We start from the raw sequence: 41,323 nt of genomic DNA, 5'->3' as shown, positions 1-41,323 counted from the left end.
CCGTCCGTTCTATACAATAGTTACCTATATTATACAACATTAACGCGGTGTCGTCTTAAACAAAATCAACATAAAAAGGCTATCGAGACTTTCTCGACAGCCTGGGAAGGTAGTCACCTTCCCTTTAACCTTTACTCACAATAAATCTGCTGGAATCTGTCGAATTGAATTTACATCTTGTTACTTCTTGGAAATCAGAAGATCTGATATAAGTTCCAACTGGTAATTCAGAGCGATCGGGTCCTGAAAATAAAAGTCGTCAATTGAATACTGATATACTTATCTTTCCCTTGATCTACTCCATCTCCCCTAATCCCCAGCATCAGGTAATCGGCATCACCTAGCACTGTCCGTTGCCATTCCTCCTGCATTCGTGGCGCATGCGCTCAGTACCAGCATCAATGAAATAATCAACAAACAAGCTGAAATCCGGAATTTTAAATAGTTCACAATAGTCCTCCCATTAATAATGATTCTCATTTTCAATAATTCTTAGATTCTATCAAAGCTCATAGGTTATGTCCATGCAGATTGGATTATAAGCAAAAAGCCCACTCCTTAGAGTGAGCATATATTTTAGTGTTTTACCTGAGACACTCTTGTTCGTTGCTAGGTTTAAGCGTGTCCATTGGGGCATCAGCATATCACGGCAATAACTGTGCAATTCATCTTGTATCTGCATGTTCAAGGTTATGTTTGTACCGTACACTCAATTTGCCTTGGTGTGCTCGGATTTGCACCTCTCCCATCGTATCTGTTCGATATATGGCAGAACCAACCGCTGATAGGCGATCCAATACCGCTTCATTCGGGTGTCCATATGTATTGCTAGCTCCGACTGAAATGACGGATACCTTCGGTTGCCAGTAGGATAACCATTCTTCCGAGGTGGAGTACTTGCTACCGTGATGTGCTATTTTCATGACGTCTACAGCTTGCCTTACAGCCAACGTCTCCCCCTTTCCTTCGGTATGGGATGGAGAATGAGCTAACTCGGAGAGCAACTGCGATTCTGCTGCATCATCCATATCTCCTGTGAACAAAAAGGAAGCTCCCTCCATCTCCAATATCATTGCAACGGAATAATGATTTTGGTCCTTCACAACGGCCAAACTTCCGGTTTCTTCCTCCTGCGACGGAAGCGGATGAATAAAGCGGATTTTCGTATCCTGATCCGGTCTCCACTCCATACCATAATGCGCACCATACAGCTTGACCTGCTTGTTTAAAGCCGTGTTCAACAGCTTGCGAAAAGGGGGCTTGTCTGTCAGGGTGCAGTTAAAAACCAAGGCTGATACTGGAATCTGGTCAAGCACAGCCTGCAATCCTCCGGCGTGGTCATGATCTCCATGCGTTAAAATGACTGCGTCCAGCCGATGTACACCGCGCTGCTTCAACAAGGGTACAATCGTATCCTCTCCTACCTCATAGGGGTCTTTTCGTTTGCGCCAGGCATTTTTTCCTGTCGTAAAATCCATCGTGCCCCCGCCATCCACCAATATATGTTTGCCACCCGGCGTTGTAATTAAAATGCTGTCACCTTGGCCCACATCCATGTACTGAACTATTCCCGTATTCCCTCCACCTGGAGTTACGTAACCTATACACAGGATGCCAAACCAGGCAATACCGCTTAAGGCCAGCGCCAAATGACTATAACCATTCCACTGTCGACGTGCATATTTGCCTGCTCCTTCAGGCTCACGCTCCGTCTGCAATATAGCCGCCCACTCCGCAGATGCCGCTAATCCTGTATGTATGGGTGATGGTATGAGAGCGGATGTGCTTTGTCCCGACGAATTGCGTTCGGCTGAAAGCCTTCCCTTGTTCTTATCCGGTGCTACCTCCAAGCCCAGAGATTCATCTGTTCGCCTTAGAGATATCATCCATGTTTTGAGCCAGTACAGAATACTGTACAAAGCAGCATAATACGCAATGACCCACAAAATGGAGGAAGACGGCCAAATACTCACATAAGCGTCATCCACGTTCATCCATTTTACAAGCCAAAAGGTCAGTTCGTTCAGTTGCTCTGCCGGCCATGCCAGGATACGAGCCCCGTCATCCCATAGAAAAGCAATCCCCATCGCAACCGTTCCCAGTGGAAGCACAATATACGTAATAAGTGGAACGAGCACAAAATTAGCTGCAAACGATAGTAGCGAGAATTGATTAAAGTAGAAGACCGTCATCGGAAACGAAACAAGCTGCGCTGTGATCGTAATCGCAATTTCGCCGCCAATCAGAAGAGGCCATTTGGCGAAAAACGGCTTCATCAGCGGCATGTAAATGAGCAGCCCGGCTGTTACCAGAAAAGAAAGCTGAAAACTGACGCTAAGCAGGTAGTAAGGATTCCAAAGCAGCATCAATAATGCGGACACACTCAAAATGCTAAGTCCGTCCTTGAGCATTCCCCGTCTGGCTGCAAACAGGCCGATCATAGCCATAATTCCAGCCCTCACAACAGAGGGAGAAGCACCTGTCAGCAGTACATAAGCCGGAATAAGCACCATCACGACCGTAAGAGACGTCTCGCGACTCACTCGCAATAGCTTGAGTAAATACAGTAGCGTAGCCGCATATACCGCCACATGCATACCGGATATCGCTAAAATATGCGTTAATCCAAGCTGCGTAAATTCGTTATACGTTGCCGGGTCCAGCTCATCCGTAACGCCTAGCACCAGTCCTTTCATATATCCTGCGTGATAAAGAGAACCAAAAGCTAATTCCATCCGTTGCCCCAATTGCTCCCTAAGCTGATCATTCCACCTGAACAAGGTGTAACGGTTCCACTGGGAAGCTTGCTGCTTTTGTAGCGAAGCGGCTCCATTCCCTTTGAAAAGCCAGTGAATCTCCTGTGTATGCAGGTATTCATTGTAATCAAAGCCGCCAAAATTCCCCGCTGTTGCAGGAGCCTTTAAGCTGCCGTGCAGTTGAATTGCATCTCCACGCTGCCATTCTGCCGCAAGTTGCTGTTCCTGTTTGGCAGCCAGCTTGATGTGCACGATAACCTGCTCAGAAATAGCTTCGCTCTTTCCAACCCCGCCCTGAAAAGTGTCATTTGGCAGTAATGTAGAACCAATACGGGTACTACTCGCAGATGTAGGCTTCTTGTTCGAATTGGAATTGCCTCTCGTTTTGCTTATTGCAATAATCCTCATCTCAAATTGTGCCCGATCACCGTCCACCTGTACCTCGGAAGCAATAAACCCGGATGCTTGAACAGGCACGTCTTCCAGCTTGGAAGACGATACATGAAGGGCCTCGGGAATATGGCTCACATTATGCGTATCATGCCAAGCCCAATGGAATCCACCTCCGCTCAAGGCAAGCCACAGCAATACCACATGCCGGACTGGAATTTTCATCAATAGAGCTACAAGAGGTAAAATCAGCGTGACACCCGCCCAGAGCAACAGCAGCATACGTCCGGAATACAAGCATGCTCCTGCACTTCCCGTAATCCAACATACCGTAAGGGTTAAGATAGGTCTGCTTAAAACCAGTTTGGCTTGAATATAACCACCTCCCGGTAGAAAAATAGGGTTCTGTGCTCAAACCGCAAAACAAAAAAGAACCCCTGACTAAATAGCATTCGTCAGAGGTTCTTCCTCGTGTACTTTTTGATTCATCATGTCTTAATTCATAACATCCATCAGCGTTTCTTTCGGTGGATGATAGTTCTCCAGCATACGGAAGGCAATACCTTTTTGCTCCATCATGGCACGAACCTTGTCGGCATCCTTTGGGTAAGGACGGTGGTATACAATCTCCACAATACCGCTGTTCGCCAGCATGTTGGCACACGTCCAGCATGGCTGGTCGGTCACATATACCGAGGAGCCTTCACGATCAATCCGGTCCGTGAACAGTAGCAAGTTCTGCTCCGCATGAATCGTGCGGATGCAGCGCTGCTTTTTAACCATTTCCTCCTGCCCCTCGCGATGCACGACCTCGTATTCCTCCGAAATCATACAACCTGCCTCAGAGCAATCAGGTACCCCGGATGGTGCACCATTATAGGCTGTACCCAAAAGCTTTTTGCCTTGTACAAGTACGGCTCCAACATGACGCCGCGAGCAGCGCGAACGGGTGGATACCATATAAGCGATATCCATAAAATAGGTGTCCCAGTCCTTGCGTACATCTGCACTCATATCCATCTCTCCCGTAAACACAAGTTACAACGTAAATATATCCGCTAAAGCCATCCTGACAGCCTTGTCACATGTCCACTTATAAGCTGACGTAAGGCTTCATTTTCGCCAACATTTTAGCACCGATTCCCTTCACATGATCCAAATCGTTCACACGCTTGAACGGCCCGTGCTGATTACGATAGTTCAGAATCGCTTCGGCCTTTTTAGCTCCAACCCCCGGCAGTTCCATTAACTCGGCAGCAGTCGCCGTGTTGATGTTCACCTTTTTTTCACCGGAAGCGGATGAAGCAACGGGATCGCTCACTGCATTCGTCCTGTTCGTCGTGGTATTCGAGTTGTCAACGCCAGTAGCGGAAGTAACGGAACCAGAATCCGTCGCCTCAGGCTGCTTTACAGTACTGGAGCTTTCGCTCCCGTCGACTGATGCACTAGCAGAACCCTGTACAGCACCACGCTTCACATTGCCAGCTCCTTCGCCATCCGAACTGCGTTCAGTTTTGCCTGAGGTTTCCGTTACAACACGCTTTCCTTGAGTCAGTCCGCTATTGCTCTGTGACTCATTTTGGTCCGGCTCTACTAAAGCCTGCTCTACCTTACGATTAAGCAACTGCCACTCTTCTTCCGGCCCCGGACGCTGCCCACCAGCAAACAGAATAAGCCCACTGCCGATTAGGGAAAGCACTATTGCCGTTCCAGTCCATACGCGGTTCATTTCCATTTCGTCCCCTTCTACACATAGATTTAGGGAAAGTGAGCCACTCAATACAGCATCACAATTGAACAGAGCAAGCCTGTCCTATCCCGTTAACCGGAGGATGTAAACAACCTCCATACGGTTCGCTGTGAGCCATTTTCCAAAGAGTGGTACGACCTTGGGCACGATCTAACATGCTCAGACATAAAATTCGTCATGTCGGCCAAGACCGGGTGCATACACTAAGAAGAATGACAGCGTCTATACCGCAAAGTATGAAAGGAGGACGTTGAACGATGAAAGTTGGATTTATCGGGACTGGCAGCATGGGAAGTCTGCTGATTGAATCTTTTATCCATTCCAACGCACTTAAACCACAGCAAATATCAGCAAGCAATCGAACGTATTCCAAGGTAGCCGAGCTGGCCCGTCGTTATCCAGGATTGCATGCAGCCCAAAGCAACCGTGAGACGGCAGCGGATAGCGATATCCTGTTTATCTGCGTGAAGCCGCTGGAATCAAAAGCCGTGACGGATGAAATACGCAACGTCATTACAGAAGAGCAAATCGTCGTTTCTATTACTAGTCCGGTACAGATACGCATCCTGGAGCATTCATTGAAAGCAAAAGTGTCCAAAATTATTCCCAGCATTACCCACCAGGTAGGCAGCGGAGCCTCACTATGCATCCATGGCAGCCGGATTACAGAGGAGGATCGCTCCCTTCTGGAAGAGCTTATGTCCCACATTAGCAGGCCGATTCGGGTTAAGGAATCCCATACACGTATTACGTCGGATTTTTCCAGCTGCGGCCCTGCTTTCCTGGCCTTTTTTATGGACCAGTGGATTCATGCTGCGGTTCAGGCCACGGGTATAGACCGTACGGAGCTATGCGCCCTGGCTGGTGAAATGATTATCGGCACAGGAAAGCTGCTTACTGAGGGCGGAATGACACCAGCCGAGTTGCAGGCGAGGGTAGCAGTTCCCGGAGGTATTACCGCTGAAGCCCTCGCACTGCTGGACATCAGCCTGCACAGCGTCTTTCCCGAGCTGATACGGGCCACACACAACAAGTATGAGGAGGACATGCAAAAGATAGATACCTCCTTCGGCTTAAAGCCGATTAACCCGCAACAATATTGACCAGTTTGCCTGGTACTGCAATCACCTTGCGAACCGTTTTACCGGCCAGCGCCTGCTGAACGTTGTCCAGCGACAGAGCGAATGCCTCCATCGCTTTGGCGTCAAGGTCTTTGGCAATCGTCGCACGCTGCACGATTTTACCGTTTACCTGCACCACAATTTCCACTTCGGCATCCACCGTCCATGCTTCATCATAAGCAGGCCAAGCCGCGTAGGTAATGCTTTCGCTGTGTCCCAGCAACTGCCACAGTTCCTCGGCCAGATGCGGTGCAAGCGGCGACAGCATTTGCACGAAGTTTTCCATTGCTGCACGCGGCAAACGGTCTGCTTTGTATGCATCATTGGTAAAAATCATCAGTTGGCTGATCGCCGTATTGAAACGCAGCGCGTCCAGATCCTCGGTTACTTTCTTCAGCGTTTTATGCCAGGTCCGATTGAACTCATCACTGCCGCCTTCATTTGAAATTTTATCGTTCAGGCTACCATCCTCGGAAACGAACAGGCGCCATACACGGGACAGAAAACGATGTGCTCCCTCAACCCCGTTTTCGCTCCATGGCTTAGTCGCCTCCAGCGGCCCCATAAACATCTCATAAATGCGCAGCGTATCAGCGCCAAACGTATTCACAATATCGTCAGGGTTGATGACATTACCACGTGATTTACTCATTTTTTCATTATTATTGCCCAGAATCATACCCTGATTGACCAGCTTGTAGAAAGGCTCTTTCGTTTCCACAACACCGATATCATACAGCACCTTGTGCCAGAAACGGGCATACAGCAAGTGAAGAACCGCATGTTCCGCACCGCCGATGTACAGATCCACAGGCAGCCATTCGCGCTGCTTCTCCTTGGATACAGGCTCTTTATCATTGTGCGGATCAATATAGCGCAGGTAATACCAGCAGCTTCCTGCCCATTGTGGCATGGTGTTCGTCTCGCGGCGTGCTTTCAAGCCCGTCTCGGGATCAATAGTTTCTACCCAGTCCGTCGCATTCGCCAACGGAGACTCCCCTGTGCCTGAAGGCTTGATGTTATCCATTTCCGGCAACACGAGCGGCAGTTGATCCTCAGGAACTGTTTTGATCGTTCCATCTTCCAGGTGAATCACCGGAATCGGCTCGCCCCAATAGCGTTGACGGCTGAAAAGCCAATCGCGCAAGCGGTACGTCACTTTTCCTTGCCCTTTACCCTCGGCTTCCAGCCATTCAATCATCTTCGGAATTGCTTCCTCATTCGTAAGTCCATTCAGCGGACCTGAATTGACGTGCGTACCATCCTCGGTGTATGGCTCTTTAGCCACGTCCCCACCTTGGACAACCTCAATGATATTCAGCCCGAATTGCTTCGCAAATTCCCAGTCACGTGTGTCGTGACCCGGCACAGCCATAATCGCGCCTGTTCCGTAGCCAGCCAGCACATAGTCGGCGATCCAGATTGGCAGCTTTTCACCGTTCACCGGATTCACCGCGTAAGCGCCTGTGAAGACACCCGTTTTATCCTTCGCCAAATCCGTGCGCTCCAGATCGCTTTTACGGGCAGCTTGCTCACGGTATTGATTTACAGCATCCTTTTGCTCAGGTGTAGTGATAACATCCACCAATTCCTGCTCAGGAGCCAGCACACAGTAGCTTGCGCCGAACAGCGTATCCGGGCGGGTTGTAAATACCGTCAGTTGCTTGTCATGGCCCTCAATCGGAAAATGGACCTCTGCTCCAGTAGACTTGCCGATCCAGTTTCGCTGCATATCTTTAATGCTTTCGGACCAATCCAGCTCCTCCAAATCATCCAGAAGACGATCCGCATATTCCGTAATTTTCAGCATCCATTGACGCATGGGTTTGCGAATGACCGGATGACCACCACGCTCACTCTTCCCGTCAATAACCTCTTCATTAGCCAGCACCGTACCCAACGCAGGACACCAGTTCACAGGTACTTCAGCTACATAAGCAAGGCCGCGCTTGTACAGCTGGATGAAAATCCATTGTGTCCATTTATAATAATCAGGGTCAGTCGTGCTGATTTCACGATCCCAGTCGTATGAAAAGCCTAGCGATTTAATTTGACGGCGGAAGTTATTTACATTTTTCACCGTAATTTCACGCGGATGCTCTCCCGTATCCAGCGCATGCTGTTCAGCAGGCAGACCGAAGGCGTCCCAACCCATCGGATGCAGTACGTTGTAGCCGCGCATTCTTTTATAACGTGAAACAATATCCGTTGCCGTATATCCTTCCGGGTGGCCTACATGCAGACCAGCTCCAGACGGGTACGGGAACATATCCAAAGCATAAAACTTCGGTTTGCCCGGCTCTTCCCCGGTACGGAACGTTTTGTTCTCATCCCAATATTTCTGCCATTTTGGTTCAATACTTTGCGGTTGATAGCCGTGCTTCGGCTGTGTGTCTGTCATTGTCATTTCCTCCTCAAACGGTATGCAACAAAAAAACCTCTGCATCCCGTAGCGTGTCAGCGCTAGGGACGAGAGGTTATATTCCCGTGGTACCACCCTAGTTAGCAGAAAGCGTTCTTCGCCTTCTACTCCCTTTGCACCTGATAACGGAGGTGATCCGATGCGGGTTAATAACAGGGTACAAGCACCTGTATAGGGCATTCCTGCGTTGGCCGCATATCTCCGAGGCGAGTTCACTTTGCACTGTCAACCGGCTTGCACCATCCGCCGGCTCTCTACATGTCCAGACAAAACTACTATTCCTCATCAGCGATTGTTTAACCGTTAATAATGGCACTATTATATTGAAAACCGCGAAAAAAGTCAAATAAGGACTACATCTGGTGCTAAACACCAACTTCATTCGTTTGCTCCATGACACATGGGAGGCAAATGTTTTATAATAGCTCCGAACCAGATTGAGATGAGTTGAGATGAGAAAGGTGAGCTGAGATATGGCACAAATTAAAATTTACGGAATAAAAGAAGCCCTGAATCCGATCAAGGAGCAACTTTCAGATGTGATTCATTCCGCTGTGGTGGATGCGTTCCAATATCCCCCCGACAAAAGGTTTCATCGTTTTTTTCCTATGAATCAGGAAGACTTCATATTTGCCCACGATCGCTCGGAGGCATACACCATTATTGAAATTAGTGTGTTTGAAGGCAGAACGACAGAGGCTAAAAAGCACCTCATCCAACTGCTATTCCAAAGAATTAACGATTTAGGCATTGCCCCGCAGGATCTTGAAATTACTATATTTGAGACACCGAAACAGAATTGGGGCATTCGCGGTGTACCGGGTGATGAACTTCAACTGAACTATAAAGTAAACATATAATTTCGAAGCTCTTATGCAAAAAGACGCCCTTCATGTCATCATGAAAAGCGTCTTTCTTTTTCGATATTCGCTTGATGAAGGTTCACTATTTTACAGCAACATAAAATAATCTCGCCGCGTCATCTACTGCTTCTATCCATTCAAAGTCCGCATATACCTTCACATCGCGAAAACCGGCTTTGGACAATTCCGTTTTCATCCAGTCCGGGTCATAGGCACGTTGCACATGAATTTCCTCGAACCGCTGGTATACATCGCGCCCTTCATTTTCCGCTCTCGCAAAAATGCTGAGATGATGCTCAATTTCACAGCGTGGAGCATCCAACGCACAAGTCCAGATATATGAAATGGAACGCTCATCCAGTACAAAGGGCTGCTCTTCATCATAACGCACAAACGTCTGGGGATGATGTACATCGAACAGAAAGGTTCCGCCAGGCTTAAGACCGGCATACGTTCTGCGAAAAGTAGCAGCAATGTCCTCTTCCTCCAGCAAATAATTCAGACAATCGCAAAAAGAAATGACAGAATCCACAGGCTCCGGTAAATTCCATTCCCGCATATCCTGCTCTATCCAGCGAATGCTCCCCTCACGGAACAAACGCTGTCCTTGCGTAGTCGTTTCCATTTTGCGACGGGCTACCGCCAGCATATCTGAAGACAAATCGATGCCAGCCACCTCGAAGCCCGAGTTGACCAGTGGAATCGTAATGGAGCCCGTCCCACAGCCCAGCTCTGCCACCGTATGCGGCATACCATGCTGATCCCAGGCCTGCCGAGCAAAACGCAGCCAGTCCGGGTACGGCATGTCCTGCATCAGCTCATCATACACATAGGCAAACTTCCGGTAAGAAGCCATTTTTTATTCCCCATTCCCGTCCTTCGGTTCAGGCATTTTCTCCACCAGGTAGGTCCAGTTTTCCTTTTGCGTAACCAGCCCTTCCTTCATAAGCTTGCCCATCGCACGCTTGAAGGCGGATTTACTGATACCGAACCGTTGCTTAATAATGTCCGGCGGCGTTGCGTCGGAATAAGGCATACCGCCACCCGGGCGCTCCTTCAGAAAGGCAATGAGACGATCCGCATCCTCATCACGGCCCACTTCCTTGCGTGGCGACATCGCTAGATTCACCCGACCGTCTTCACGAACCAGCGTGACCCGTACCTTCACCTCTTCACCCAAACGAAGCATCCGGTTGCGTTCCGAGGAGTGAATCATGCCAATCGCGCCAAAACCAAGCACACCTCCGTCCACCAGGACAAACGTACCCATCTGAAGCGGCTTGTACACCGTCGCCTGCACCCACGTATTGAGCCATGAATCAGGGGCATGGAAGGACAACGGAGCCAGCTCCTGCTCACCCGCCAGCTTCGCCCGCAGCCTGCCCTGCTTATCATGTTCCATGATAGCATAGACGTAGTCACCCACCTGAGGGTGCAAATCCCGGTTCTCAGGCAACTCGCGAATCGGCAGCAGCAATTGACGACCCAATCCCATTTCCAAAAAACAACCCAAACGCGGATGCACATCCGCCACCTGTAGCTTTGCCAGTTCGCCTAGCGAGAGGAACGGTTTTTTCATAGTAGCGGCCAAACGGTCCTCTGTATCGTGAAAAATAAATACTTCCAGCCGTTCTCCAACCTCGATCTCACGTGTCAATTCTGTATAATGCAGCAGTACATCCTGATCGCCGACTGTGAGAAAGTAGCCGAAGGGGGATACCTCACGATCTACCATAATCGTGACATAAGTACCAGCAATCAGATTCATACCTTCTCCACAACCTTAGCGTCCGACCAAAGTCTTTCAATGTTATAATATTCACGCTCGTCACGATGGAAGACATGCACTACGACATCACCCAAGTCCATCAGAACCCAGCGACCGGAATCCATTCCTTCGATCCCTTTGATTGTCGTACCTTCATCATGAGCGCGTTTGCGAATTTCCGTCACAATCGCCTGTACCTGGGTATCCGAATTACCGTGGCATATTACAAAATAATCTGCGACAAGGGATACCCCCCGCAAGTCAAGGGCTACAATATTCATGGCCTTCTTATCTTCAGCGGCCTCAACCGTAATTTGCATTAATTTCTCATTAGTTATGGTCATTCATGAACCTCCGATTTTCTCTGTTTAAGTTGTTGGATCAGATCATTTCGCGACAGTACCGTCAGCAGAAAAATAACCTTTTGCTTCTCCAGCAGCAGTGAAATCGTGGAATCAAATCCAGCGACAAGACCCTGCTCCAAACTTTTTTTCGCCTGCTTGCGGATGTGCTCGACCCCGGGGAAATCCCGTCCCGGCTCGATGTAATCAGCTAGACACACGACTTTGTCCAGCAAACTCATACCCACACGCCCTGAGGTGTGCCAGCGAATGGCATTCCGTATTTCAAGGTCTTCCACCCCGTAGTCTCTAGAGGCAACGCAATATCCTACCTCAGAATGCCACAGTTGCTTGTCATGCTGCAAAAGCTCCTGGTCACATTCGGGATGACTGCGAATCACTTCCTCCATCTGCTGAACGGGCCAATATTTCGCTACATCATGCAAAATAGCCGCCAATTCGGCCTTATCCGGGTCCGCGCCATACCGCTTGGCAAGCTCCACCGAGGTATGCATGACCCCCAGAGTGTGCTTCCAGCGTTTTTCAGGCATTTGACCGGATACGGCCTCCATCAATTGCTCACGGCTGTACTTCATACAAACCGCCCCTTGTAATGTAGTCATGCACACGATCAGGCACAAGATAACGAATGGTGCGCCCTTCCGCAACACGTTCCCGAATATCCGTCGAAGAAATATCCACCACTGGCATATCCGCCAGCAGCACCTTGTTCTGCAAATAATGCGGCAGTTCATTCAGCGCAAGCTGGAAACCGGGACGCCGGACACCGATAAAACAAATTCGCTGTGCCAGCTCCTCAATCCCCTGCCAATGAGGTAAGTAATTCACCATATCTGCGCCGATGATAAAATAAAAATCCACAGCAGGATGCAGCTCCTGAAGCTCTTTGATCGTGTCAATAGTATAAGATACCCCACCGCGAAGCACTTCAATATCCAACACTTCAAAAGCAGGATGGCCCGCCACCGCTTCACTCGTCATCTCCAGCCGCTCCGTGCCGCTCGCCCCCGCCTGATGCTTGTGCGGAGGGATATGGGAAGGCATGAACCATACATGGTCCAGCGCATAGGCATCCCTTGCCGCTTCTCCAGCCAGCAAATGTCCAATATGAATCGGGTCAAATGTACCGCCCATAATACCGATTTTCATAAGTCTTTCTCCCCGCGTGTTATCCTCTAGGCAGCTCGATTTGCTTGTTATCACGGGATTCCTTGTATAAAATAATCGTGCTCCCGATGAGCTGTACAAGCTCGGAACCTGTTTCCGTAGCCAGTTCTTCCGCAATTTCATGCTTGTCATCCAGACAGTTGTTCAAAATCTGCACCTTCATCAGCTCGCGCTTTTCAATCGCATCGTTAATATGACGCATAAGATGCTCGTTCGTACCGTTTTTCCCTACTTGAAAAACGGGGTCCAGATGATGCGCCATCGAGCGCAAATACCTTTTTTGTTTACCTGTTAACATGTATAATTAACTCCTTCATAACCACATATGCCATGCGGCAATTCCATAATTTAATGTAAAATCCGACTTACGACAGGCTTCTCAGCACCGCCGCTCTCATTTCATCTACAGCAGGAGCTACGCCCATAAAATACTCAAAAGCCACCGCTCCCTGATACACGAACATGCCCAAGCCTCCATGCACCGTGCAGTCGCGATGTTCACGGCTTTCGCGTAAAAATCTCGTTTCCAGCGGGTTGTAGATCAAATCACTCACAATGATTCCTTGCGGAATCAGACTCGTTTCCAGTGGAAGCTCATCGGATAGAGGAGACATTCCTACCGAGGTCGTATTAATCAGCACATCCACCAATGCAAGCACGCGCTCCGCTTCATCGTTAGAATAGCCCATCACAGGGATCGCTTCCGTCGTCCACTCCAATGCCAGTTGCTCTGCCTTATCGCGTGTCCGATTCAGAATAATGACCGATTCGGGCTGTTCCTCCAGTAAAGCATGAATCACACCTCTGGCAGCACCTCCAGCTCCGAGGACCGCAATTTTTGTGCCTTTCAACTTAACCGAAGTCTCTTCTTTGAGCGAGCGTACGTAGCCGATCCCGTCCGTATTGTAACCCTTGAGCCGTCCGTTGTCGTTCACAATCGTGTTAACAGCACCGATGAGTCTGGCCCCTTCATCAATCTCATCCAAATATTTCATAACCTCAACTTTATGGGGAATCGTCACATTGACTCCGCGGAAATGCAAAGCCCGAATCCCCTTCATGGCGTCCTCTAGCTGTTCCGGCTTAACATGAAGAGGAACAAAATCCCCCTCTATCCCCGCAGTCTTTAAAGCTACTTTATGCATGAGAGGCGATTTGGAGTGCTTGATCGGATCACCCAATACGCCCAATAATACAAGATCTTGTTCAGTCACTCCAGACTCCCCGCTGCTCATCGTCGTTCTCCCCCATATTGCAAAATATTAGGCTGCACAAATACATGAACGGCGGCAGGAACCTGAATATGTTCCTTGCCGCCCTATCACATGGTTTAACATCCGTTAAATCAACGAAGGCCGTAAAAGGACACGGATTCCCCGAGGAGCATGAACCGCTACCAAAGCCCCGTTCTCACTATTGACCCTGATCCATCCCAGACCGGAGATATAAATATCCGATTGAGATTTACGGGGAACGCGGAACTCATGTCTTGTCCATTCCGGCATATCTGCCAACTGATCACGTGTCGGCGGTGACAGCAGTTCTCCGGCATGATCTTCGAACAGTTGATCCGCCCGCTCCAGCTTGGTGCGATGAATTTTAAGGCCACCATTGATGTAGCATGTGAACGATTGGTGTTGCCCCTCTACAAAATCAAACCGTGCCATCCCACCGAAAAACAGCGTTTGTCCGGGATCTAGCTGATAAGCAGCTGGTTTCAGCGGCTTGTCCGGCATAATAGCGCCCAAATCCTGCCGAGACACGATTTCACTGAAACGCCAAGGATACACAATCCCCGGTGTATCAATAATATGCTTGCCGTCGTCAAGCGGAATATTCACCATATCCAGCGTCGTTCCCGGGTAACGGGATGTTGTTAACTCCTGCTCCATATCGCTATGATCACGGATCAAACGGTTAATGAGCGTGGATTTACCAACATTTGTTGCACCGACCACATACACATCCCGATTGCCGCGCAGTTCGGATACTACATCCAGCAGACGATCAAAGCCCTGATTTTTTTTAGCCGAGCACAGAACGATATCCGCCGTGCGAAGTCCTTGCTCCTTAGCCTGTTTTTGTACCCAATTCAGGACCTTGTTCCAGTTCGTTACCTTAGGCAACAAATCCGTCTTGTTCACAGCCAGTACAACCGGATTAGAGCCTACAAAACGTTGTAAGCCGGAAATCAGACTACCTTCAAAGTCAAAAATATCCACAATGTGGATGACGAGCGCGTCCTTATCCCCAATCTGGCTAAGCAGTTTCAGGAACTCATCCTGATCTACGGCTACCGAAGACGTTTCATTATAGTTTTTAATCCGGAAACAGCGCTGGCAAATGACAGGCTCTCGTGTAATCAGTTTTTCCAGAATATATCCCGGAAGCTCCGGGCTGGTGGTCTGCATCGTGATACCGCAGCCACTACATTTGACGGCAGTTCCGCCGTCAGGTCTTTCAGTCATTCTTCTTTTCCTCCTCAAGCCATAAGCCTTTCTTACGTAACCTTGTGAGCGCGATTCGCTCCAGCCGCCGATTAAAGCGGGTCATGATTCCTTCATCATGGATGGATATCGGCAACACGAGCACCGTGTGCAATCCCAGTCGGTTGCCACCCAATACATCTGTCAACATTTGGTCCCCGACCATAATAGTCTCTTCCGGAGTAAGTCCCATCATACGGATGGCTCTGCGAAAAGACGAGTTGGAAGGCTTCCGTGCAGCATGTATAAATTCAATGTCCAAAGGCGTAGCGAACAAGGATACACGTCCCATATTATTGTTGGACACGATGACAAGCTTAAAACCCGCCTGTTTGACCTTCTCAAACCAGGCCACCAGCTCGGGAGTCGCATTCGGCGCTTTTGCACCAACCAGCGTATTATCCAAATCCGTAATAATGCCGCGATATCCTTGAGCATACAAGCCTTCAAGATCAATATCAAAGACGGTATTCACCCGTAATTTGGGCATCAGCATTTCAAACAACGTCGGTCACCTCAGTTTCATACGACAAACTATACCATATTAATATGGGTTAGTAAAAAGCTATCCGCAACAAACGGACAGCTTTTTACAAAGCATATGAAGAAGATTATAAATCGGCAGCATTCGAGCCAAATAAAAATGGTTTAGCCCTTTCGTTCAGTTTGTCGTCTGGACTAACCTTTCTTATGCAACAGGGCCGCTTGTCGGCGGACCTTGCGCCAATCCTCGGCAGTTACCGAGGAAGGACTGTAGCGTGCTTGTTCAAACAGCTCCAGCAGCAGATTCAGAATTGAAGCACGTTCCGGTGATTCAACTGACCATCTGCCGACCGATTCCCTCAGCGTCTCGTGGCTAGTGCGGGCAAACCCCTTACTCCGCATATACCGTAGCCAGCGCTCAGTTTCGACGATCACCTTTTCATCAGGGGTCAACGGCTTTCCTTTACGCAGACGCAGCAAATAAAAATGAATATCTGCCCGATTACGCCATACGATATAAGCGCTCCACAGTACAATAACAGCCACTGCCGCTGCTATGATTACCGGATGAATTCTCGTGCCTTCCTCCAGTTTGGCCTGTGGTGTCTGCGCAGACTGTTCCGGTTCAGACTGATCTTTCACCTTTGGAGCATCAGGTGTCTTCGAATCCTCCTGCTCCGTAAGCAATGGCATATCAAAACCCGGTGTGGCTTCTACAGGAACCCAGCCGTATTCACCCAGATATACCTCTGCCCAGGAATGCGCATCCGCATTGGTAATAGAGTAGGAAGACATATTTTCATTATCATCGCCTGTCGTTGCATCATCCGAAAATGTCTGCTGACCAGGAGCATAACCTTTGACCCACCGCGCCGGAACTCCAACGGAACGAGCCATCATAACCAGCGAAGTGGAGTAATAATCGCAATAGCCTTCCCGAATCTCAAATAGAAAGGAATCCACAAAATCCTTGCTTTTTTTGCGGGAAAGATCCGGATTGTTTGTATATGCATAATTTCGCTGTAAATATTGCTGGAGCAGTCCGACCTTTTCATAGGGCGTCTTCGCCGACGACGTTACATTTTGAGCCAGATCACGTACTCGCTGCGGCAGCTCATTCGGGATTTGCAAATAGGCTTCCTGCTTGTTCTTTCCATACAGCTCAGTAAACGTTTTTGTGCGAAGCTCTTTTTCCGGGATCACAGGCACATGTGACACCAGCGTATACGTTTTCGGATAAGCCGTTCTTCTGGAGGGTGGGTTCCAAAGCAGTTCTGCCTGTTCCGGTTTCCAACGCAGCCCGTCTGCCCGCGAGTCTCTGTCCACCGATTGAACACGATGTACCGAATAGGCCCCGAACAAAACCGGATAGCTCTGATCGGTTTGCATCGTAACGGTCTGAACGACCTGCTCAGTCGAATGCCGTGTTTCTTGTGTATTTTCCAGCTCTGCCGTCATCGACACATCGTTCAGCGTCTGGTCGTCGTTGCCTGCATCTCTCCAACCTGTGCCGGAATACGTTCGCTTCGTCTCGCCCCGCCAGTAGCTTCGCTGATTGGTTGTGATCGTCATTACCGGAGAATAGTCAAAATTGAATCCCCCGCCCAGCCGATTGTCCTGCCGGCTATAGCCTGATGCCGTACTCATCCGCTGATTCATAGCCCCGGTTCCATTGTTAATACCAACAGTGGATGAGCTATTTCGCTGGGTCCATGCCGTATAAGGGTCAGTTAAGGTCGGCTGTATCTCTGGCATATTCACGCCAGCCATAATAATCAAAGCAAAAATCACCGTAATATTGGCTGCAATTTTGTACGGGTAACGGCGAATGTGCTTCCAGCCTTGAGGGTAATGCTGCCGAAAATACTGCAAATGCTGAGTCACCAGCCACCCCATACCCGCAAAGACCATCCATGCGACTTCTTGCCACAGCACGGTTGGCGTGAACGAATCAAGCACTGCCAGCGCGGCAATATTAATGCCTACAAACACCAGAATGCGCTGCTTCGTCGTAACGATGAGCGGTAACATCTCAATGACTAGCCAAGCAATCAGTGAAAACCAGATATACGGAGACATATTCGATATAAATTGATCCAGACGGTTTGTAAAACCCCCGAAAGGAATAATGATCGAGTAAGACACGAGCGTCCGGTACAAAATAAAAAATAACGTCGTAGCCTTGAGGATAAATTCAATCCAAGGTCGAAGCGGCAGCAAAATTTTCACCAAAGCCAGCATCGTAACCGTCGCCAATACCAGCGTTCTTGTCTCTTTCAGCCATAGGTCTGAAGCAAAGGATACCCACTGCATGGCAATAATAATAATCCATAAAAATGTAAAGGCAACAGCCCAAGAGCCCTTCAGCGAATGCAACCAGTTTTTCATAGCGTCCCTCCCCCCATTACTGTTGGGAGCTCTTCAAGACCCGGAACATGATAACCCTGAATGCCTCTTGTACGAAGCATGCTCATCCATTCTTCATCCTGTCCCACGCTTGAGCCTTCTCCGATATAGACATGGCAAGGGGTCATCCCCCGGGTATCGGCCCAGCGAAGAAGCTCCAACGCCTGATGATCCTTCAACGGACTGATCAACACAAAATGGCAGCCTTGTGGAAATTGCCGAACACCGCTTTCTACAGCAGCCATAAGACTGCCTTGGGAAGTGGTGTGTATGTCTACCAAATGATGCATCATCCGTTGCCGTTCCATCATCTGCTCACTGGGCTGAAAAACAGTGCCCGTTTCCCCTGCCGTACAAAGACCTACTCCCATCCGCTCCCGCCCGCCATATTCCAGCAATGAAGCAATGGAGGATACGGCCAGCTCAAACTGATCGGCATTTACATAATGTTTTTTGTGTGTATCCAGTACAAGCATCGTTTTGGGAACCGTCTCATGCTCAAATTCCTTAGATTTCCAACTGCCTGTACGTGCGGTCGCATTCCAATGGATACGTGAAAAACGGTCCCCATATACATAGTCCCGCACTCCGTTAATTTGCGTCGTTTCGCGCCGTGTTCGAGTCTGGACAGTTTGTGGTCCAGACATCCGCGAGCGACGATCATTCAACTGCCAATACGGAATGAATACTGTACGGGGCAGTACCCGAAATTCACCGGGTGCGTTTAACTTGCCTTTATGCTCCAACAGACCGAAGATATCCTCACTCACGCATTCGGTTTCGGCAAAATAATAGGTTCCCCGCTCCAATGCAGGAGTCTGAAAAGCAAGCTGTCCGCTCCCTTTCATGCTAGGGATAACACTGTCCTCAAAAGACCAGGATTCACCTGTATGACGCTTGAGCACCTCGCGAACAATGATATACGGCAATGGCAGAAAGCCGGGAAGGCTCAAGCTCAGCTTTACATGTACCTGATCTCCCGCATGCAGTAGCTCCCCGAACTCCGAGCCTTGTGAAAGCTGTCTTGAACCCTGAACACGGCGTACCCCGCTCAGCCCAACGATCCATAAATATATGCCCAGTAGCGTAACCATGGACAATAGCATGACTGACGTCTTGCCACCCTGAAACAACAGATATAGCAGACACACCACCCATATGACCATCAGTAGCCAGATGCGGCCTGACAGCCGGGGAAGCCTGCGTTTCCTTATGACCATCTTCATTCCCTACGGACGCTCCATTCGTACGGGTACGTTCACCTGCCGAAGAACAGCCTGAAGTACAGACTGGGCATTGGAGCTGTCGAGACGCGCCTCGGGACGTAACAGCAAACGATGCGCCAGCACATAGGGTGCCAATATTTTCACATCATCAGGGAGAACGTAATCCCGATTTTCCAGAAAAGCGTATGCCTTGGCCGCCATCACAAAAGCAAGCGCCGCCCGCGGGCTGGCCCCCAACAGTACCGAAGGATGCTCTCTCGTCGCACGGACGATATCAAGTAAATAGGACGTAATTGCTTCGTCCATATACATTTCTCTGATTTCCTGCTGGATCGCGGCAATCTGTTCCATATGGGCTACCGCCTCCAGACGGTCTGCCGGCTGACCCTCCTGATGACGAAGCAGCATGTTCCGCTCAGTCTCCATATCAGGATAGCCGAGACTGATTTTGAGCATAAAACGATCAAGCTGCGCTTCCGGCAGCATATAAGTCCCTTCAAAATCAATCGGATTTTGCGTAGCACACAGCATAAAAGGATGAGGCAGCATATGTGTCTCTCCATCCACGGTTACACTGCGCTCCTCCATCACTTCCAGCAAAGCCGATTGGGTTTTCGTCGTGGCCCGGTTAATTTCGTCTGCCAGTAAAATGTTGGTCATCACGGGACCCGGACGGAAATAAAAGCGCTCATCCCGTGGATGAAATATGGAAACCCCTGTAATATCACTGGGGAGAATATCAGGATTACATTGAACACGGCGGTAATCACCGCGCATGGATTTGGCAAGAGCCTTGATCATTTGCGTTTTTCCCGTACCCGGAACGTCCTCGATCAGAATGTGCCCACCCGCCAACATAGTCGTTAGCAGTAATTTTATTTCAAAGGATTTACCTAATATGCATGATTCCAGATTAGAACGGATTGCAGATACAATCTGCACAGATTCTTGACGCACGGGCATAGCTCTGTAAACCTCCTAGATAGCAACATGTTTCCTATTATTGTACATGAAGGTGGGCACAGAGTACACTTGAGTCCTTGTCCAGATGTTCGAGCCAGTACTACAGTTTGGCAACATTTTGTATACAGGCACATAAAAAGCCCTCCGGTCATACAGATCCGAAGGGTTGATTTTTAAGCTTGTTTAATTGTAAGTTTAATCTATAATGCATTGCTTTTATATGCTTCCTTTTGGACGAACAAACAAGCATGCCAGAAAAGAGAAAATAATCGCCGAGGAAATTCCTGCACTTGTCAGACTAAAGATCCCTGTAATGACACCCAGCCATCCGTCCTTCTCCAATTCGGTTAATGCGCCGTGTACGAGCGAGTTACCAAAACTGGTAATTGGAATGGTTGCACCCGCCCCTGCAAATTTAATAAGCGGATCGTATATCCCAACGGCATCAGCAATTGCGCCTGCAACTACCAACGTACTCATCGTATGTGCTGGCGTCATTTTAAACGCATCCATCATCAACTGGCCCACGACACAAATGGCACCACCCACTAAAAAAGCCCATAGATATATCATACTTTTCCTCCCGCTTCGAAAGCTACAGCATGTGCAACACAGGGAATACTTTCACCCTGCTGTGTGGACAAAGGAGATAATAACGCTCCGGTCGCCACGACTAGTACCTTTTGCAGTTCTCCCTTTTCGATCCGCTTCAACAGATGCCCGTAAGTTACCACAGCCGAGCATCCGCAACCACTGCCCCCTGCAATGACTTTCTTTTGCTTATTGATGTCGTAAATCAGTAAACCGCAATCATTAAATTCCGTCTGATTCATATCGTACCCATCTTTTTTGAGCAGCTCCTTGGCAATCGGCAGCCCCACTGAGGCTAAATCCCCCGTTACAATGAGGTCATAATAACCAGGGTCCCGGCCTGTATCTCGAAAATGAGACAACAGGGTATCCGCCGCCGCTGGAGCCATGGCTCCGCCCATATTAAAGGGGTCTTTAATGCCCATATCCATCACGCGTCCAATGGTAGCACAATCCACCACCGTACCTGACTTGGCATGTCCCACAATTGCGGCGCCGGAACCCGTAACGGTATACTGAGCCGAGGGCGGCTTCTGTGACCCATATTCCGTAGGGTAACGGAACTGCTTTTCCACAGTACAGTTATGACTGGTCGTACCCGCCATCACGTAGTCACCCGCCTCTGAGTCCACAATAAGCGCGGCTAAGGCTAAGCTTTCCATTGATGTTGAGCAGGCTCCAAAAACACCTAAATAGGGAATGGCCAGCTTGCTAGCCGAGAAGGAGCTGCTGATAATCTGATTCATCAGATCACCACTAATAAAAAATTGCACTTCTTCTTTGTTCAAATTGGCATTAATTAGCGCCAGCTCTGTAGAATGCTCAATCAATCTACGTTCCGCTTTTTCCCACGTTTTCTCGTTAATTTCGATATTGTCATAAATATAATCAAAATCTGTGGATAACGGCCCCTCTCCTTCATCCGGGCCAACAACGGTGGCACTTCCAATAATGCGCGGTCTCGATTCAAACTTCCAGGTTTGTCCTCCCTGCCTTCTCATAGGTGATTGCCCCCCACACCAAGGATGGCGTATATAACGCCTACGATAAATGCGGCCACCACCCCGAATACGATAACCGAGCCTGCCAGCTTGAACATATTCGCGCCCACACCGAGCACCAGTCCCTCGGAACGATATTCCAATGCAGCCGAACACATCGAGTTAGCAAAGCCTGTAATTGGCACAGCGGTTCCCGCTCCCGCCCATTGGGCAACCTTATCGTAAACCCCGATGCAGGTTAATATGACCGCCAGCAAGATCATCATGGATGAGGTCGGCGGCGCTGCCTCCTTGGCTGACATGTGCATTCCTGCCATAAAAGCCTCCTGAATCGCCTGTCCAATCACACAGATCACGCCTCCAACCAGAAAAGCGCGCACACAATTGGCAAATACTTTTCTCGAAGGTTCATGCTTTTGTGAAATACTCTGATAGTCCTTCTCATTTATGGACAGCGGCGACGTATTGGTACGAAAACCGCGCTGCCCGGATTTAGCTGGCATCATTCACCACCCCTTATCTGTAAGTTTCGCGCTTGGCGGTTCGAATTGCTTGGGTCTTTATCATTATGAGCTTTTTGGGGAAATGTTATGTCAGGAAAATGATATCGTGGACATTCCGTACAAATCCATTCATACTGGATGGATGACGACCACTGGTTAATTAATAAGGAGTGAGGTACATCATGGAATCAAAAACATTAGAACTGTTTAAAACTTTAACGGAGTTTCCTTCCATTCCCGGGCATGAGCGAGAGCTGCGGGCATGGGTTAAAGAACAGATATCCGGTTATACGGATGAAATCGTGCAGGATCGTTTGGGCAGCCTTTTCGGCGTGCTGCGCGGTCAAGAGAGCGGACCACGTGTGATGGTGGCAGGCCATCTGGATGAAGTCGGTTTTATCGTGAATGGTATTACGGAAAATGGCATGATTCGTTTTCAGCCGGTTGGAGGCTGGTGGAGTCAGGCCATCATGTCACAGCGTCTTCAGGTGCTGACTCCGAATGGACCAGTTATCGGTGTCGTTGGCTCTGTCTCCCCCCATTTACTGGATGAATCGCAACGCAGCAAGCCTATGGACATCAAGCATATGTATCTGGATATCGGCGTGGACAGCCGTCAGGAAGCACAGGATTTGGGCATTGTACCGGGAACAGCCATTGCGCCGATTTGTGATTTTACTCCACTGGCGAATCCGAAAAAAATCATGGCTAAAGCGTGGGATAACCGTTATGGTGTAGGCTTGGCTATTGAACTGCTTGAAGCGTTACATAAGGAAAAGGACAAACTGCCTAATACGCTGTATGCGGGGGCTACCGTTCAGGAGGAAGTGGGACTACGCGGCGCACGCACGGCTGCTAGCCTGATTCAGCCAGACATTTTCTTCGCACTGGATTGCAGTGCAGCCAACGATATGGGTGGTGATCCGAACGCGTACGGGCATTTGGGTAAAGGCGCGCTGCTACGGGTATTTGATCCGGGTATGATTACCCATCGCGGAATAGTGGAGTACGTGCAGGATATGGCTGAGACGCACAAGATCAAGTATCAATACTTTATCTCCACAGGTGGAACCGATGCAGGTCAGGTCCATTTGAGCGGAATTGGAGTGCCATCCACCGTTATTGGCATTTGCGGACGATACATCCACACTTCCTCGTCCATTATTCACACCGACGATTATGATGCAGCCAAAGAGCTGATCGTCAAGCTGGTGCAAAACCTAGATCGCACGACACTGAATACGATTATTGAACGAGCTTAAGCTTTTTCCAGAGAACTAGAATCTATTAAAAACAGTCAAAACACGGATAACGTGCTTTGACTGTTTTTTAGTTGAATAGAGTTACCGATTGGAGCACTTCATATCAAATGCTTATAACGAAGCAAGGCGATAATAACAAGTACAGCCGTCAAGGCAATGCAGATGTTCTCCACCTGCGCCCCTTTGCGCGTTCCGGTACTCATCAGCTTAAATCGCAGCTTCCATTTGAACGGTGGCAAAGGTTTAATTCCGTTATTCGTCAAGGAATCTGCCAATAAATGTAGCAGATACGCCAAGCCGCCAGCCAGCCAAATGCTGTCACCATGCAGACGGGTTGTACCGTACAGCAACGCAGTCCATGCGACTGTTCCATACACCGTATGCGTCAATCCCCGGTGCGGGACAAGCGTACAGATAATCAGCAGACACCCGGCTATGTAATTCCACGGCGCATAGGCTTCTCCATACCAGGCCAAGCCAATTCCAATTAAAAAGATAATGGCCTTTCGCATCGACCGTGAAGGCATAAAGGAAGCGCTGATCATCAGCAAAGCCAGAACAAGATTCCACGGCGGCGGAGCCAGACGGGTAATAAATACCCAGCCCGCAGCCCCAATCATCAGGAGCTGTACGAGTCTGAGCATTTTGGTAGGCAACGCACGACTCACGAGCATGGAGTTAGGCTCGTCAATATCCGGCAGCAGTGAACCGACTACAGCGGCAGCCACGGCAGCCGGAGTCACTTCGTATCCGTTCAAGGCTAATACCGACAGGGAGACCCCGGTTCCAATAATCAAATGGGCTCTTCCCATCATGGTGCATAACATCCTTTCGTTGCAGCATACAACAGAGTTTGACATCACTCTATTTGAATCAGCATGATTCGATTGTATACGACAAACAAAAAGAGAACAATAGTTCGCTTATTCTATTTAAAGGATATCGTCCAAAAGTCCCGGTCAAAAATTCGCCTTAGAGTATTTTTTGGAACAGTGCGATAACTTCCTCTTTGGTCGGCTGAAATGGATTACCAGGCGCACACGCATCTTTCATCGCATTGTCGGCTAACAGATTAAGATCCGGGTCCGTTACCCCCAGCTCAGACAAGCGTTTCGGGATCCCTACCTCCTGTGCCAGTCCGCGGATGGCATCCACGACAAATTCAGCGCACTCCTCGTCGGTTCGCCCTCTGACCGAGAATCCGATCGCTTGAGCGATAGGTCTGAATTTACGGGGAACATGCTGTGCATTGGCCTCCTGCACATAGGGCAACAGCATCGCATTACACACCCCATGTGGAAGATCATACACACCTCCAAGCTGATGAGCCATCGCATGCACATATCCCAACCCCGCATTGTTGAAAGCTAGCCCTCCCAGAAAAACAGCATACACAAGCTTTTCCCGAGCCTCAATATTTTGACCGTTCTCCACAGCATCAGGCAAATAACGGAATATCAGCTCGACAGCAGCCAAGGCAGTGGCATCGGTGACCGGATAAGCTCCCGGGGTAACCAGCGCCTCAATCGCATGAGTAAGCGCATCCATACCTGTCGCAGCAGTTAATTCAGCCGGCTTACCCACCATTAATTCGGGGTCATTTACAGAGATGGAAGCCAGACTGTTTTTATCAACCATGACCATTTTGACCTTACGCTTCTCATCAGTAATGACATAGTTAATGGTGACCTCGCTGGAGGTACCCGCCGTTGTATTCACTGCCACAATAGGAACGGACGGCCGTTTGGATTTGTGAACGCCTTCATATTCTGAAATATGTCCTCCATTGGTGACAATGATGCCAATAGCTTTGGCAGCATCCTGAGGCGACCCACCGCCTACCGAGACGAGAACATCACATTCGTTATCCTGAAATACCTTGACTCCTTCGTGAACATTGTCACAGGTAGGGTTAGGCTGTACTCCGTCATACACGATATATGGAACTTCATGCTGCTCCAAAACAGCAATAACCCGGTCGGTAATCCCATTTCGACGCAGCCATTTATCCGTCACGATAAGCGCTTTCATAAATCCTTTCTCTTGCAACATCGGTCCCAGATCTCTAAGACATCCAATCCCCATCAAATTCACTGGCGGTACATAAAAGACGTTCGTTCCCATGCGTAAACCCCTCCTTTGTGCTTTTCGTTCTCCAGTCATCCCTGCTCTCTGATATTAAGCTCCATCTTCCTGATCCTACCATCAGGTCGAGCAGACATCTGCGAAAAAAAGCACAGTTCAGCAATTCCCATAAAAACATGCAATAAGGCCTAGAAGCATGTTGACAAACTTTTGCAATATTTTCTTTTTGCCTCAAAAGCCTATTGCACTATTTGAAATATTATGTAATATAGTGTTTATATTTACTATATGAATCTATTAAATGAACAAGGAGGAAATAATTATGCAAAAGAGTTCTGCGATTCGCAAGTTCAAAACGATTGGTCTGGCATCATTGCTAAGTCTTGTTTTGTTCGCTCTCCCCGCTTCAGCTGCTTGGAATGATACATACACGGGTTACGCCACCTATACCGGATCTGGCTACTCAGGAGGAGCATTACTACTTGATCCCATCCCTTCCGATGCCAAAATTACGGCTCTTAACCGCACACAATTGAATTATAACGGAATCAAAGCCGCATTGGCAGGAGCATATCTGGAAGTACAAGGCCCCAAAGGGAAAACAACAGTCTATGTAACCGATATTTATCCTGAAGGCCCAAGCGGTGCGCTTGACCTGTCCCCGAATGCTTTTAACCAAATTGGCAATCAAATTGATGGAAAAATCAATATCTCATGGAAAGTCGTCAAAGCTCCAGTTACTGGAGACGTCTCCTACCGCATTAAAGAAGGCAGCAGCCGGTGGTGGGCAGCTATTCAGGTACGCAATCATAAATATCCGGTTTTGAAGCTGGAAGTCCAACAAAATGGACAATGGCTCAATCTCGAAAAACAGGACTACAACCACTTTCTCGGTACGAACTTAGGGAATCAGCCTCTTAAAATCCGGATTACAGACATTCGCGGTGTGGTGCTGAACGATACCCTCCCAGCTCTGGCGGAAAATGGCTCTGGCGAAGCCTATATTGTCAAAGGTAATGTGCAATTCCCTGACTGATGTAATCCTCACCGCCTGAACCCTTTCAGGTACATACGGCTTCATATGACCGATACTGTCCAAATTTGGGACAGCCCCTTATGTAATCCCCAGGCTGGGAACCGACGCGAGCGATTATGCGCGTTTCGTTCTCAGCCTTTTTACGAAAAAATCATTATTTTTCATAAAAAATTGGTTTGTTCACTGTCCTGTTCACAGGAAGGCACGTATAATGAATACATAAATAGGGTTTATTTTGGCTATATGCACATAGACAGGAGACCTGCGCACATGAGCAATTTCAAAAAGCATCACAAGCTTCACAGCAAATTGCTGATCAGTATCACGTTATGTATTACGCTGACGTTGCTGGTATCTACCACGGTGTATTATTTTTATTATATTCGGGTGGAGAAGGAGCAGGCATTCGAAGCCAATCACAGTAGCCTGGCACTGAGAAGCAGAGAGGTCATTAACATGACATCCATCGCCCAATCGTTGGCCTTTCAAATGTACCGCAGCAGTACCCTGTCCAAGTTGTTGTATTATCCCAAACCCAATGTATATGATGAAACCGCTGCCATGTCTGAGCTGAACAATTATCTCAATTCTATGCCGTACATTGAATCCATCTATGTATATAATCCAAAAAGCGACACCTTCTACATTGCATCCTCGCGGGGGCAAAACGGGTTATTCAGCAAAAAAGAACTGGCTGATACGGATATTATACGCGTGCTGGATCATTATCAGGATTATAAGCCATTTACACCCATCCCACGCACCTATCCGTTGCTGTCTGCGTCCGATTCGGTGGCCGGAGCAGATCAAGCCAGCACAGACATTACAGCCTATACGTATTTATGCTATGACGCTATCAACTCGAACGAAGCGATGAATTCGGCTGTGATCGTCAATGTATCTGCGACCTGGATGAACAAGGAAATGGCGACGAATCCGACATCAGGCGGAACGGCTTATATTTTGGATGATCAGGGCAGACTTTTATCCGGCGCGACGCTGGCAGACGAATCTTTGAACGAGAAAGAAAAGCTATGGCTGCACACCCGAGTCAAAAAACAGGAAACAGGATATTTTGTAGAAGATTTTCACGGTAAAAGATCACTCATTTCTTATACCTCCCAGGACGGACTGGGTTGGCAGTATATTAGTGTCACTCCATATGAAAGCGTTATCAAAATGGCGAGTGTTATTCGCAATGCGATGCTGCTGATTGCCGTTGTCATTGCATTGGCAGGGTTTGTGGCTTCCTGGCTACTGTCCAGAATGCTGTATACCCCCATCGGGCAGATTGTTGTCCATATGAATTCACTCGAATCAGAGAAACGAAACAGCATGTATACGATCCGGCAAAACATTTTACGGAATATTATTCGGGGGGTCCATCTGCTTCCCGCTGGAGAGGAACCGGAGCGGTTGCGTGAGCTTGGAATTACATTCCAGTTCGACAAAGACTATCGACTGGTGCTGCTGCGAATAGATGAATATGCCCGTTGGCAAAGCGAACGCGGTCCTGATCTGTTGCCCTATAAGTTTGCCATGATGAATATCGCTTCTGAAATATGCGGGCAGACGTACCAGGTGGAAGCCGTTGATATCGACGAAGACAGCGTCCTATTGATGCTCAACATTCTTGATCCTGCGGAGCATACAGATACCGTGCTGCTGGAAACCTTATTGCGCCAAATACGCGAAGCTTGCCTTGAATACTTGAAGCTGAGTATATCTCTGACCTATAGTGCCATCGCAAGCCAGCCGGAACGACTACATCTGTTGTATCGTCAGGTACAGGAAGCGTCCATGCACCGATTTTTTCAAGGGCACGGCTGTATTATTGATGCGCAGAACACCATTGACGCAAATGCTCAAAATGCTTACGTATATCCGTCGGATAAGGAGAAAAAATTGCTCGACACGCTGTTATCTGGTCATACGGAGGATGCTCATGGCATGTTCAAGGACTTGCTGATGCATATGGAAAAATATTCGTTTTCCGTCGTGCAGGTGGCCATATCCCGGCTGATGATGAGTGTGAATCATGCCATTCAGCATATGAGTGAACGTAATGGATTTGCTCCCGAATCTATACCTGAATTGCCATCCGCGGATCAGCTGGAGACGGCCCAGGAGCTTATCGAACAATATCAATTGGTCTTTGATCATGTACGCTCCAGCCTATTGGAAAAACGAAACACGAAACAAGAGCGGCTGGTACGGCAAATTAATGAGCGAATAGAGCAAGCCTATGCTGATCCGGATTTTTGCCTCAACCAGATCGCTGAAGAGCTGGATATGTCGCCGATCTATGTCAGCAGACTATACAAGCAACAAACTATGTCTACCATCGTGGATGTCATTCAACAGCTGCGCATTCGCAAAGCCTGCGAGCTGCTGGAGCAAACCGACTGGTCGGTAGCTGACGTGGCAGAACAAACCGGATTTGCGAGCAGCTCTTATTTTCACCGCATGTTCAAACGTAGCTTGGGCGTGACGCCGACAGATTTTCGCCGTTCTAAAGCAAATGCGCAATAAGGTAGACTGAAAAATGCTTCCGTAAAAAGTTCTGGCTACTGTATGCGGCCGCTCCGCTGATTTTAGCGTGACCTATCACTCCTTGTAATAGACATTAAAGAAGTGGAACCTAGCCTATACAATACTTCTTAATGATTTAGCTGCATGATGTAGGAGCATTCCATGATGTCACACTAGAACGACATTAAAAAAGCAAGCCTCCAACTTCCTGGAGACTTGCTTTTTCTTTTTATCCCAACTGTTAAAATCTCTTTGCCTTGCCCAATTACTTAATGTTCTTCTCCTTCACGTAGGCTTCCCATTGCTTGGTATATTCCGTCTGGATTTTCTCCAGGCCAGCCTGGTTTGCCTTTTGCAAGAAGGTCTCCAGACCCTGATCTACGTTGTCGATCAGTCCAGCTTGGAGCGGATAGAGATATTGCTTTTCTACTTGCTCCAGAGCGGCTTTTTCAGCCTGATAGGTCGTGTAATCCTCGGCAAAGCCGGTAAACAGGTCAGGCTTTTGGATTTTATCCAGCTCTGCGAAAATCTTCTTCACACGGTCAAAGCCTGAATCAAACAGCATGTATTCCGGGTTACGCCATGCCCAGCTATTCATACCTTCCCGTGAGAATCCGTTGGAACTGCCGCTACCGATCATTTGATAGTAACCGTCTTTGACTTCATAGTTTTTGCCCTCAATACCGTATTGCGTGAGCAGGTTATAGCGTTTGTCCGTGACAAGCTTTTCATAGAAAGCTAATGCGCGCGCAGGGTTAGGACTGCTTTTTGGAATCGCAAAGCCGTTATGAATCGGATGCACTGGAGTTGCATACCCGGTCGTCAGCGGGAACGGATAGTAATCCAGCTTCCAGTCCGGGTGAGACGCTTTGAGCTTAATCACCATGTCATTAAAACGGGTCGGATTGTCACCGAAAATACTCGCTGCTTTACCGGAAGTCACCTGATCCTGAAGCGTATCCTTTACGTTCAATACGTTTTTAGGGATAAATCCTTTGTCGGCCCAGCGTTTGTAGGTACTCAGCTCTTCTTTTTGCTCAACTGAACCCCAATATTTATAAACCTCTGTCGGTTTTTCATATTTAATACCAATGCCGTAAGGCAGAGCACCCACACTCTTCGTCACCAATTCGGAATAACGGTCATGCAGGTTCCCTTTGATATCACTGTTCAGGGAGATTGGTTTCATGCTAGTCTCATGCTGACGAATGCCATCCAAATAAGCCTCGTAGCTCTTCATATCAGTAGGCTTAGGCAAGTTGTATTTCTCACGTAAATCCTCGCGCCATACAAATCCGTTTGTAACGTATTCCTTGTACGTGCCAGGCACGGTGTAGATTTTGCCTCCGATTTTAACGCCATCCCACATCTCCTGAGGCACAAATTTTTGCAAGGCAGGTGCCGCCTTCGGCAGCAGATCATCGAGTGGCAGGAATGCGCCTTTCTTGGCATACGCCTGATACTGCGTCCAGTCTGCGGTAAAGATCAGGTCAATCGGCTGGCCGGAAGACAACAGCAGCTTATACTTTTGATCCCAGTCCGTCCACGTCGTATAGTTAAATTTGACGGTGGCATTCAAATCTTTTTCCGCCAATTTATTGATTTCAGTCTCAATAGCAGGTAAATCCTTAGGAGCATCACCCAGCATATAAAATTGCAGTTGTACCTTTTGGGTTTTATCGTCCTCTCCGCTTGCCTTTTGTGCGCTGTTTCCGCTACCGCCTCCACATCCGGCTAATAGCGCCATGATAACCATAACTGCAATCAGGATGGACATGCGTTGCTTTCTTTTCTTTGTAAATGTCATGTGAATCCTCCTTTTGAAGTGGTTGCTGATTTTAATAAAGCGCTTACAATATATATTGTCAGAATGGCACAACGTCAGCACGTCATGCCATCTTTAAACCAATGAGTGTCCACTTTAGCCTTTTACAGCACCAATGGTCAAGCCCTTGACAAAATAACGCTGAATGAAAGGATACAGCAGTAAAATCGGCCCAGTGACCACGATCGCCATTGCCATTTTGGTCGATTCGGTCGGCATATCGTTGGAGAGTGAAACGCCAGTACCTGCCCCCATTTGAGCGATAAACTGCATCGAGTTGATTACATTATACAAATAATATTGCAGTTGGTATTTATGCGGATCATTAATAAAGAGTGAGGAAGAGAACCAGTCATTCCAATACGCCAGAGCCAGAAACAACCCCACGGTGGCAATGCCCGGTGTAGACAAAGGCAGCACAATCCGATAGTAGATTTTAAAATCACCCGCACCGTCAATTTTAGCAGACTCAAACAGCTCTTCCGGCATAGACGAACGAATGAAATTTTTCATCAAAATGATCAGAAACGGAGTCATCAGCCCCGGGAAAATAAGCACTGTATACGTATCCAGCAGTCCTAAATACTTCGTCAACATAATGTACCAGGGTACCAAGCCGCCCCCAAACAACGTTGTAAAGTAAATATAGAACGAAAATGCGTTCCGGTATTTAAAATCTTTACGCGCCAGCACATATCCCGCCATCGTCATCAGGAACAGGCCCAACGTCGTACCTACTACAGTTGTAAAAATGGTCACACCGTACGCCCTCAGCACCTCTTCAGGAAAGGTGAACACCGTCCGGTATCCTTCCAGCGAAAATTCCTGTGGAATAAAATGATATCCATCTCTGATAATCGACTCATTACTGGTCAATGATGCCGAAATAATAAGTAGAAATGGCAGTAAACAAGCAATAGAAGCAATAATGATTACCGCATAAGAAATAATCTGAAAAATTCGGGTGTATACATCCTCTTTGATCGCCATCCGTTTGGGTCCTCCTTTCTAGAACAAGGCATATTCGTCGTTCAACTTGCGAATGATGTAGTTCACGGTCATGATCAGCACGAAGCCGAACAAGGACTGGTACACGCCTGCCGCCGAAGCCATGCCCACATCAAAGGTTACTTTCAGCGAACGGTACACGTAAGTGTCCAAAATATCCGTTGTATTGTACAGCACCCCATTATTGCCGATTAATTGATAGAACAGGTCGAACTGTCCCTTCATAATACTGCCGAGCGCGAACAGCAGCAGCACGACAAACGTCGATTTGAGCATAGGCACGGTAATGTACCAGATCCGCTGAAAAATGTTGGCCCCGTCCATTTTCGCCGCCTCATAATACTCGTCGCTAATGCCTGTAATGGCCGCCAGATAAATCACCATACTGTAGCCGAGATTTTTCCACAGGTAGAACAGGATAATCAGGAAAATCCATACCCACGGCTTGTTGTATACATCCACGCGTTCACCGCCAAATTGCAGCAGCAGCGTGTTTAGAAAACCGTTGTCATAATTAAATATGTTGTACACGATGACGCTTAGAATAACGAAAGAAACAAAATAGGGCAGGAACATCACAGATTGAGCTATCTTTTTAAAATAACGGCCACGCAGCTCATTCAGCAAAATCGCGCACACAATCGCCAGCACGTTGCCGAGTAAAATAAAAGCTGCGTTGTATCCGACCGTATTCAATGTCAGTTTGGTCAGCGTGCCGGATTGCCATAAAAACTGAAAATTCTGGAGTCCGACGAACTTGGCATCGAACAAGCTGGTATTGAAGTCAAACTGGGTAAATGCATAATAGATACCCACCATAGGAATGTAAGAGTTAATGAAGAAAAAGATCAAGGTCGGCAGCAACATGAGAAATAATATCCGATTGCGGATCAGTTCATGGAAAAATCCGTTTTTCCTGCCACTTGCCAGCCTCCTCCCGTTCAGACGGGAATCTGTCGTAAGCATAGCGGAACTCTTAGGCACAGGCTGATTCAATGTGAGTCACTCCCCCTCTGTATACATTACCGACAGCATGGTTTGCAGCACCGCCGTCGTATGCCTTTATTTTATGTAAGCGTATTCAAAATGAAAAGTGAAGCCTTTCATGCTTCATGAACAAAGGGGTGTACAGGGGGGTGAACAATTCGGATATTTGTGAAGTATTGTGTGATATCAGGCGCCTGATAGACGCCCGAAACCCACTTACAAAGCATAATTGAACGTTTGAGGCTGTCCTTCACTATCATGTAGCTCGAAGCGCAGTTCACCGTCATTTTTGTTCTGACCGATAAACTTAATACCATCTTCCCTGAATCCGTTCAGTTGCTCAGGAGCTAATTGAAGCAACTCATACACCAACAATGACTGGTGGGTTTTAAGATTAAATAATATTAAAAAGCCCTCATCATTCGATCTGGCAAGAATAAATCCCTCGCCCATGCCTTCCACCGCAAAACTGTCCTTCAAACGACCGGAAAGCTTCCCCATATTCCATGTTTCTTTTACAGAACCATTAGCGTCAATCAGACGAACGGTCTGTCCATCGTTCATGACTGCTTTACCATTATAAAGCTTGATATTGTTGGCATTAAAATTCCAATAATGAGCCTTTGCCTGACGAAGTACCTTTCCTTTCTGGACGAACAGCGTATAAAAATCGTCATTAATCATGGGCTCGCCATACGCTTGCCATACCGTAACCAAATCTGCATCCTCCGTAACCTTGGTTGAAATGATTTTCGTCATGCCAAAATAATCTTCTTTCAATTTGATATTTGTTGGACTGAGCGCACGGATACGGCCGCCATCCTCTTTACGGTACAATACTCCGCTGCTTGCATCCAGCAAATAGCCTTTGCTTTCCTCCGATTCCCCAACCAACTGAGGATAGCTTATGCTAGCCATTCGTTCGTTTTTCTTCCATTCCAGCTTGCCTCCGACCACATCACTGATAAATGCCAGAGGAACATAAAGCGTTCCATGAATGCTACTGGCTGAAACGGTGTAAATAACCTTCTTGTTATGTACAAAACCTATGTTGGAATTAACCTTTATACGACCAGAACCCAGACTAGCTGTACCATTGGTGAGTGAAAGCGTCCGTGTTTTGGGGTCATAATCCGTAACTATTCCAGGCAGAGCTGCATCCGTAGTAGGAATCATCACCTGTCCCTTGTTAATGAATGACTCTCCTTTGGGAAACGACATTATATTTCCGTTAAAATAAACACGGACACTTGCAGTTTCCTGACCTTGCTTTATAGATGCAGAAGTTCCCGCTGCCTGAGCAAACTCTCCATCGTTCAGTCCGATTGCCACACTTGCCAATAAAACAAATGCAACTATTATCCGCTTGGCAGGCTTATACGGTTTGGCATTTTGAAGCTGGATCATGCTTGAACCCCTCCTTATAGATCAAATTCGTTTCGGCCGAACCCGTTTCATTCTTCCTAAAATTCGCCGGACAGGTGTTAAAATCCTCTAAAAAAGGACCCTGCTACCTGCGCAGAGTCCTTGCTTGTACCATATCCTATTTTCAAGCTTGCTGTACTACTCTCGCTCTGCGATTCACCAAATAAATGCTAAGCCCAATTAATACTAGACCGATCAGCAGGAAAGCCGTAATCGCTTCGCGCAGCACCAAAGAGCTGACAAACACCGAAATAACGGGCACCAAAAACGTATAAGACGCGACTTTACTCGCATCCCCTGAGTTGACCAGTGTGAAATACAGCAGCCATGAAAGTGAAATTCCCAGCACAATGCCGAATACCAGCCCTGACACATAAGGAACATTCCATACGATGTCTGACCAGCTTTCCGTCACTGCTCCGGCTCCTGTCAACACGATGCCTCCCAGTGTGCATTGAAATGCGACCAGCCACAATGAATCCACGCGCTGGTTTACCTTTTTCACGTAGACGGTACCCAATGCCCAACTCACGGCTGTAATAATAGCGATCACTACACCTGCCACAGCCACATGTCCCGAAAATCCTCCGACACTGACAGCTGCAACGCCCAAAAATCCGATGACCAAACCTGTCACCTTAAGTCCGGACATCGTTTCACCCAGCCACATCCATGCAAAAATGCCGACCAGTACAGGCTGGAGATATACCAGCACTGAAAACAGGCCGGACGGTACGTACATCAGCCCCACTGTTTGCAGACCGTAAAACAGTACCACGTTAAAAACACCCGAAATGGCGTAGACACGCCAGTTCTCTTTCCAACGGATACGTTTCCATCTTGGCAGTAAAATCGCTCCTAACAGCAGACCTCCCAGCAACGTGCGCAATCCTGCAAACAAAAGTGGAGGCGTAAACTGCAACGCTACTTTATAAATGGGCCAGGATATGCCCCACAATACAACCAGCAGCGCGATCATCAAGATCCGTTTGGCTGTCGTTAACTCTTTCATGCTGCTTTCGCTCCTCTATGCAAAAAAATGACTAGACTTCATATTTTACGCCTATAGGACGAGTTTATCAAACAAAAAATATGTATTGGAAAGCACAACTCCAGACAGAGGAATCCGGTCATTTGCCTATGTTACAATATACCAAACCAAAAAGAAAAATAGAGATTGAAGGATAGGAGGATGTCTGCACTTGATTTATATCATCAAATTTTTATACAGCTTCGTGCTGCCTCCCGGTTTATTTATCCTCGTGATGGCTGGGCTTGTGATCTGGCTGTGGAGGCGTGCGCGTAAACCTGCTTTCATTCTACTCGTTGTCACACTACTGCTGTATGGCTCCTCCACCAATTGGGTCGGGGATTTGCTGATCAGCAGTCTGGAAAAACAGTACCCGCAGCCTCATGCCGTGCAAGGCGATGTTATCGTTGTGCTTGGCGGCGGAGCTACAGAGGGAACACCTGATATCAACGGACAAGGTAATCTGCTGGGTTCAGCGGCCAATCGCCTGCTCACTGCGGTACGGTTGCACGAAGCAACAGGCTTACCTATTCTGTTTTCCGGTGGACAGGTATTTAGCGACAGTGGCAACGAAGCGAATATTGCCCAAAGACAACTTCTGGGACTCGGTATTCCCGCAAAAGATATTTTGATCGAAAACCGTTCCCTGAACACGCAGCAAAATGCCGTCTATACATCCCAGATTTTGAAGCAGCATCAGTTCACCAAACCCATTTTGGTAACCTCCGCTTTCCATATGCCACGTGCGGCGCTGGAATTTCAGCGTGCAGGCATGCAGGCTGTACCTTATCCGACCGACTATCTGGCAAGTGAAAATCTGTCACTGTATGCCGCCAAGCTCTCCCCGTCTGCCGGAGCCATGGCTACTACTGGAACAGCTCTCAAGGAGTATCTGGGGATTCTTGCGTTGAAGCTTAAGTAGCCCTTAGTATGATTTAGCGCGTAGGTACCACATCACAAACAAGCGCCTTGGCAGCCCGCAGGTATAAGATAAGCCTGTAGACTACCAAGACGCTTGATTTTACCATGAGTCTTTCTTTCGATGAGTACTGTGAGAGTTCCAAACCTGTATTTTATCCTACTTTCATGTGTCCGAACCCACTACATATCCTCATGCACGAAAATTTCCGATATTTGTTCCTCCGATATCACCTTGAAGCCTTCCTTCTTCAGCAACGCTGATGTCACGCCATTACCCGCTATTTTCCGGTTTTCAAATGACCCGTTATAAATGGCGGCTGATCCGCAGGATGGACTGTTTTCTTTTAAAACAATAAGTATAGCGTTAATCTCCTTAGCTATGTTCAAAGCTTCGTATGCACCTTTAATGTACATCTCACTGACATCGTTGTCCGAGGACTCCACCACCTTGGCTTTACCGTTCAGTACATCCTCCCCCGTCCCGCCCACAATTTCAGCAGGCGGTCTTGGCGTCATAAAGCCCCCCAACAGTTCAGGACAGATGGTCATAGCCTTCTTTTCCTCTACCAACTTCTGAATATGTACGTCCAAGCTATCCGTCCCGTTATACCGCACCTTCATCCCTGCCAAACAAGAACTTACCAAAATCATCTGCTTCCACCTCATGTCCATTGCTTTTCACAACTTAAGTCATTTAAGTATAATCAAATTTTCTCATAGAGTCATCGTACGAAAAATAAAACTTCCTTCTTCCATATCAATCATGGTGCTTCTTCTACCGTATGACATCAAAAATGAAGAAAGCGAAGCCGTCCCGTAAAGTAGGGATAACTCCGCTTGATTTAAGATAGCCAAAACGGTTCTTCCTGCACCAATATAATGAACGTTTAAATTTTAGACCTCACTAACTCACTATAAATTTAACCCGTGTTCCATCCGGATAATCTTCCAACTGATGACTTACCCATGATCCTGCGCCACGATTATCACTAGGGCTTATATAACGAATGTCTGCCCTTGCTCCTGCCCTCTGTGTGTTCACTACAGGTTCTGCATAAACACTTTGTACGGATAAAATAGCAGCCAGCAAAAAAACAATAAGTCCTCTTATCTTTGCACACCTCCATATTCTGTTATTTGTCTATAGAATACGATTTGAAATGTGGAGGTGTGTGAAAATCTTACTTTCTATCCCCATAAATTGTTGCGGAGCAGTTTTCGGAGTACAGGCACGGATGGGCACCTGCCCACATACAATAAACAGATCACAAGCCCGGTAAGGTACCATAAACCGGTAAGTTCGCAACTACCTCAGGAGGTGTCAACCGTGCCCGGACTATTTAGCGCTATCGCTTTGTTCATCAAGGAATTGACGCTACTCGTCTCTTACGTGAAAAACAATGCCTTTCCGCAGCCATTGACTGAGAAAGAGGAAGCCCGACACCTGAAGCTGTTTGCCGAAGGCAACGCGCAATCCCGCAACACACTAATTGAACACAACCTCCGATTAGTGGCTCATATTGTGAAAAAGTTTGATAACACCGGTGAAGATTTGGAGGACCTTATATCCATCGGCACCATCGGACTGATCAAAGCCATTGAAAGCTTTCAGACCGGGAAAGGTACAAAGCTGGCAACATTTGCAGCCCGTTGTATAGAAAACGAAATTCTGATGCATCTTCGCTCACTGAAAAAAACACGTAAAGACGTGTCTCTCCACGATCCTATCGGGACGGACAAAGAGGGTAACGAGATTACTTTGATTGATATCCTCGGCACCGAGGCGGACGATATTGTGGATAAGGTACAGCTCAAAATAGAGAAGAGTAAAATCTATCGTAACCTGGATATTTTGGATGAGCGTGAAAAAGAGGTGGTTATTGGTCGATTCGGCCTGGAAGCCGGAGGTGAAGAACGTACACAGCGGGAAATCGCCAGAGAGCTGGGGATTTCGCGTTCGTATGTGTCCCGCATTGAAAAGCGTGCATTAATGAAGCTGTACCATGAATTTTACAAGCAGAAGGGGTAATGGATAAGGAGATATATGAAGCCACTTGAGGCCCTTAACAGGGCCTTTTTAGGTCTTTTTCATAATTCAATTCCTTGCTTCTTTTCAGTTATTCTCTCTATCCTTACTTGTATTTCATTTTCTAGTTCATTAATTCGATTCCGAGTCTTTGTTCAAATGATCTCCAAAAAGGATCTTCTTCTGACCAGCGAACAGCATACGCTTGTCTTTTGTCCTTATCAACATGCTCTGTACTCGTACACCGTTTTTTCGCTTAAATAATAACTATTTTGCTATGTATTTCATTTAAAACGCAAATAAAAGCCTGTAGTGGTTTTCTACACTACAGGCTAAAAATGCTTGATATTATTGGCTATTTTTACTTCGTGAGGACAAGTTCCTCCGCTAGTTGGCTCTCTTGGATTGAATTTATTTTCCTACATACTCATCCAAAAAGCGATCTACTCTTTTGAAATATTCAGTGGGGTAATGGTTGATGGCCTCGATGTGCTCCGTATTTTGCGGGTACCATACTTCTGCTTTTGGGTTATCTTTTAAGGACTCGTAAATAATTTCTGTATTTTTATAACTAATTTGCTGATCTCCAGTACCATGAATGAGCATAACTGGCTTGTCTTGCATCTTTTTTACCGCATCCATAGGAGATATGGAATCAAGATCAACCTTAAAGGCCCAATTTGCCATCCATGTCGACGTATAACTGAATGGAAACGCAGGTAAACCTGAAAAGAAGGGCAAACCCTCTCTCAGAAATAGACCAGCATTACGAAAAGGACTATCCGCAATTACGGCTTTGATGTCATCACTTTCACTTGCGGCTAGCAAAGAAGTAGCAGCACCCATTGAAAAGCCGATAACTCCAATGTTATCACCCGTATGGTCTCTGGATTTTAAATAGCTTACAGCTCCTAGCAAATCGTATTTTTCATTGAGGCCCAGTGTAATCAAATCACCATCGGATTTACCTTGCGAGCTGAGGTCAAATGCCAATACATTGTAGCCTTTCGGAACGAAATGCTCTACTAACTTTGGGGTCCGCCCTTTGACTAAACGATTGCTCGTATATCCATGGACGACAATAATCGTCTTATTACTTGCTTTACCAGAAAGACCACTTGCAGGGAAGAAGGAACCTCTAATCGTATTATCATTTTTCAAACTCTTGAACTCGACCTCTTCGTAGGGAGTTTTATCGATATTCAATTCGTAGCTGACATTAGTGTCTCTAGGATGGTGCAACAAGGTGTCTACTACTTTATAAGATATAAAAAATACAAGAGCCATCACAAGCAAAAGCACGATTCCTAGGCTCCATAAAATTTTCTTCCGTTTTTTCACACGAACGTTAAATGTCAGATCGGGTTGTAATGATGTTTGGCTCATTCAGACTCCTCCAGTTTTTCTTTAGGTTGTATGGGTGCAAACAAATAAAAGGCATGCCCCTTCAGATTTTCCCACTCGGGATGATGAATAATACTTTCTCCAAGAGTTAAGCCCACTCCATTTAAGAAAGAGATATAGGCACGAGAGATCATTGCTGGAGAAAAGCTTTTGTTGAATTGTCCCATTAACTGTCCCTTGGCATAGACGCATTCGATCGCATCTGTCATTACCTTTGTACTTTCAAGGACCTTCTGTGTAATTTCAGGGAATCTTATTCGTTGTCCTAGGACAGATTGAACAAGCCGCAATTCATTTGTATAGAAGTAGATATGGTTGAATTGTTCTGCCACCATGTTCTTAATCAATACGCCCGGCGTCCCCTCTTGTTGTAGACAAGCAAGCGATTTCGCCTGAATATCAGCAAGCGGCTCAAGGACAGCGGCGTAGTATAAAGCTTCTTTGCTAGGGAAATATTGAAAAATGGTTCCAGGAGTCACTCCCACACTCTGTGCAATGATAGCCGTTGTGGTATTAGAATATCCACTTTCTGCGAACAGGACAACAGCTTCTTCTAGGATACGTTTACGCCGCTCCAGTCTTTTTTCTTCATTGATGGGTCTTGCCAAATGTATTCCCCTCTCTTTAAACTAAACTTTAATTAATTAATTAAATGATTGATTATTTAATTAATAATATATCTTAAATTACGACTTATAGCAAGAGTGAATTTATCTTACTTACGAGCAGGATGAACCTCAACATATAAAAATAAGCCGGAGTGCTGCCCAACATGCGCCTCCGGCTTGTTTTTATCAGGTTATTTTGGATGAGTACACGTTCCGCCTTCCTTAAATTTTATAAACCAGTGAAGATTTGGAAGACCTCATATCCATCGGTACCATCGGCCTGTTCAAGGCCATTGAGAGCTTTCAGACTGGAAAAGGTACAAAGCTGGCAACATTTGCGGCCCGGTGTATTGAAAACGAAATTTTAATGCATCTTCGCTCACTGAAAAAAACACGCAAAGGCGTATCTCTCCATAATCCTATTGGGACAGTCAAAGAGGGCAACGAAATTACTTTAATAGATATCCTCGGCACCGAGGCGGACGATATTGTGGATAAGGTACGGCTCAAAATTGAAAAAAGCAAAATCTATCGTAACCTGGATATTTTGGATGAGCGCGAAAAAGAAGTGGTTATTGGTCGATTCGGCCTAGAAGCCGAAGGAGAAGAACGTACGCAGCGGGAAATCGCCAAAGAGCTGGGGATTTCGCGTTCGTATGTATCCCGAATTGAGAAGCGTGCGTTAATGAAGCTGTACCATTAATTTTACAAGCAGAAGGGGTAAAAAGTGTTAAACACAAATATATGAACTGCTTGAGGGCCCCAATCAGGGGCCTTTTTCGTAATTATATCGCTTAAACTCTATATTTTAAAACCATTTGAACAATTGTTCCATTTTAATGTTAGAAATAAACACAGGTTTGCTTATACTGTATGTGTCGTCATCAACAGCATTCTAGCAATAACTGTATATACA

Annotated in this window: 37 protein-coding genes, 2 pseudogenes and 1 other annotated feature; of the genes and pseudogenes, 8 read left to right on the top strand and 31 right to left on the bottom strand. The window is 47.3% G+C overall.

The window, feature by feature from the left end; all coding sequences use genetic code 11:
- Nucleotides 1-227: 227 nt before the first annotated feature.
- The 4 genes from E0698_RS12105 to E0698_RS12090 all read right to left on the bottom strand — a co-directional run bounded on the left by E0698_RS12105 (nucleotide 228) and on the right by E0698_RS12090 (nucleotide 4,875).
- Nucleotides 228-371, bottom strand: a complete 144-nt coding sequence (locus E0698_RS12105; RefSeq protein WP_192511708.1) for a hypothetical protein — start codon at nucleotides 369-371, stop codon at nucleotides 228-230.
- Between the two features lie 294 nt (nucleotides 372-665).
- Nucleotides 666-3,422: a ComEC/Rec2 family competence protein gene (locus tag E0698_RS12100; RefSeq protein WP_192511717.1), complete on the bottom strand. Its 2,757-nt coding sequence runs from the start codon at nucleotides 3,420-3,422 to the stop codon at nucleotides 666-668.
- Nucleotides 3,423-3,641: 219 nt separating this feature from the next.
- Entirely contained in the window at nucleotides 3,642-4,160 is a 519-nt protein-coding gene (locus tag E0698_RS12095) for a deoxycytidylate deaminase (protein ID WP_149093926.1), read from the bottom strand.
- 79 nt (nucleotides 4,161-4,239) lie between these two features.
- Entirely contained in the window at nucleotides 4,240-4,875 is a 636-nt protein-coding gene (locus E0698_RS12090; protein WP_192511707.1) for a ComEA family DNA-binding protein, read from the bottom strand.
- A gap of 278 nt (nucleotides 4,876-5,153) precedes the next feature.
- Between E0698_RS12090 and comER the strand changes: the two genes are divergently transcribed.
- The gene (gene comER, locus E0698_RS12085) at nucleotides 5,154-5,999 is read left to right on the top strand and encodes a late competence protein ComER (protein WP_192511706.1); all 846 of its coding nucleotides are present in this window, start codon (nucleotides 5,154-5,156) and stop codon (nucleotides 5,997-5,999) included.
- Here comER and leuS read toward each other — a convergent pair.
- On the bottom strand, nucleotides 5,980-8,418 hold the full coding sequence (gene leuS, locus E0698_RS12080) for a leucine--tRNA ligase (RefSeq protein WP_192511705.1): 2,439 nt from the start codon (nucleotides 8,416-8,418) through the stop codon (nucleotides 5,980-5,982). The two genes, comER and leuS, sit on opposite strands and share 20 nt — an antisense overlap.
- A gap of 61 nt (nucleotides 8,419-8,479) precedes the next feature.
- Nucleotides 8,480-8,737 (bottom strand) — a binding site (T-box leader).
- Between the two features lie 175 nt (nucleotides 8,738-8,912).
- Between leuS and E0698_RS12075 the strand changes: the two genes are divergently transcribed.
- A complete protein-coding gene (locus E0698_RS12075; protein ID WP_025682014.1) occupies nucleotides 8,913-9,299 on the top strand; it encodes a tautomerase family protein in 387 nt (128 codons plus the stop codon).
- An 85-nt stretch (nucleotides 9,300-9,384) separates the two neighbouring features.
- Here the strand turns inward: E0698_RS12075 and E0698_RS12070 are convergent, their stop codons facing one another.
- The 15 genes from E0698_RS12070 to spoVAC all read right to left on the bottom strand — a co-directional run bounded on the left by E0698_RS12070 (nucleotide 9,385) and on the right by spoVAC (nucleotide 22,258).
- The gene (locus E0698_RS12070) at nucleotides 9,385-10,158 is read right to left on the bottom strand and encodes a class I SAM-dependent DNA methyltransferase (protein ID WP_044645126.1); all 774 of its coding nucleotides are present in this window, start codon (nucleotides 10,156-10,158) and stop codon (nucleotides 9,385-9,387) included.
- Nucleotides 10,159-10,161: 3 nt separating this feature from the next.
- Complete coding sequence (locus E0698_RS12065) at nucleotides 10,162-11,070, bottom strand: CvfB family protein (protein ID WP_014282544.1); 909 nt, start codon at nucleotides 11,068-11,070, stop codon at nucleotides 10,162-10,164.
- Nucleotides 11,067-11,414 carry a ribosome silencing factor gene (rsfS, locus tag E0698_RS12060; RefSeq protein WP_025682016.1) on the bottom strand — a complete coding sequence of 116 codons (348 nt, stop codon included), beginning with the start codon at nucleotides 11,412-11,414 and terminating at the stop codon, nucleotides 11,067-11,069. The genes E0698_RS12065 and rsfS overlap by 4 nt, the downstream gene beginning before the upstream one ends.
- Nucleotides 11,411-12,007 (bottom strand): bis(5'-nucleosyl)-tetraphosphatase (symmetrical) YqeK, encoded by a 597-nt coding sequence (yqeK, locus tag E0698_RS12055; protein WP_192511704.1) that lies wholly within the window; start codon nucleotides 12,005-12,007, stop codon nucleotides 11,411-11,413. Before yqeK ends, rsfS begins: the two co-directional genes overlap by 4 nt.
- Complete coding sequence (gene nadD / locus E0698_RS12050; protein ID WP_192511703.1) at nucleotides 11,991-12,581, bottom strand: nicotinate-nucleotide adenylyltransferase; 591 nt, start codon at nucleotides 12,579-12,581, stop codon at nucleotides 11,991-11,993. The genes yqeK and nadD overlap by 17 nt, the downstream gene beginning before the upstream one ends.
- 19 nt (nucleotides 12,582-12,600) lie before the next feature.
- Complete coding sequence (gene yhbY, locus E0698_RS12045; RefSeq protein WP_014282548.1) at nucleotides 12,601-12,897, bottom strand: ribosome assembly RNA-binding protein YhbY; 297 nt, start codon at nucleotides 12,895-12,897, stop codon at nucleotides 12,601-12,603.
- Nucleotides 12,898-12,964: 67 nt separating this feature from the next.
- A complete protein-coding gene (aroE, locus tag E0698_RS12040) occupies nucleotides 12,965-13,834 on the bottom strand; it encodes a shikimate dehydrogenase (RefSeq protein ID WP_192511702.1) in 870 nt (289 codons plus the stop codon).
- Between the two features lie 105 nt (nucleotides 13,835-13,939).
- Nucleotides 13,940-15,067 carry a ribosome biogenesis GTPase YqeH gene (gene yqeH / locus E0698_RS12035; protein ID WP_192511701.1) on the bottom strand — a complete coding sequence of 376 codons (1,128 nt, stop codon included), beginning with the start codon at nucleotides 15,065-15,067 and terminating at the stop codon, nucleotides 13,940-13,942.
- Nucleotides 15,060-15,590, bottom strand: a complete 531-nt coding sequence (locus E0698_RS12030) for a YqeG family HAD IIIA-type phosphatase (RefSeq protein ID WP_192511700.1) — start codon at nucleotides 15,588-15,590, stop codon at nucleotides 15,060-15,062. Before E0698_RS12030 ends, yqeH begins: the two co-directional genes overlap by 8 nt.
- Nucleotides 15,591-15,763: 173 nt before the next feature.
- Nucleotides 15,764-17,956, bottom strand: coding sequence for a transglutaminase TgpA family protein (locus E0698_RS12025; protein WP_192511699.1), 2,193 nt, complete (start codon nucleotides 17,954-17,956; stop codon nucleotides 15,764-15,766).
- Nucleotides 17,953-19,200: a DUF58 domain-containing protein gene (locus E0698_RS12020; RefSeq protein WP_192511698.1), complete on the bottom strand. Its 1,248-nt coding sequence runs from the start codon at nucleotides 19,198-19,200 to the stop codon at nucleotides 17,953-17,955. The genes E0698_RS12025 and E0698_RS12020 overlap by 4 nt, the downstream gene beginning before the upstream one ends.
- Before the next feature lie 3 nt (nucleotides 19,201-19,203).
- Nucleotides 19,204-20,163: an AAA family ATPase gene (locus tag E0698_RS12015; protein ID WP_192511697.1), complete on the bottom strand. Its 960-nt coding sequence runs from the start codon at nucleotides 20,161-20,163 to the stop codon at nucleotides 19,204-19,206.
- 216 nt (nucleotides 20,164-20,379) lie between these two features.
- Nucleotides 20,380-20,736, bottom strand: a complete 357-nt coding sequence (spoVAE, locus tag E0698_RS12010) for a stage V sporulation protein AE (protein ID WP_025682025.1) — start codon at nucleotides 20,734-20,736, stop codon at nucleotides 20,380-20,382.
- Nucleotides 20,733-21,755, bottom strand: a complete 1,023-nt coding sequence (gene spoVAD / locus E0698_RS12005) for a stage V sporulation protein AD (protein ID WP_149093917.1) — start codon at nucleotides 21,753-21,755, stop codon at nucleotides 20,733-20,735. Before spoVAD ends, spoVAE begins: the two co-directional genes overlap by 4 nt.
- Entirely contained in the window at nucleotides 21,752-22,258 is a 507-nt protein-coding gene (spoVAC, locus tag E0698_RS12000) for a stage V sporulation protein AC (RefSeq protein ID WP_025682027.1), read from the bottom strand. The genes spoVAD and spoVAC overlap by 4 nt, the downstream gene beginning before the upstream one ends.
- Nucleotides 22,259-22,440: 182 nt before the next feature.
- On the opposite strand from spoVAC, the gene E0698_RS11995 reads away from it, so the two are divergent.
- Nucleotides 22,441-23,520, top strand: a complete 1,080-nt coding sequence (locus E0698_RS11995) for a M42 family metallopeptidase (protein WP_134913401.1) — start codon at nucleotides 22,441-22,443, stop codon at nucleotides 23,518-23,520.
- 98 nt (nucleotides 23,521-23,618) lie between these two features.
- Here the strand turns inward: E0698_RS11995 and E0698_RS11990 are convergent, their stop codons facing one another.
- Nucleotides 23,619-24,335, bottom strand: coding sequence for a metal-dependent hydrolase (locus E0698_RS11990; protein ID WP_192511696.1), 717 nt, complete (start codon nucleotides 24,333-24,335; stop codon nucleotides 23,619-23,621).
- A gap of 157 nt (nucleotides 24,336-24,492) precedes the next feature.
- Nucleotides 24,493-25,644, bottom strand: coding sequence for an iron-containing alcohol dehydrogenase (locus E0698_RS11985; RefSeq protein ID WP_192511695.1), 1,152 nt, complete (start codon nucleotides 25,642-25,644; stop codon nucleotides 24,493-24,495).
- A 283-nt stretch (nucleotides 25,645-25,927) separates the two neighbouring features.
- Here E0698_RS11985 and E0698_RS11980 point away from each other — a divergent pair, with 283 nt between their 5' ends.
- Together E0698_RS11980 and E0698_RS11975 are read left to right on the top strand one after the other, a co-directional pair.
- Complete coding sequence (locus E0698_RS11980) at nucleotides 25,928-26,641, top strand: expansin EXLX1 family cellulose-binding protein (protein ID WP_192511694.1); 714 nt, start codon at nucleotides 25,928-25,930, stop codon at nucleotides 26,639-26,641.
- Between the two features lie 270 nt (nucleotides 26,642-26,911).
- Nucleotides 26,912-29,173, top strand: a complete 2,262-nt coding sequence (locus E0698_RS11975) for an AraC family transcriptional regulator (protein ID WP_192511693.1) — start codon at nucleotides 26,912-26,914, stop codon at nucleotides 29,171-29,173.
- A gap of 265 nt (nucleotides 29,174-29,438) precedes the next feature.
- Here E0698_RS11975 and E0698_RS11970 read toward each other — a convergent pair whose 3' ends face one another.
- The 5 genes from E0698_RS11970 to E0698_RS11950 form a co-directional block, all read right to left on the bottom strand.
- A complete protein-coding gene (locus E0698_RS11970) occupies nucleotides 29,439-30,980 on the bottom strand; it encodes an extracellular solute-binding protein (RefSeq protein WP_192511692.1) in 1,542 nt (513 codons plus the stop codon).
- A gap of 114 nt (nucleotides 30,981-31,094) precedes the next feature.
- Nucleotides 31,095-31,988 (bottom strand): carbohydrate ABC transporter permease, encoded by an 894-nt coding sequence (locus E0698_RS11965; RefSeq protein ID WP_134913395.1) that lies wholly within the window; start codon nucleotides 31,986-31,988, stop codon nucleotides 31,095-31,097.
- 18 nt (nucleotides 31,989-32,006) lie between these two features.
- Nucleotides 32,007-33,002 carry an ABC transporter permease gene (locus E0698_RS11960; RefSeq protein WP_149093911.1) on the bottom strand — a complete coding sequence of 332 codons (996 nt, stop codon included), beginning with the start codon at nucleotides 33,000-33,002 and terminating at the stop codon, nucleotides 32,007-32,009.
- A gap of 207 nt (nucleotides 33,003-33,209) precedes the next feature.
- On the bottom strand, nucleotides 33,210-34,400 hold the full coding sequence (locus tag E0698_RS11955; RefSeq protein WP_192511691.1) for a copper amine oxidase N-terminal domain-containing protein: 1,191 nt from the start codon (nucleotides 34,398-34,400) through the stop codon (nucleotides 33,210-33,212).
- 142 nt (nucleotides 34,401-34,542) lie between these two features.
- On the bottom strand, nucleotides 34,543-35,430 hold the full coding sequence (locus tag E0698_RS11950; RefSeq protein WP_192511690.1) for a DMT family transporter: 888 nt from the start codon (nucleotides 35,428-35,430) through the stop codon (nucleotides 34,543-34,545).
- Between the two features lie 190 nt (nucleotides 35,431-35,620).
- Between E0698_RS11950 and E0698_RS11945 the strand changes: the two genes are divergently transcribed.
- A complete protein-coding gene (locus E0698_RS11945; protein ID WP_192511689.1) occupies nucleotides 35,621-36,370 on the top strand; it encodes a YdcF family protein in 750 nt (249 codons plus the stop codon).
- Between the two features lie 179 nt (nucleotides 36,371-36,549).
- On the opposite strand, the gene E0698_RS11940 is transcribed toward E0698_RS11945, so the two are convergent.
- Nucleotides 36,550-37,020, bottom strand: coding sequence for a DUF523 domain-containing protein (locus E0698_RS11940; protein ID WP_192511688.1), 471 nt, complete (start codon nucleotides 37,018-37,020; stop codon nucleotides 36,550-36,552).
- A gap of 253 nt (nucleotides 37,021-37,273) precedes the next feature.
- A pseudogene (locus E0698_RS26800) lies at nucleotides 37,274-37,393 on the bottom strand (NucA/NucB deoxyribonuclease domain-containing protein); the annotation flags it as partial.
- Nucleotides 37,394-37,696: 303 nt separating this feature from the next.
- On the opposite strand from E0698_RS26800, the gene sigK (E0698_RS11935) reads away from it, so the two are divergent.
- Nucleotides 37,697-38,398 (top strand): RNA polymerase sporulation sigma factor SigK, encoded by a 702-nt coding sequence (sigK, locus tag E0698_RS11935; RefSeq protein ID WP_014282571.1) that lies wholly within the window; start codon nucleotides 37,697-37,699, stop codon nucleotides 38,396-38,398.
- Nucleotides 38,399-38,806: 408 nt separating this feature from the next.
- Here sigK (E0698_RS11935) and E0698_RS11930 read toward each other — a convergent pair whose 3' ends face one another.
- Nucleotides 38,807-39,781, bottom strand: coding sequence for an alpha/beta hydrolase (locus E0698_RS11930; protein WP_192511687.1), 975 nt, complete (start codon nucleotides 39,779-39,781; stop codon nucleotides 38,807-38,809).
- Nucleotides 39,778-40,407 (bottom strand): TetR/AcrR family transcriptional regulator, encoded by a 630-nt coding sequence (locus E0698_RS11925; RefSeq protein ID WP_192511686.1) that lies wholly within the window; start codon nucleotides 40,405-40,407, stop codon nucleotides 39,778-39,780. The genes E0698_RS11930 and E0698_RS11925 overlap by 4 nt, the downstream gene beginning before the upstream one ends.
- Nucleotides 40,408-40,642: 235 nt before the next feature.
- Between E0698_RS11925 and sigK (E0698_RS11920) the strand changes: the two are divergent.
- Nucleotides 40,643-41,110 (top strand): annotated as a pseudogene (gene sigK, locus E0698_RS11920) (RNA polymerase sporulation sigma factor SigK); the annotation flags it as partial.
- Nucleotides 41,111-41,323: the final 213 nt, after the last annotated feature.

It is taken from the genome of Paenibacillus sp. 23TSA30-6, from assembly GCF_014858585.1.
GTDB lineage: Bacteria > Bacillota > Bacilli > Paenibacillales > Paenibacillaceae > Paenibacillus.
This window is presented reverse-complemented; position numbering and strand designations above follow the sequence as displayed.

Bases quoted from the DNA above. Each gene is read 5' to 3' on its own strand.
- E0698_RS12090 (WP_192511707.1), bottom strand. From the start codon at position 4,875: ATGAACCGCGTATGGACTGGAACGGCAATAGTGCTTTCCCTAATCGGC.
- E0698_RS12095 (WP_149093926.1), bottom strand. From the start codon at position 4,160: ATGAGTGCAGATGTACGCAAGGACTGGGACACCTATTTTATGGATATC.
- E0698_RS11975 (WP_192511693.1), top strand. From the start codon at position 26,912: ATGAGCAATTTCAAAAAGCATCACAAGCTTCACAGCAAATTGCTGATC.
- E0698_RS11955 (WP_192511691.1), bottom strand. From the start codon at position 34,400: ATGATCCAGCTTCAAAATGCCAAACCGTATAAGCCTGCCAAGCGGATA.
- E0698_RS11940 (WP_192511688.1), bottom strand. From the start codon at position 37,020: ATGATTTTGGTAAGTTCTTGTTTGGCAGGGATGAAGGTGCGGTATAAC.
- E0698_RS11965 (WP_134913395.1), bottom strand. From the start codon at position 31,988: ATGGCGATCAAAGAGGATGTATACACCCGAATTTTTCAGATTATTTCT.
- rsfS (WP_025682016.1), bottom strand. From the start codon at position 11,414: ATGACCATAACTAATGAGAAATTAATGCAAATTACGGTTGAGGCCGCT.
- E0698_RS12065 (WP_014282544.1), bottom strand. From the start codon at position 11,070: ATGAATCTGATTGCTGGTACTTATGTCACGATTATGGTAGATCGTGAG.
- E0698_RS12105 (WP_192511708.1), bottom strand. From the start codon at position 371: ATGCAGGAGGAATGGCAACGGACAGTGCTAGGTGATGCCGATTACCTG.
- spoVAD (WP_149093917.1), bottom strand. From the start codon at position 21,755: ATGAGAAGGCAGGGAGGACAAACCTGGAAGTTTGAATCGAGACCGCGC.
- E0698_RS11950 (WP_192511690.1), bottom strand. From the start codon at position 35,430: ATGAAAGAGTTAACGACAGCCAAACGGATCTTGATGATCGCGCTGCTG.
- spoVAC (WP_025682027.1), bottom strand. From the start codon at position 22,258: ATGCCAGCTAAATCCGGGCAGCGCGGTTTTCGTACCAATACGTCGCCG.
- yqeK (WP_192511704.1), bottom strand. From the start codon at position 12,007: ATGAAGTACAGCCGTGAGCAATTGATGGAGGCCGTATCCGGTCAAATG.
- E0698_RS12015 (WP_192511697.1), bottom strand. From the start codon at position 20,163: ATGCCCGTGCGTCAAGAATCTGTGCAGATTGTATCTGCAATCCGTTCT.
- spoVAE (WP_025682025.1), bottom strand. From the start codon at position 20,736: ATGATATATCTATGGGCTTTTTTAGTGGGTGGTGCCATTTGTGTCGTG.
- E0698_RS12075 (WP_025682014.1), top strand. From the start codon at position 8,913: ATGGCACAAATTAAAATTTACGGAATAAAAGAAGCCCTGAATCCGATC.
- E0698_RS11980 (WP_192511694.1), top strand. From the start codon at position 25,928: ATGCAAAAGAGTTCTGCGATTCGCAAGTTCAAAACGATTGGTCTGGCA.
- nadD (WP_192511703.1), bottom strand. From the start codon at position 12,581: ATGAAAATCGGTATTATGGGCGGTACATTTGACCCGATTCATATTGGA.
- leuS (WP_192511705.1), bottom strand. From the start codon at position 8,418: ATGACAGACACACAGCCGAAGCACGGCTATCAACCGCAAAGTATTGAA.
- E0698_RS11995 (WP_134913401.1), top strand. From the start codon at position 22,441: ATGGAATCAAAAACATTAGAACTGTTTAAAACTTTAACGGAGTTTCCT.
- E0698_RS11990 (WP_192511696.1), bottom strand. From the start codon at position 24,335: ATGATGGGAAGAGCCCATTTGATTATTGGAACCGGGGTCTCCCTGTCG.
- yhbY (WP_014282548.1), bottom strand. From the start codon at position 12,897: ATGTTAACAGGTAAACAAAAAAGGTATTTGCGCTCGATGGCGCATCAT.
- E0698_RS11970 (WP_192511692.1), bottom strand. From the start codon at position 30,980: ATGACATTTACAAAGAAAAGAAAGCAACGCATGTCCATCCTGATTGCA.
- E0698_RS12020 (WP_192511698.1), bottom strand. From the start codon at position 19,200: ATGAAGATGGTCATAAGGAAACGCAGGCTTCCCCGGCTGTCAGGCCGC.
- E0698_RS11985 (WP_192511695.1), bottom strand. From the start codon at position 25,644: ATGGGAACGAACGTCTTTTATGTACCGCCAGTGAATTTGATGGGGATT.
- aroE (WP_192511702.1), bottom strand. From the start codon at position 13,834: ATGAGCAGCGGGGAGTCTGGAGTGACTGAACAAGATCTTGTATTATTG.
- yqeH (WP_192511701.1), bottom strand. From the start codon at position 15,067: ATGACTGAAAGACCTGACGGCGGAACTGCCGTCAAATGTAGTGGCTGC.
- E0698_RS12070 (WP_044645126.1), bottom strand. From the start codon at position 10,158: ATGGCTTCTTACCGGAAGTTTGCCTATGTGTATGATGAGCTGATGCAG.
- E0698_RS12025 (WP_192511699.1), bottom strand. From the start codon at position 17,956: ATGAAAAACTGGTTGCATTCGCTGAAGGGCTCTTGGGCTGTTGCCTTT.
- E0698_RS11930 (WP_192511687.1), bottom strand. From the start codon at position 39,781: ATGAGCCAAACATCATTACAACCCGATCTGACATTTAACGTTCGTGTG.
- comER (WP_192511706.1), top strand. From the start codon at position 5,154: ATGAAAGTTGGATTTATCGGGACTGGCAGCATGGGAAGTCTGCTGATT.